Annotated in this window: 53 protein-coding genes and 1 pseudogene (2 of these 54 cut by a window edge); 22 read left to right on the plus strand and 32 right to left on the minus strand. The window is 58.6% G+C overall.

Translation table 11 applies throughout. The annotated features are described in order from the left end of the window. Positions 1-961 carry the 5' portion of a cation:proton antiporter gene (locus tag B3729_RS09990; RefSeq protein ID WP_219651032.1) on the minus strand. 389 nt of this gene lie to the left of the window's left edge, so the window shows 961 of its 1,350 coding nt (coding positions 1-961); its start codon is at positions 959-961; its stop codon lies beyond the left edge, outside the window. A gap of 178 nt (positions 962-1,139) precedes the next feature. On the opposite strand from B3729_RS09990, the gene B3729_RS09995 reads away from it, so the two are divergent. After that, on the plus strand, positions 1,140-3,062 hold the full coding sequence (locus B3729_RS09995) for a sensor domain-containing diguanylate cyclase (protein ID WP_286787777.1): 1,923 nt from the start codon (positions 1,140-1,142) through the stop codon (positions 3,060-3,062). A 2-nt stretch (positions 3,063-3,064) separates the two neighbouring features. Here B3729_RS09995 and B3729_RS10000 read toward each other — a convergent pair whose 3' ends face one another. The 9 genes from B3729_RS10000 to B3729_RS10040 form a co-directional block, all read right to left on the minus strand. Beyond that, positions 3,065-3,634 carry an HD domain-containing protein gene (locus B3729_RS10000; RefSeq protein ID WP_286787778.1) on the minus strand — a complete coding sequence of 190 codons (570 nt, stop codon included), beginning with the start codon at positions 3,632-3,634 and terminating at the stop codon, positions 3,065-3,067. A 210-nt stretch (positions 3,635-3,844) separates the two neighbouring features. Beyond that, positions 3,845-5,587, minus strand: coding sequence for a ClcB-like voltage-gated chloride channel protein (locus B3729_RS10005; protein ID WP_286787779.1), 1,743 nt, complete (start codon positions 5,585-5,587; stop codon positions 3,845-3,847). A 142-nt stretch (positions 5,588-5,729) separates the two neighbouring features. Continuing rightward, positions 5,730-7,040 (minus strand): MFS transporter, encoded by a 1,311-nt coding sequence (locus tag B3729_RS10010; protein ID WP_010795820.1) that lies wholly within the window; start codon positions 7,038-7,040, stop codon positions 5,730-5,732. A gap of 193 nt (positions 7,041-7,233) precedes the next feature. Then, positions 7,234-8,568: a sigma-54-dependent transcriptional regulator gene (locus B3729_RS10015; protein ID WP_010795819.1), complete on the minus strand. Its 1,335-nt coding sequence runs from the start codon at positions 8,566-8,568 to the stop codon at positions 7,234-7,236. Further along, the gene (locus tag B3729_RS10020) at positions 8,565-10,358 is read right to left on the minus strand and encodes a sensor histidine kinase (RefSeq protein ID WP_286787780.1); all 1,794 of its coding nucleotides are present in this window, start codon (positions 10,356-10,358) and stop codon (positions 8,565-8,567) included. The genes B3729_RS10015 and B3729_RS10020 overlap by 4 nt, the downstream gene beginning before the upstream one ends. Before the next feature lie 91 nt (positions 10,359-10,449). Next, positions 10,450-11,178 (minus strand): DUF4198 domain-containing protein, encoded by a 729-nt coding sequence (locus B3729_RS10025; protein ID WP_286787781.1) that lies wholly within the window; start codon positions 11,176-11,178, stop codon positions 10,450-10,452. 93 nt (positions 11,179-11,271) lie between these two features. Then, positions 11,272-13,395, minus strand: a complete 2,124-nt coding sequence (locus B3729_RS10030; RefSeq protein ID WP_286787782.1) for a TonB-dependent siderophore receptor — start codon at positions 13,393-13,395, stop codon at positions 11,272-11,274. Between the two features lie 177 nt (positions 13,396-13,572). Next, positions 13,573-13,851 carry a DUF3820 family protein gene (locus B3729_RS10035; RefSeq protein WP_083397824.1) on the minus strand — a complete coding sequence of 93 codons (279 nt, stop codon included), beginning with the start codon at positions 13,849-13,851 and terminating at the stop codon, positions 13,573-13,575. A gap of 82 nt (positions 13,852-13,933) precedes the next feature. Further along, positions 13,934-14,827 carry a chemotaxis protein gene (locus B3729_RS10040; protein ID WP_286787783.1) on the minus strand — a complete coding sequence of 298 codons (894 nt, stop codon included), beginning with the start codon at positions 14,825-14,827 and terminating at the stop codon, positions 13,934-13,936. Between the two features lie 314 nt (positions 14,828-15,141). Here B3729_RS10040 and B3729_RS24775 point away from each other — a divergent pair. From B3729_RS24775 to B3729_RS10075, 8 genes and pseudogenes are all read left to right on the plus strand, one after another. Next, positions 15,142-15,846: pseudogene (locus B3729_RS24775) on the plus strand (cache domain-containing protein); the annotation flags it as partial. Positions 15,847-15,978: 132 nt separating this feature from the next. Next, positions 15,979-16,707, plus strand: coding sequence for a methyl-accepting chemotaxis protein (locus B3729_RS24780; RefSeq protein ID WP_409438610.1), 729 nt, complete (start codon positions 15,979-15,981; stop codon positions 16,705-16,707). Between the two features lie 151 nt (positions 16,708-16,858). Further along, positions 16,859-16,948 (plus strand): K(+)-transporting ATPase subunit F, encoded by a 90-nt coding sequence (gene kdpF, locus B3729_RS10050; protein WP_010795812.1) that lies wholly within the window; start codon positions 16,859-16,861, stop codon positions 16,946-16,948. Positions 16,949-16,958: 10 nt separating this feature from the next. Further along, positions 16,959-18,659 (plus strand): potassium-transporting ATPase subunit KdpA, encoded by a 1,701-nt coding sequence (gene kdpA, locus B3729_RS10055; RefSeq protein ID WP_286787785.1) that lies wholly within the window; start codon positions 16,959-16,961, stop codon positions 18,657-18,659. 1 nt (position 18,660) lies between these two features. Next, positions 18,661-20,706: a potassium-transporting ATPase subunit KdpB gene (gene kdpB, locus B3729_RS10060; protein WP_010795810.1), complete on the plus strand. Its 2,046-nt coding sequence runs from the start codon at positions 18,661-18,663 to the stop codon at positions 20,704-20,706. A gap of 28 nt (positions 20,707-20,734) precedes the next feature. After that, on the plus strand, positions 20,735-21,280 hold the full coding sequence (gene kdpC / locus B3729_RS10065; RefSeq protein WP_286787786.1) for a potassium-transporting ATPase subunit KdpC: 546 nt from the start codon (positions 20,735-20,737) through the stop codon (positions 21,278-21,280). Further along, entirely contained in the window at positions 21,277-23,922 is a 2,646-nt protein-coding gene (locus tag B3729_RS10070) for a sensor histidine kinase (RefSeq protein WP_286787787.1), read from the plus strand. Before kdpC ends, B3729_RS10070 begins: the two co-directional genes overlap by 4 nt. 60 nt (positions 23,923-23,982) lie before the next feature. Then, positions 23,983-24,684, plus strand: coding sequence for a response regulator (locus B3729_RS10075; RefSeq protein WP_010795807.1), 702 nt, complete (start codon positions 23,983-23,985; stop codon positions 24,682-24,684). A 23-nt stretch (positions 24,685-24,707) separates the two neighbouring features. Here the strand turns inward: B3729_RS10075 and B3729_RS10080 are convergent, their stop codons facing one another. Continuing rightward, positions 24,708-24,998 (minus strand): hypothetical protein, encoded by a 291-nt coding sequence (locus B3729_RS10080; RefSeq protein WP_010795806.1) that lies wholly within the window; start codon positions 24,996-24,998, stop codon positions 24,708-24,710. A 351-nt stretch (positions 24,999-25,349) separates the two neighbouring features. Here B3729_RS10080 and B3729_RS10085 point away from each other — a divergent pair, with 351 nt between their 5' ends. Then, positions 25,350-25,529 carry a hypothetical protein gene (locus tag B3729_RS10085; RefSeq protein WP_074822038.1) on the plus strand — a complete coding sequence of 60 codons (180 nt, stop codon included), beginning with the start codon at positions 25,350-25,352 and terminating at the stop codon, positions 25,527-25,529. 80 nt (positions 25,530-25,609) lie between these two features. Beyond that, positions 25,610-26,689 carry a M42 family peptidase gene (locus B3729_RS10090; RefSeq protein ID WP_286787788.1) on the plus strand — a complete coding sequence of 360 codons (1,080 nt, stop codon included), beginning with the start codon at positions 25,610-25,612 and terminating at the stop codon, positions 26,687-26,689. 45 nt (positions 26,690-26,734) lie between these two features. Here B3729_RS10090 and B3729_RS10095 read toward each other — a convergent pair whose 3' ends face one another. From B3729_RS10095 to B3729_RS10110, 4 genes are all read right to left on the minus strand, one after another. Then, complete coding sequence (locus tag B3729_RS10095) at positions 26,735-27,058, minus strand: hypothetical protein (RefSeq protein ID WP_286787917.1); 324 nt, start codon at positions 27,056-27,058, stop codon at positions 26,735-26,737. Then, entirely contained in the window at positions 27,006-27,437 is a 432-nt protein-coding gene (gene xopAW, locus B3729_RS10100) for an EF-hand domain-containing protein (RefSeq protein WP_286787789.1), read from the minus strand. Before xopAW ends, B3729_RS10095 begins: the two co-directional genes overlap by 53 nt. A 117-nt stretch (positions 27,438-27,554) precedes the next feature. Then, on the minus strand, positions 27,555-28,667 hold the full coding sequence (locus B3729_RS10105) for a sensor histidine kinase (protein WP_286787790.1): 1,113 nt from the start codon (positions 28,665-28,667) through the stop codon (positions 27,555-27,557). A 3-nt stretch (positions 28,668-28,670) separates the two neighbouring features. Then, positions 28,671-29,435, minus strand: coding sequence for a response regulator (locus B3729_RS10110; RefSeq protein ID WP_150346597.1), 765 nt, complete (start codon positions 29,433-29,435; stop codon positions 28,671-28,673). Positions 29,436-29,860: 425 nt separating this feature from the next. On the opposite strand from B3729_RS10110, the gene B3729_RS10115 reads away from it, so the two are divergent. After that, positions 29,861-31,477 carry a catalase gene (locus B3729_RS10115; protein WP_197872587.1) on the plus strand — a complete coding sequence of 539 codons (1,617 nt, stop codon included), beginning with the start codon at positions 29,861-29,863 and terminating at the stop codon, positions 31,475-31,477. Positions 31,478-31,545: 68 nt separating this feature from the next. Here the strand turns inward: B3729_RS10115 and B3729_RS10120 are convergent, their stop codons facing one another. After that, the gene (locus tag B3729_RS10120) at positions 31,546-31,998 is read right to left on the minus strand and encodes a hypothetical protein (RefSeq protein WP_010795799.1); all 453 of its coding nucleotides are present in this window, start codon (positions 31,996-31,998) and stop codon (positions 31,546-31,548) included. A gap of 249 nt (positions 31,999-32,247) precedes the next feature. On the opposite strand from B3729_RS10120, the gene B3729_RS10125 reads away from it, so the two are divergent. The 4 genes from B3729_RS10125 to fecE are packed head-to-tail and all read left to right on the plus strand — an operon-like array spanning position 32,248 to position 35,900. Next, entirely contained in the window at positions 32,248-33,159 is a 912-nt protein-coding gene (locus B3729_RS10125) for a Fe(3+) dicitrate ABC transporter substrate-binding protein (RefSeq protein WP_286787791.1), read from the plus strand. Between the two features lie 35 nt (positions 33,160-33,194). Continuing rightward, complete coding sequence (gene fecC, locus B3729_RS10130; protein ID WP_286787910.1) at positions 33,195-34,157, plus strand: iron-dicitrate ABC transporter permease FecC; 963 nt, start codon at positions 33,195-33,197, stop codon at positions 34,155-34,157. Beyond that, positions 34,154-35,122 carry an iron chelate uptake ABC transporter family permease subunit gene (locus tag B3729_RS10135; RefSeq protein WP_286787792.1) on the plus strand — a complete coding sequence of 323 codons (969 nt, stop codon included), beginning with the start codon at positions 34,154-34,156 and terminating at the stop codon, positions 35,120-35,122. The genes fecC and B3729_RS10135 overlap by 4 nt, the downstream gene beginning before the upstream one ends. Positions 35,123-35,126: 4 nt before the next feature. Further along, complete coding sequence (fecE, locus tag B3729_RS10140) at positions 35,127-35,900, plus strand: Fe(3+) dicitrate ABC transporter ATP-binding protein FecE (RefSeq protein ID WP_286787793.1); 774 nt, start codon at positions 35,127-35,129, stop codon at positions 35,898-35,900. Positions 35,901-36,006: 106 nt separating this feature from the next. Here the strand turns inward: fecE and B3729_RS10145 are convergent, their stop codons facing one another. Next, positions 36,007-36,384, minus strand: coding sequence for a response regulator (locus B3729_RS10145; protein WP_074822056.1), 378 nt, complete (start codon positions 36,382-36,384; stop codon positions 36,007-36,009). 26 nt (positions 36,385-36,410) lie between these two features. After that, positions 36,411-38,111 carry a histidine kinase famiy protein gene (locus B3729_RS10150; protein WP_286787794.1) on the minus strand — a complete coding sequence of 567 codons (1,701 nt, stop codon included), beginning with the start codon at positions 38,109-38,111 and terminating at the stop codon, positions 36,411-36,413. Between the two features lie 143 nt (positions 38,112-38,254). Here B3729_RS10150 and B3729_RS10155 point away from each other — a divergent pair, with 143 nt between their 5' ends. After that, positions 38,255-38,761: a DUF192 domain-containing protein gene (locus tag B3729_RS10155; RefSeq protein ID WP_286787795.1), complete on the plus strand. Its 507-nt coding sequence runs from the start codon at positions 38,255-38,257 to the stop codon at positions 38,759-38,761. Positions 38,762-38,865: 104 nt separating this feature from the next. On the opposite strand, the gene B3729_RS10160 is transcribed toward B3729_RS10155, so the two are convergent. Next, a complete protein-coding gene (locus B3729_RS10160; protein ID WP_074822062.1) occupies positions 38,866-39,456 on the minus strand; it encodes a Yip1 family protein in 591 nt (196 codons plus the stop codon). 427 nt (positions 39,457-39,883) lie between these two features. Here B3729_RS10160 and B3729_RS10165 point away from each other — a divergent pair, with 427 nt between their 5' ends. After that, the gene (locus B3729_RS10165) at positions 39,884-40,792 is read left to right on the plus strand and encodes a M23 family metallopeptidase (RefSeq protein WP_010795790.1); all 909 of its coding nucleotides are present in this window, start codon (positions 39,884-39,886) and stop codon (positions 40,790-40,792) included. Positions 40,793-40,829: 37 nt separating this feature from the next. Here B3729_RS10165 and B3729_RS10170 read toward each other — a convergent pair whose 3' ends face one another. From B3729_RS10170 to B3729_RS10200, 7 genes are all read right to left on the minus strand, one after another. After that, positions 40,830-41,456, minus strand: coding sequence for a LysE family translocator (locus tag B3729_RS10170; protein ID WP_037030507.1), 627 nt, complete (start codon positions 41,454-41,456; stop codon positions 40,830-40,832). Positions 41,457-41,597: 141 nt separating this feature from the next. Next, positions 41,598-42,371 (minus strand): phosphate ABC transporter ATP-binding protein PstB, encoded by a 774-nt coding sequence (gene pstB / locus B3729_RS10175; protein WP_010795788.1) that lies wholly within the window; start codon positions 42,369-42,371, stop codon positions 41,598-41,600. After that, on the minus strand, positions 42,368-43,243 hold the full coding sequence (gene pstA, locus B3729_RS10180; protein WP_010795787.1) for a phosphate ABC transporter permease PstA: 876 nt from the start codon (positions 43,241-43,243) through the stop codon (positions 42,368-42,370). Before pstA ends, pstB begins: the two co-directional genes overlap by 4 nt. Further along, positions 43,243-44,223: a phosphate ABC transporter permease subunit PstC gene (pstC, locus tag B3729_RS10185; RefSeq protein WP_074822064.1), complete on the minus strand. Its 981-nt coding sequence runs from the start codon at positions 44,221-44,223 to the stop codon at positions 43,243-43,245. Before pstC ends, pstA begins: the two co-directional genes overlap by 1 nt. A 73-nt stretch (positions 44,224-44,296) precedes the next feature. Next, positions 44,297-45,316 (minus strand): phosphate ABC transporter substrate-binding protein PstS, encoded by a 1,020-nt coding sequence (gene pstS / locus B3729_RS10190; protein WP_150346605.1) that lies wholly within the window; start codon positions 45,314-45,316, stop codon positions 44,297-44,299. A 293-nt stretch (positions 45,317-45,609) separates the two neighbouring features. Beyond that, the gene (locus tag B3729_RS10195) at positions 45,610-45,861 is read right to left on the minus strand and encodes a hypothetical protein (RefSeq protein ID WP_019366389.1); all 252 of its coding nucleotides are present in this window, start codon (positions 45,859-45,861) and stop codon (positions 45,610-45,612) included. 224 nt (positions 45,862-46,085) lie between these two features. Continuing rightward, positions 46,086-47,036, minus strand: a complete 951-nt coding sequence (locus B3729_RS10200) for a nucleoside hydrolase (protein ID WP_074822066.1) — start codon at positions 47,034-47,036, stop codon at positions 46,086-46,088. A 153-nt stretch (positions 47,037-47,189) separates the two neighbouring features. Between B3729_RS10200 and B3729_RS10205 the strand changes: the two genes are divergently transcribed. Beyond that, positions 47,190-48,257 (plus strand): NAD(P)-dependent alcohol dehydrogenase, encoded by a 1,068-nt coding sequence (locus B3729_RS10205; RefSeq protein ID WP_286787796.1) that lies wholly within the window; start codon positions 47,190-47,192, stop codon positions 48,255-48,257. Between the two features lie 38 nt (positions 48,258-48,295). On the opposite strand, the gene B3729_RS10210 is transcribed toward B3729_RS10205, so the two are convergent. Next, positions 48,296-48,826 (minus strand): AAA family ATPase, encoded by a 531-nt coding sequence (locus B3729_RS10210; protein WP_286787797.1) that lies wholly within the window; start codon positions 48,824-48,826, stop codon positions 48,296-48,298. Between the two features lie 713 nt (positions 48,827-49,539). Here B3729_RS10210 and B3729_RS10215 point away from each other — a divergent pair. Further along, on the plus strand, positions 49,540-49,911 hold the full coding sequence (locus tag B3729_RS10215) for a VOC family protein (protein WP_286787798.1): 372 nt from the start codon (positions 49,540-49,542) through the stop codon (positions 49,909-49,911). Between the two features lie 112 nt (positions 49,912-50,023). Here the strand turns inward: B3729_RS10215 and B3729_RS10220 are convergent, their stop codons facing one another. The 3 genes from B3729_RS10220 to B3729_RS10230 all read right to left on the minus strand — a co-directional run bounded on the left by B3729_RS10220 (position 50,024) and on the right by B3729_RS10230 (position 51,908). Further along, positions 50,024-50,557, minus strand: coding sequence for a glyoxalase superfamily protein (locus B3729_RS10220; protein WP_286787799.1), 534 nt, complete (start codon positions 50,555-50,557; stop codon positions 50,024-50,026). Positions 50,558-50,836: 279 nt separating this feature from the next. Further along, a complete protein-coding gene (locus B3729_RS10225; RefSeq protein WP_286787800.1) occupies positions 50,837-51,367 on the minus strand; it encodes a GNAT family N-acetyltransferase in 531 nt (176 codons plus the stop codon). Positions 51,368-51,518: 151 nt separating this feature from the next. Then, the gene (locus B3729_RS10230; RefSeq protein WP_010795778.1) at positions 51,519-51,908 is read right to left on the minus strand and encodes a tautomerase family protein; all 390 of its coding nucleotides are present in this window, start codon (positions 51,906-51,908) and stop codon (positions 51,519-51,521) included. A 436-nt stretch (positions 51,909-52,344) separates the two neighbouring features. Here B3729_RS10230 and B3729_RS10235 point away from each other — a divergent pair, with 436 nt between their 5' ends. Further along, complete coding sequence (locus B3729_RS10235) at positions 52,345-52,974, plus strand: LysE family translocator (protein ID WP_286787801.1); 630 nt, start codon at positions 52,345-52,347, stop codon at positions 52,972-52,974. Between the two features lie 15 nt (positions 52,975-52,989). Further along, entirely contained in the window at positions 52,990-53,463 is a 474-nt protein-coding gene (locus B3729_RS10240; protein WP_286787802.1) for a GNAT family N-acetyltransferase, read from the plus strand. 87 nt (positions 53,464-53,550) lie between these two features. Here B3729_RS10240 and B3729_RS10245 read toward each other — a convergent pair whose 3' ends face one another. Together B3729_RS10245 and B3729_RS10250 are read right to left on the minus strand one after the other, a co-directional pair. Next, positions 53,551-56,697 (minus strand): multidrug efflux RND transporter permease subunit, encoded by a 3,147-nt coding sequence (locus B3729_RS10245; RefSeq protein ID WP_286787803.1) that lies wholly within the window; start codon positions 56,695-56,697, stop codon positions 53,551-53,553. Between the two features lie 9 nt (positions 56,698-56,706). Then, positions 56,707-57,259: the 3' portion of an efflux RND transporter periplasmic adaptor subunit gene (locus tag B3729_RS10250; protein ID WP_286787804.1), read on the minus strand. Its footprint extends 590 nt past the window's final position; the window shows 553 of its 1,143 coding nt (coding positions 591-1,143); its start codon lies beyond the right edge, outside the window; the stop codon is at positions 56,707-56,709.

The raw sequence follows: 57,259 nt of genomic DNA on the forward strand, positions 1-57,259 counted from the left end.
GCATGTCACCCATCAGCACACCGGCTGCCACGGTGGGGCTGCTCAGTTTGTCCTGGTCGAGCCGGTCGGCCTGTACGACCGATCCGGTCATGTGACCCAGTACCGGCTGGGTCTGCTCCTCGGCTGGAATCTTGGCGTGGCCGGAGGATGAGACCTCCACTCGACGCAACCCCACGCCCGCTGCAAACACCGCAAGAAAGCCCCAGGCGCCGACCAGATCGGCCAGTACATAAGCCAGACCTATCAGGGCCAGTGCAAGAAAGTCATTGGGAGAGATGACGCTATCGCGGTGCTTGATCCGCAGGTAGATGGAAAATCGCCCCATCAACCGCCCCAGGGTGTAGCCGATCAGAAGACCTGCAGGCACGGCCCAGAGCAGGCGATGCAGAACCCATTCACCCAGCCAGTCGGCCTGTACGCTATCGTGGTGCATGACCAGCAAGGCCAGGGCAACAAACGGAAAGGCCGTGCCGTCGTTAAGGCCTGCCTCACCGGACAGCGAGTAGCGCACCCGGTCGAAGTCCCGGGCATGGACGACCTGGACGAGTCCGGCCAGGACCGGATCGGTAGGGGCCAGGGCCGCGCCGATGAGAAGGGAGGTGCCCCAGTTGAGACCAAACAGGTAGTGACAGACCAGGGTACTGCCGGTAATACAGCACAGCATGATCGGTCCGGCCAGCATATAGGCACCGCGCCAGGCCGGGTCTGTCAGGGGTAATCGCAGTTTGAGTCCGGTCACGAACAGGGAGATCAGAACGGCAACTTCCGTCAGATGCTCCATCCAGGGGGCCACGTCTTGAAAGCTTTCCTGCCAGAGGCCCAGCCCCAGTGGGCCAATAGCAATGCCAAATGCCAGGCAAACGACGGATGTAGTGACAGGAAGCCAGCGAAGGTAGGCCGATGCCAGGGCCAGAACCAGCAGTAACGTACTGAGTACGCCTGCCCATTGAATGAAAGTCATGCGCTCATGGATACCTGATACTGAAACGTTATGGTTCGAGACATGACAGGGCGTACTGGTTCAGGTTATCGGATCAAAACGCTATCAATGACATACTGTGGCCTGACGAAACCATGAGCAGAAACGGCTGCTTATCTGTCAAACTGTGAAATAGTCCCGCTTTAGCCTGACCATTGCCATGTTGCCAGCAGCCGATCCTTCCTACGAAACCGAACGCTTGCGCGTCCTGAATGCGCTTGAGCTGATGGATTCGCCTGCCGAGCCTTTTTTCGACCGGATTACCCGGCTGGCGGTACGTACACTGGGTATGCCCATCGCCTATATCTCGCTGGTGGATGACAAGCGGCAATGGTTCAAGTCCCAGATTGGCCTGGATCTCGTGGAAACCAGTCGGGAGTCCTCTTTCTGCGCTCATACGGTATTGGCGCAGCAGGCTATCTTTATCGAAGACACAACGCTGGATGAGCGGTTTAAAAACCATCATCTCGTCAAGGGTGGCAAGCATATTCGCTTTTATGCCGGGATCCCCATCACGAGTATCGAAGGTCTGGCGCTCGGTGCACTGTGTGTCATGGACACAACATCGCGCAGGCTGGAGGCAGAAGAGCTTGAGGTGCTCAACGACCTGGCCGCCCTGGTCTGTCATGAGGTTCAGCTGCGCGAAACAACCCTGCTGGCCCGCCGTCACGTCAAACGGTCGAAAGCGGTGTTCGAGACACGTGAGGCGCGCTTTCGCGCCATTTTCGAACGGGCTGCCGTAGGCATCTCTCTGGTAGGCAGGAATGATCGGTGGATCGATATCAACGATGCGCTCTGCCGCATCCTTGGTTACAGCCGCGAGGAGCTGCAAACGCTGACGTTCTGGGAGCTTATTCATCCGGACGACCTGGAGGAGTTCAGGCAGTTGGCCGAGTGGCTCAGTACCGGCAGGATCGACGCCATCGACCTTGAACGGCGGGCGCTGAATAAGCAGGGCGAGCCGGTATGGGTCCGGCTGAGTGTAAGCCGTCTGGAGGATCACGACGGCAATGCCAGCAGCATCGTCGCGATCATTATCGATGTTCATGCGCGCAAGGAAGCCGAAGAGGCCCTGGCGGCTCTGAAGGAGGGTCTGGAGCAGCGTGTAGTGCTTCGAACCCATGAGCTTCAACGTGCCAATGAGCAGCTATCTCAGGTAATGGCGCACCAGCTACAGTCTGAGCAGGCGCTTCGTCGGCGCGAGGCAGAACTCAGCAGCGTGATCGAGCATGCCAATGATGCCTATGTCCGTATTGACGAGGCGGGGATTGTCACAGCCTGGAATCGTCAGGCAGTCGAAACCTTTGGCTGGACGGTGGAAGAAGCCCTGGGCCAGCCGTTGAGTGACATGATTATTCCGCCTGCTCTGCGTGAAGCGCATCGGGTGGGAATGGCCCGTTATTTGTCGACCGGTGAGGCTAAGGTGCTCAACCAGCGCCTGGAACTGCCTGCCATACGGCGTGATGGGTCTGATATTCCGGTCGAGGTGCGTATCCGGGCTCTGAATGTAGAGGGGCAGTCCTTTTTCAGCGCTTTCCTGCACGATATTTCCGAGCGCAAGGCGGCTGAAGCAAGACGTGAATACGAAGCGCGCCATGATGCACTGACGGGACTATTGAATCGTCGTGCCCTGATGGACGTCTTGCCCAAGGCCATTACGCGAGCTGAGCGGAACAAGGTGGATCTGGCGCTACTCTTTCTCGATCTGGATGGTTTCAAGGCCGTCAACGATGCCCGGGGACATGATGCCGGCGATGCGCTGCTGCGTGAAATCGCAAAGCGCTTGCAAGAGGGCGTCCGCAAGTCCGATGAAGTCATCCGCTTGGGCGGCGATGAGTTCACGGTCATGCTGGAAGGGCTTGTGGACGGCGCAAGTGATGCGTGTCGTCTGGCCAGCCTTCTGCTTGAAAAGATTCAGGCGCCGATCTGGCTGGGAGACTACGAGGCCAGAGTAAGTGCCAGTATTGGCATCACGCTCTACACGCCGGGCTCCGCCCTCTCGGCGGACGACCTTATCAAGACTGCCGACACGGCCATGTATGAGGCAAAACGGGCCGGCAAGGCCCGGTTTCATCTCATGTAAGCCTAGTGAGCGACTGTTCTGCGCTCGGTTTCTTCATCCAGCTGCTCACGGATGGCAGCCAGCAACGGGTGTGCGGAGGTGTATTGGCGGCCGTAGTTCAGGTTGAAGCCATAGTCGAAGTCTGGCGGATTCAAGCCTTGGTTGTGCTGGAGAATAGTCTCGAGCTTATCCAGGCCCTTGGCAAGCTTGGCCTCTGGAGAGGAGCCGTTCTCGTACTCGTCCCACAACGCCAGAAAACGTTCCTGACGCTCCGTGGGGAGCGAGGCCAGCAAGGTTTGCAGGTCCTGCCGCTCCTGCCCGGACTTGCTCAGGCCCGGTCGCTGCAGCACGGCCGGAATATCACCGCTGATGGCTTCGCCCAGGTCATGGATGAGGCAGATTTTCAGCAGCTTGGCAAAGTCGATGCCTTGGAGTTCGTCTTCGTACACCATGGCCATGAGACATAGCCGCCAGGTGTGTTCCGCGGTGCTTTCCTGCTTTCCCGAGCGGGTATAGGCGGTGCGAAGGGTGTCCTTCAGCATCTCGGCATCCTTGAGAAAGCGGAGTGTTCCCATTAATTCGCTTAGTGTCATGCAGGCCACTCCTGTCAGGGTGAATCAATACAGCGAGTCGAGTGCGCGTGGGGCCTGAATGTGCAGGCGCGGCGCGGGACGCTCGACAGATGATGGCTTGGACAGCACAAAGGCGAAAAGGTGAGAGAAGATTGGGTCTTCCTGTATTGAAGCCTCACGCAAGAGACAGCAGGGCATTGCCAACGGTGACAATGCCCTGCAAGACCCGCCTTATAAATACAGCTTCAGGTGCGCCAGGACCTGACTTTTCGATATATAGCCCAAAAGCCTGGGGCAGGACTGGCTTTCCACCACCGGCAGGCGTTCGCCGGGATGGTTCAGGAAGGCTTCCAGGGCAACCGTGAGGTTATCGTAAGGGTGCAGCAGAGGAAGCGTATGACCCGGCAGGTCCCTGGCGAGCAGGTTGGCATCAAGTGTTCCAGCCGCCTGGGCTCTGTTGAGGTCTCGCAGCGCGACGATCTTGACCAGCAGGCCATTTTCGTCGATTACGTACACAAACTTGACGATCTGTTCGCGGAACGTTTGCAGCACTTCTTCCAGCGTGGCTGATGCTGGTACGGTTTGCGCGCCCTCGTTAAGAATGGCTTTAACCTTGAGGTTGCGCGTCTGGTTACGGGCTTTCCAGAGTTCGTTGTTTTTGGCGGTCACGGCGTACATGGAGCGGGGCGAGAATGCGCCACTGATGTAATAGCCAGCCACCACGCACAGCAGCAACGGCAGCACGATGTCATAGCTCAACGTCATCTCGAACACCATGAGGATTGCCATGAGCGGCGCCCGGCTGGTGGCAGCGAGAAACGCGCCCATGCCGACCACGACATAGGTAAAGGTTGGCGCATGCAGGGTAGGGGCGAGATGCTCGACCAGGTTGGCAAACAGCACACCGATGGCGGCGCCGACAAACAGGGTCGGCGTGAAAATGCCGCCTACCGTTCCCGTACCGGCTGAGGCGGTTGTCGCCAGGACCTTGAAGACCAGCAGAGCCGCCACGGCTGTCCAGGGCCATGGGTGGTTGATGAAGTCATTGATGACGCTATAGCCGTTACCCCAGGTCTGTGGATAGAAGACTGAAATCAGGCCGACCACGAGGCCGCCGCACCCCAGCTTGACGGGCAGCGGCAGATGAATCTGGTCGATTCGCTTGCGCGAGTGTTCCAGCAGCCAGAGAAAGAGCGGGGCCAGCGCGCCGAGCAGAATACCCAGCAGGATGAACATCAGGTCTTGCGACAGGCTCAGGGGCTCGAACAGCGGTACGCTGTAGATCGAGTGATACCCCGGCAGCGAGCGCATGGTGAGGTTGGCTACCACGGACGCCATGATCAGCGGAGGCATGCGCTCCGCCACGATGGAGCCCAATACGATCTCCGCCACGAAGAAGGCGCCGGCAATCGGGGCGTTGTATACAGAGGTGATCCCGGCTGCGGCCCCGCAGGCCACCAGGGTCCGCATCTGCTCCGGTGAGATCGTGCGAAAGCGACCTACTAAAGAGGCGCAGAGGGCGGCCAGCTGCACCATGGGGCCTTCTTGTCCGATAGAGGAGCCGGTGGCAATCGAGCACAGTGAAGATGAACTGCGTGCCAGCGTCTGCCGAACCGGGATACGGCCATCGCCCAAGGTGATGGCTTCCATGTAGTCCGAATGCGCCGTGGCCTTGGTATAGCGTCGACTGAGCAGGAGCAGAAAGCCCGCCACGATCCCGCCCAGCGTAGGCACGATCAGGCGCATGTACCATTCGCTGGACTGGGCCAGCTCGACCACGTCGGCGGTTTTGCCGAAGGCCGCGAGATGGATGAGGTCAATCGCATGGCGAAAGCCCAGCGTGACCAGCGCCCCGACGATCCCGATTGGGATGGCCCAGAGCAGGGTACTCAGGTTTTCAGCATCGCCGAGTCGTTCGCTCAGGTGCTGCCAGGTTTGACGAAAGGACGATACCAGCCGGGTGATGACCCTCATAAACAATCCGAAGCCACAAGAAATGCTGTTCGGATCATGGACCATGCCTCGCTCAAGGGCTATCCCCCTGTGATGGCAAAAGCGTCCTGATTGATGCTGGCTGCGACAAAAAAGGCCCCTTGCGGGGCCTTTGGAGGAAGGATTATTCGTGGGTAATGCGGGAGTGGTCTCGTGTGTCTTTCATGAACAGGTAGACCAGAAGCGAGCAGGCGATACAGCCGGTAACGTACCAGTAATAGCCGGTCTCCATGCCGATGCTCTTGAACCACAGGGCTACGTATTCCGCGGTGCCGCCAAAGATCGAAACGGTCAGTGCATAGGGCAGACCCACACCCAGGGCACGGATTTCAGTGGGGAACAGCTCGGCTTTCACCACCGCATTGATCGAGGTGTAGCCGCTGACGATGACCAGTGCCGCCATGATCAGGAAGAACGCGCCCCACATGGATTGGATGGTGTGCAGCGCAGACAGGATCGGAACGGTGAATATCGTGCCCAGTACCCCGAAGGCGATCAGGATGGGGCGACGGCCGATCTTATCGGACAGCGCGCCTACTACGGGTTGCAGCAGCATGAAGAGAAACAGCGTGGCCGCCGAAATCATGGTCGAGTCGGACTTGCTCATGCCTACGGTGTTTACCAGATACTTCTGCATGTAGGTGGTGTAGGTGTAGAACGCCAGGGTGCCGCCCATGGTCAGGCCTACTACGGTCAGCAGCTCCTTGGGGTGGCGCATCAGCGTACGCATCAGGCTTTCCTGGACAACGCTTTCATCCTTTTTCTTGAAGGAGGCGGTTTCTTCCATTCCACGGCGCAGGTATAGCGCGGTGACAGCACAGGCCGCACCGATCAGGAACGGAATGCGCCAGCCCCAGCTTTCCAGCTGCTCGTTGGTCAATGTCAGCTGCAGGATGATCAATACTGCCAGGGCGATGAGCTGGCCGGAGATCAGCGTGACGTACTGGAAGCTGGAGAAAAAGCCACGGCGTTCCTTGGTCGCCATCTCACTGAGGTACGTGGCGGAGGTGCCGTATTCGCCCCCCACGGAAAGCCCTTGTAAGAGCCGGGCCAGCACCAGCAGGACGGGAGCGGCTACCCCGATGGTGGCATAGCTGGGCGTGAGTGCGATGATCAGCGAGCCGCCGCACATCATGACGACCGATAGCATCAACGCAGCCTTACGCCCTTTTTTATCGGCATAAACGCCCATCAGCCAGCCGCCGATGGGACGCATCAGAAAACCTACGGCAAAGATGGCGGCCGTGTTCAGCAGCTGAGCGGTGAGGTCGCCTTGCGGAAAGAAGGCCTTGGCGAAATAAAGCGAGAAGGCGGCATAGACGTACCAGTCGTACCACTCGACCAGATTGCCAACGGAGCCACTAAAGATGGATTTGATGCGCTGTGACGTGGTCTTGGGCGTTACGCCCGCGGCCAGGGTGGCGGTGCTTTCCATTCGGAATCCTCTCTTATCATTGTTGTATGCCGCTGCGTGAACGCACGGCTTGTCATCCTGACTGCACGAGGCGTGCCATCAGGGTGCTGGCCGTATCCAGCGGGTTGTAGAGGAGGACGTAAGCGGAATCTTGCCGAAGGCCTTTAACCCATAAGCGGATTTCCGCCTATGGTCGCCGCTGGTTACGCCTGGGTTAGCCGTCCGTTTCCAGAAAGACTTCCCGCATCAGCCCATGGCGCTGCATTTTTTCATTGAGGGTACGACGTGGAAGCTTGAGCTCTTCCAGTACGGCTTTTATGTCGCCTTTATGCCGGGCCAGCGCATTACGCAGGCATTGCGCCTCGAAGGCTTCCATTTGCTCGTAGAGGGAAAGGTCCGCCGTTGATTGCGGAGCGCCACTATCCAGGCCCAGCACATGCCGCTCGGCCGCGTTGGCCAGCTCTCGAACATTGCCCGGCCAGTCATGGGCCAGAAGGCGGGCCAACTGGTTACCACTGGGCGTGCCGGGCTCGCGGCCCAGACGTTTGGCAGCCTGCTGGAGAAAATGTTCGAACAGGAGGGGGATGTCCTCGCGGCGCTCGCGCAGCGGTGGCAGGTAAAGCTCCGCTACGTTGAGACGGTAGGCAAGGTCCTCTCTAAACCGGCCGGCACGGGCCTCTTCCAGCAGATCAGGCTTGGTGGCGGCAATGATGCGCAGGTCCACAGGAATACTCTGATTGGAGCCGAGCCGCTCCAGCTGCTGCTCCTGCAGGACTCGCAGCAGCTTGGCCTGCTGGGCGAGAGGCATGCTTTCGATCTCATCGAGAAACAGGCTGCCGCCGTTAGCATGTTCCAGTTTGCCGATCCGCTTGCCGGTTGCCCCGGTAAAGGCGCCACTCTCATGCCCGAACAGCTCGGCCTCGAACAGCGTATCGGGTATGGCGGCACAGTTGAGCGCCACAAAGGGCTTGGCGCTACGGGTGCTGAAATCATGCAGGCAACGGGCGACCAGCTCCTTGCCGCTACCCGTTTCACCCCGCAGAAGGATATTGACGGGCGTATTGGCGAGTTCAAGCACCTGTCTGCGCAGCGTTTCCATGGGGCGTGAATAGCCAATCAGACGTGCAGCCAGCTGGGCTTTCTGGTCCGAGTGATCGTGCAGACGCCGGTTCTCCAGCACTAGACGGCGTTTTTCCTGGGCGCGCTTGAGGCTGCCGAGCAGGGCCTCGGGGCTGAAAGGCTTTTCCAGGAAATCATAGGCACCCTGGCGCATCGCTTCGACGGCCATGGTCACATCGCCGTGGCCGGTCAGCAGGATGACCGGCAGGTCCTTGTCCAGGGTCTGAAGCTGCTCGAGCAGGGAGAGCCCGTCCAGGCCGGGCATGCGGACATCGCTGATGATCACACCGGCGAAGTCGGGCGTCAGCTGCGCCAGGCAGGCCTCGGCGCTGGCATACAACGCGACCTCGAACCCCGAGAGTTGCAGCCATTGCTGGATGGCTTCCCGGATAGTGGATTCATCATCGATGACGATTACGCGGTCCGTCATGTCGGGTCCTCTTCGATCACCATGGGCAGGGTCAACATAAAACGCGCGCCCTGGGCCGTATTGTCAACCGTCAGCTCGCCGCCCAGTTCGTGGACGATAGCGTACGACACGGCTAAGCCAAGGCCCAATCCTTCACCGACCGGCTTGGTGGTGAAGAACGGGTCGAAAACCTGGCTCAGATGTTCTTCTGCAATCCCGCCGCCGGAATCCGTGACGGACAGCAGCCAACGGCCTCGCTCGGGTGTCAGAGCAATATCCAGCTGGCGAATCGATTTATCCGCCATGGCATCCAGTGCATTGCGCAGAAGGTTGACGAGCACCTGCTCAAGACGGATGGCATCACCACGCACCTTGGCGGGTCGGCTCATGCGCAGGCTGACGTCGACCCGCTCGTTCTGGACCCGTGGTGCCAGCAGCTCGAAGGACTTGTCTACCACGCAGGCCAGATCCAGCGGTTCGCGAAGACCGGCAGGCGTCTTGCGGGCATAGGTTTTCAGATGACCGGTCAACGCAGCCATGCGGCCCAGGAGTTCATCGATACGGATAAGGCTCTGGCGAGCCTCATCGTGACGCTGCTGGTCGAGCAGGAGGCGAACGCTGGCCAGCTGCATGCGCTGGGCTGTGAGCGGCTGGTTCAGCTCATGGGCGAGGGCGGCGGACATTTGCCCGAGCGCGGCCAGTTTGGCGGCTTGGATCAAACCGTCCTGGGCGGTTCGCAGGTCGGCGGTACGGGCCTCGACCAGACGCTCCAGCTCATCACGGCTGCGCTGGCGCTCACGGGCCAGACGCCGTCGCTGCTGAAGAAAGAGCAGGGCGAAGACCAGCGCAAACCAGGCACCGGCGGCCGCAAGGCCCGTTGTCTGGGCCGTGGCAGGAAGACGAGAGCGGTCACGCAGCAGGTGCAGCGTCCAGCCTTCTTCGGTGAGGGGCAGTGAGGTCCAGAGAAAATCCTGCACGCCCAGGGGACCGTGGACCCGGGTGAGGCGCTGATTCTGCGCCAGGGTGTTCATGGGCTGATAAGTGAGCGGCAACAAGGGCTGACGGTTGTACTGCCGGGTCTCCTCAAGTTCGGCATGGTCATCGGGCCTTAGCGACTCGAGGATGCGATAGCGCCACCCCGGCTGGTTGGCGATAAACACGATTCCACGCGCATCGCTTACCAGGATGATATCCGGCTGCTGGCTCCAGGAGTGTTCAAGCTCTGGAAACTCCAGCTTGACCACAATGGCCCCAAGAAAGGTGCCGTCATCGGCCGTCACCGCCTGGGAGAGAAAGTAGCCGGGTATGCCTGTGGTGACGCCTACTGCATAGAAACGACCCGCTCCCCGGGTGCGCGTCTGTAGGAAATAGGGACGAAACCCGTAGTTATGCCCTACATAACTGGTGGGCAGGCGCCAGTTGCTGGCAGCCACGGCAAGGCCCGTGCGGTCAAGCAGTTCTAACGTGGATGAGCCAGCGGCCCGGTTGAGCTGTTCGAGCTTAAGGTTGAGCCGATGCTGGGCTTCGGTACTCAGGGGCCCGGCCAGACTCTGGCTCATCTCGGGATCAAGTGCCAGAACGGCGGGTAAGGAGCGGTAGCGGTCGATCAGGGTTTGCAGGTTGCGGGCATAAAGGTGCAGCTGCTCTTCGCTCAGGGCACCGGCTTCGCCCAGGGCATAGCGCTCAGCCTGACGTGTGGCGGCATAGGCCACCAGCACGGCACCAGCCACGATGACGAGCGAGGCAACAAACAGACGCGAGGAACGGGACAGGCGCATGGCAGACTTCGCGATCAGCGGAGCACGGATCATACTGCGTTCGGCCGGTACTGACAGCCCTGTCACCGAAATGCACTTGAACGGCTTTTCGGTGACAGGGCTGTTTCAGAAGTCTACGTCGGCATCAATGGTGGTGGTTGCTCGGGCTGACAAAGACCAGGGTGGAAAACATCCCGCGCACGCGGCCGTTGGGGTCGTCCTGCTTGACTTCCGTGTTGGCGCCGATCACGTTACGACCATGATGGCGCACCGTAATCTGTGCCCGGCCTTGGGCATCGGTCGTGACGCTGACGTGATCAGGGTCATTGATCACATCGTCGTACAGCTTGATACCGGAGGCGGGCTTGCCGTCGAGCAGGACTTGCACTTCCAGCGTCTCACCGGGCTCTACGGCCAGTGGATCACGCTGAGGAATAATGGCGAATTTAAGTGCGTCCAGAGAGGGCAGCTTGGCGCCTTTTTCCATAACCGCGAGGCTGTACTTGTAATAGCGTCCTGAGGCAAGGGCGCCCGATACCTCAGTTGCCCCCTTGTTCACCCACTTCTTGTCCTGGCCTTGTGCCCAATAGCCATTGTCCAGAGCAACCGCCAGCACCGCTGGTGTAGCGGCCGGTTTCAGACGCGCATGGTCGCTCTGCTTTTCAACCGTGATCGGTACGGGCTTGCCGGAGGTGTCGTACGCCCAGGCACCGGAAATCCGGGCAGGGTCATAGGCGTCCTCTTCGGCGCCTTCGCCAAAGACTACTTCGATCTGGCCGCGGCGCTCTTCCGGCCAGAGGGCATGGGCAAACAGCGAGCCGCTGAAAACGGACAACGCAAGGGTGGCGGCCACCAGGGTGTGCTTGGTATTCATGTCGAGGTTCCTGTAGCGAGCGTGACGGGATACAGCGTTTCGATAAAAGCGAAGCGTGTGCAGGCGATAAGTCCGGCACACGCCGCGTTCGGCTTACAAGGTGATGGAAACCCCGGCCTGCAGGGTGCGTGGCGCTCCGGGGTAGGCCCAGATCGAACCCCAGGCACGCTCGTCGTATTCCTCGTTGAAGACGTTGTCGAGGTTGAGGTTCAGGCGAATACGGTCGGTCAGCGGGTAATAGGCAAGCAGGTCGACAACGGTATAGGACGACATGTCGAACGCCGTGGACGAGGTGCTGCCCTTGCGGTCGCTTACGTATTTGAGCCCTACGCCCACGCCCAGCCCGCTCAACAGACCCGAATCGAATTCATAGGTATTGAGCAGATTCACGCTGTGCTTGGGAACGTTTGCCAGACGGCTGCCGGCGGGCATGGTGGACGTCGTGCTCTTGGTCACTTCGGCATCGACATAGGCATAACCACCAATAACGCGCCATTGCGGCGTGATATTGCCAGCCAAGCTGAGATCGAAGCCACGGCTACGCACTTCGCCTGCCGCAATCTGGTAATTGCTGTCGAGCGGGTCCGATGTAAGGACGTTTTCCTTGGTGATATGGAACAGGGCGGCCGTAATACTCAGGTCATGCTCCGGCACGTCGTACTTGATGCCGGTCTCGTAGGCAATGCCTTTTTCCGGGTCGAAGGCCTGGCTGCTGCGATCGGCGCCCCGGTTGGGCTTGAACGAGCGAGCCGTGTTGGCATACACGGCCAGCGAGTCGGTCAGGTCATATACCAGGCCGAGGCGAGGCGAGACGGCGTTATGTGCTTGCTCCCAGCTGCCTGATGCGGACAGGTAGTTCGTGTACTGCTGCTCGAAGCGCTCCAGCCGCGCACCAACCTGGGCCTTGAGCCGGTCGGTAAGTCCGACCTGATCCTGCAGGTACAGCGCGTAAGACTTCAGGTTCTCGTCATCATGGGTGGTCGTACGGGTCAGGGCAGGCAGCGGCTGGCCATACACCGGTGCATAGAGGTCGAGCGGGAAGGCACTGACGCTGCCGCTGGAGCGGCGGATAAAGGATGTGTAATTGAAATCGTCGTACTCGACACCAGCCAGCAGGGTGTGAGCAAAACCCGCCGTCTTGAAGTGGCCTTCAACGTTGGTCTGGAAGGCTATATCGTCCCATTCCAGGGTGCGCTCGCTGTAGTTGCGGCCAATGGTGCGGCCATCGGCTGCCAGTCCATTGTTCTCTACGGCACCGCCGTCCAGGCTACCGTCGAGATACTGCACGCCGCCACGAATGGCCCAGTCGTCATTGAGCTGGTGTTCCAGACGCAGCTGGGTGGTGGCGTTTTCATTACGAAGTTTGCCGGCGTCTTCCTCGCCCAGGAAACGATCGCGTGGAAGCTGACCGGCCTGGGTGGCATAACGGGTAACGCCCCGATCCATAGGATGGCGGTTGTGCAGGTAGTCGCCCTCTAGGATCACAGCGGTACGGTCGCTCAGCTGCCAGCGCAGCACGGGCGCTACGTTGTACCGTTCGCTTTCCACATGGTCACGAAAGCTGTCGCTGCCTTCAGCCACCAGATTCAGGCGATAGGTAAATTCGGCGTTTTCATCCAGTGCGCCGGTGGTATCCAGCGTACCGCGGCGCAGCCCCTGGGTGTTGAACTGGCTGCCCAGAACGGTTTTCCGATCGGCCTGGGGCTGCTTGCTGACAATATTGAACGTGCCGCCCGGGTCGCCTCGGCCATACAGCATGGATGCAGGGCCACGAAGTACCTCCAGGCGCTCGATCGTGCTGGCATCCGGCATGTTGGGATAGCCACGGTTGACGGCAAAGCCGTTGCGGTAGAACTCCTGGGTACTAAAGCCCCGCACCAGGAACTCAGTCAGACCCTGTCCGCCAAAGTTGTTGCCTCGCTCTACGCCCCCCGCGTAGTCCAGGGCATCTTCAAGCCGGGTAGCACCAATATCTTCTACGACCTGACGCGGCACTACGCTAATGGACTGCGGCGTCTCGTGGATGGCCGTATCGGTACGGGTGGCACTGGCCGAACGGGTTGCCCGATAACCCTCAACGGGGCCTTGAGCGCTTTCGGTCACGTTGGCTGTGATTTCCATCTGCGATAACGAGGCTGGCTCGGAGTCGGATGGGGTTTCCTGGGCATAGCAGGTGAAGGCGTGCAGAGAGAGCACGGGGACGATAAGACGCCGCATTTCTTCTTCTTTTCCTTGGTAAGAACCGCCAGACGCGGAGATAGGATGCGGATGCTATATATTATGATAATCGTTATCAATAACGAGTTGATAGCAACTTGATTGCGTCGTCCGGAATGCGATGAGCACGGAGCGCGCTGTCCTAACGCCTCAGGTGTTCAAGCGGAAGAAAGACGGCTAGTCGAAGGAGAACCGCTTGGGTCGCGGGGGTTTGTCTGGAAAGCGGGTTCCAGACTTGGGCGGGTGCGCTTTGCGCAGCGGTTCGAGCAGCGGTGACAGACCGTTGTGGTCGATCTCCTGCATCAGCTGGATCAGGCGGCCGATTTCGCCCTTGGGAAATCCTTCGCGGGCGAACCAGTTGAGGTAATGGCCGGGTAGATCGGCAATGACGCGACCCTTGTATTTGCCATAGGGCATTTCACGGGTCACCAGCAGTTGCAGATCCTTCGGGTCCATAAAGCCTCACAGGGTAACGGTTGGAATGCCCGGATCTTCACCGGACCCGGACATTCTACCGTATCGAGGCTGACAGGTGAGGTCAGCGCCCCTGAACGGCATGGGCCGCTCGAATCACGCAGCGGGTCAGCTCCGGTGGAGAGAACTTGGTGAGTACGTCGTTGGCACCTGCCTTCTTGGCCCTGTCGCTGTTCATGGAGCTGTCCAGCGACGTATGCAGCAGTACGTAGAGACTGCTGAAGTCCGGACTCTCACGCAGGCTCTGGGTAAAGGCGTAGCCATCCATTTCCGGCATTTCAATGTCGGAGACAACCACATTGATCTCATCATCTGTGTCTTGTAGCTCTAGAAGCTTTTCAATGGCTTCCTTGCCGCTGCGGGCAACATGGCAGCGGATATTCAATGTCTGCAAGGCATGAAGCGACAGGTTGCGCGCGACTTGGCTGTCATCCACGATCAAGATACGCGTTGCCTCCAGGGCTTCGATATCTTCTTCGTTCAGGGCCGAAGGCGTCTGCGGTATGGCAGGCGGTGCAATACCATGGATAACCTTTTCGATATCCAACACCTGAACCAGCGTGCCTTCCACTTGGGTCACGCCGGTGACAAACGCGCGACTACCAGAGCCGAAGGGGGGCGGGATGATGTCGCTCGACCGGCAGTGAATGATCTTGGCAACGTTCTGGACGTGTAGCGCCTGCTTGGTACGGCTGATCTCGGTCACGATCAGGCAGCCACCAGAAGGGTCGGCCAGGGGCTGTTCGCCAATGGCACGGCTCAGGTCAATCACCGATAGCGAGGCGCCTCGCAGGGTCGTGACGCCTTTAACGTGCGGATGCGACTCAGGCATGCGTGTCAGGGGCGGGCACGGAATGATTTCGCTGACCTTGAGCAGGTTGATGGCCATGAGCTTTCCGCTGCGCAATGAGAACAGCAGTAGCGAGAGGGAGTCATCGGACGGATTGTGCTTGGGCATGGGTGACCTGTTCAGGAATTCAACTTGGCTGCCAGGACTATCGGCCAATAGACGCGAAGGTTTAGGCGAAAGTTTGCTTCATTCTGTCGCATCCGCCCGAGGAGCCACTGGCCGGGCGAGCGTAGCCAGTCATCGGGTCGGGCTTCAGATTCCCGAAAGGGAGTCGATGAATCCAAAGACAGCCCGAAAAGAGTCCGGGCACCGTCATGTCATGTGAGCTTCAACAAGAATAAACAGGAGCCTGTTGCATGGATGTCTTACGCAAATACCCCGTTCGCGCGCGTCTGTGGTTGATCCTGACCGTCGCGGCCCTGATGCTGCTGGCCTTCGGTGCGCTGACGCTCAGGGCGTCCTATGAGCACCTCTATCAGGGCAAGGCCGAAAAGACGCAGCATGTGGTCGAGACCGCCCTGGGTGTGTTAACACATTTTCAGGCGTTGGAAGCGGGCGGCACGCTCAGCCGTGAGGCGGCGCAGCAAGGCGCCTTGGCCGTGCTCAAAGCGCTTCGCTATGGTCGCAACGACTACTTGTGGGTCAACGATCTGCAACCGCGCATGGTCATGCATCCGATGAACCCCAAGCTCGACGGGCAGGACCTTTCTACCTATAAAGATCCTGACGGCAAAGCGCTGTTCAATGAGATGGTAGTCGTGGCAAAAAACGGCGGTGGGGTTGTGGCCTACCGTTGGCCCAAGCCCGGCGCCAGTGAGCCAGTGCCCAAGGTTTCCTACGTCAAGCAGTTCGAGCCCTGGGGCTGGGTGCTGGGAACAGGCGTCTACCTGGATGATCTACAGGCCGAGTTTCGCGCACAGGTCTGGCAGACGGCAGGCGTCGGGGCCGTCATCGTATTGCTCATGGGCGTCTTGATCTTTCTCATTCAGCGCAGCATTACCCGACCGCTGACGTCGACCGTCAGGGCGATGGCCAGTATCGCCAGTGGCGAGGCCGACCTGACCCACAGGCTCGACACGTCGGGCCGTGACGAGTTGTCTGAGCTGGGCCGTCATTTCAACCGGTTTTCGGAGCATTTGGGTGAACTCATTCGTCAGCTACTGACGGCTGCTCATTCGCTGGATCGTCATTCAGGCGAGCTGGGTGCCATTGCGGCCCAAAGCCAGCGGCACAGCGATACCCAGACCCAGCAGATGGATATGCTCGCCACGGCTATCAATGAAGTGACGCATGCTATCCAGGACGTGGCCCGCCACGCCGAGCAGGCCTCAGGCGAGGTGCAGAGTGCTGAGCGTCGGGCCGATCAGGGGCAGGTCAGTATCCAGACCAGCCTCCACCAGACCGAAGGGTTGTCAGACACTATTCTTCAGGCCGCCGAGGTCATCGAATCACTGGCGCAGGAGAGTACCCAAATCGGCACCGTACTCGACGTGATCCGCTCCATTGCCGACCAGACCAACCTCCTGGCTCTTAACGCTGCTATCGAGGCAGCACGTGCCGGTGAGCAGGGGCGCGGGTTTGCGGTAGTGGCCGATGAGGTCAGGCTTTTGGCACAGCGCACGCAGAAGTCCACCCAGGAGATTCATGCCATGATCGAGCGGCTGCAGGCCAATTCAGGCGCGGCGGTTCGGGTCATTCAGGAGAGCCGGCAGGCTTCGCAGCACACCATCGAGCAGGCCGGTCAGGCCAGCGACAGCCTTGAGCAGATCAACCAGACCCTGCGTAACCTTGCAACGGTAAACGCCTCAATTGCGAGCGCTACCCTGCAGCAGTCCCATGTGGTGGAGGAGATTAATCAGAGCGTCGTGCAGGTGGCCGGCCTTGCCCAGACCAACGCCACGGCGAGCGTGCAGACGAGTCAGGCCAGCCAGCAGCTGCGTGGCATTGCCGATCAGTTGGGTCATCTGCTCGGCCAGTTCAAGGTGTAATGCCTTCCCTTGCAGGGCCGGTCCTGACGGGTCGCCCTGCATTTCTTAACGCTTTCTTTACGCCTCCCTGGGGGCTTACGTCTCGATCCTTTACAGGACTCCTCCCGACAATGCTCTCCATCAGCGGTCGTGCCGCGTAAAGGAGAGAGTCATGAGCGTTCTGGATAGCCTGTGCCTGCTATTGGCCGTGGGCCTGTTCGTGTACCTGCTGGTGGCGCTGATGCGCGCCGACCGTTCGTGAGGCCACGACCATGAGCACTGCCGATGGCTTGTTGATTGTCCTGTTTTTGGCGTTGTTCCTAGCGCCAGCGCCTCTTCTGGGGCGTTTTTTCTACCGTGCCCTCGAAGGCGAGCGCACTTGGCTTACCCCGGTCCTGGCGCCGCTGGAGCGGATGGGCTATCGCCTTGGCGGTATTGACGCCCGGCAGGAGCAGAGCTGGCAGCAATACGCCCTGGCACTGCTCCTGTTCAATCTGGTCGGCTTGCTGGCCTTGTTCCTGATGCTTCTGCTGCAAGCGTATCTGCCGCTCAATCCACAGCATCTGCCGGGGCTTGAATGGACCCTGGCACTGAACACGGCGATCAGCTTTGTCACCAACACCAACTGGCAGGCCTATAGCGGTGAGGCGTCGCTGTCGTATTTCAGCCAGATGGTAGGGTTGGGCGTACAGAACTTCGTGAGTGCTGCGACCGGGATTGCCGTGCTGGTAGCCTTGAGCCGCGGCATTACCCGCCGCAGCGCGTTGGCACTGGGTAATTTTTGGGTCGATCTGACCCGCGCGACGCTCTATATCCTGCTACCGCTTAGCCTGGTGCTGGCCGTGCTGCTGATCTGGCAGGGCGTGCCGCAAGCCTTCTCGGCCTATATCGACGCCCAGACGGTCCAGGGCGGTACGCAGGCCTTGCCGCTGGGGCCAGCCGCCAGTCAGATCGCCATCAAGCAGTTGGGTACCAATGGTGGTGGCTTTTTTGGCGTGAACTCCGCGCACCCTTTCGAAAACCCGACGGCGCTGAGCAATCTCCTGGAAATGGTCTCGCTGCTGCTGATCCCGGCCGCACTGGTGTTTACCTTTGGCCATTATGTGAAGGATCTGCGGCAGAGCCGGGCGATTCTGGCCTGCATGCTGGGCCTTTTGCTGATCGGCATAGGCGTATCGCTGTGGTCCGAATGGCAGAGCAATCCGGCCCTGGCCTCGCTGGCTGTTGAGCAGGGGGCCTCGCTGGAGGGCAAGGAAAGCCGCTTTGGCATCACGGCCTCGGTGCTCTGGTCGGTTGCCACCACGGCGGCCTCCAACGGGTCGGTCAATGCAATGCATGACAGCCTTTCGCCGCTGTCCGGGCTGGTGGCGTTGTTCAACATGATGCTGGGAGAGGTCATCTTTGGCGGGGTAGGCGCCGGGCTCTACGGCATGTTGCTCAACGTACTGATCGCGGTGTTCCTGGCCGGGCTTATGGTGGGGCGCACCCCGGAATACCTAGGCAAGAAGCTTGAAGCGCGGGAAGTTCGCCTGCTGGTAGCAACACTTCTGGTCATGCCGCTGGGCGTGCTGGTGCTAGGGGCTCTGGCCATCAGCCTGCCGGGACCGGTATCGGCCATCAGCAACCCCGGCCCCCACGGCTTCAGCCAATTGCTTTATGCCTATACCTCCGCCACCGCCAATAACGGCTCGGCCTTTGGCGGGTTCGGTGCCAACACGCCCTTTCACAATCTGATGCAGGGGCTGGCCATGCTGCTTGGCCGTTATGGCTACATCCTGCCGGTACTGGCCATTGCCGGGAGCCTCGCCGCCAAGCGTACCGTACCGCAGGGGCCAAACAGCTTTCCTACTCACGGCCCGCTGTTCGTCACGCTGCTAACCCTGACCATCCTCTTGGTAGGTGGCCTGACCTTCCTGCCGACCCTGGCCCTTGGGCCGATTGCCGATCAACTGATGCTTTTCGGTGGACATTGATATGAACATGCATACCCAACCGACCACTGCTGCCGCTGCGCCTGCGCCCGGCAAACCGCTCTGGCAGGCAGCGCTGGTCCAGGCCTTTGTGAAGCTGGACCCACGGCAGCTGGTGCGCTCGCCGATCATGTTCGTCGTGGAGCTGACTGCCGTCTTCACCACCGTGCTGTGCTTTTTGCCGCAAGCCGGGGTGAGTACCGCCGTGGCCGTACAAATCACTTTGTGGCTGTGGTTCACGGTGCTCTTTGCCAACTTTGCCGAAGCCCTGGCCGAAGGACGCGGCAAGGCGCGTGCCGATAGCCTGAAAGGCGTAGGGCAGGACCTTATGGCCCGTCGCCAGACCGCGGACGGCCTATTTGAGATGGTGCCGGCCGTGGGGTTGCGCAAAGGAGATGTGGTCCGCGTCGAGGCAGGTGAGCTGATTCCGGGAGATGGTGAGGTCGTCCAGGGGATCGCTGCTGTCAACGAGGCGGCCATTACAGGCGAATCCGCCCCGGTCATCCGTGAGTCCGGCGGGGATCGCTCGGCCGTAACCGGCAATACCCAGATCGTCTCGGACTGGCTGCTGGTGCGCATCACGACCAATCCGGGCGAATCTACGCTGGATCGCATGATCGCCCTGGTGGAAGGGGCCAAGCGGCAGAAGACGCCTAACGAGGTCGCGCTGGATATCCTGCTGATCGGCCTGACGCTCATCTTTCTCCTGGTGGTCGCTACGCTTCAGCCCTTTGCTCGCTATGCCGGTGGCGACCTGCCCATGCTGTACCTGGCGGCGCTGCTGGTGACGTTGATTCCGACCACCATTGGCGGCCTGCTTTCGGCCATTGGCATTGCCGGGATGGATCGTCTGGTGCGACTGAACGTGATTGCCAAATCCGGCCGTGCTGTGGAGGCTGCCGGGGACGTGCATACGCTGCTGCTGGACAAGACCGGCACCATCACCTTTGGCAACCGCCGGTGCAGCGCCATGTATGCGGCAAGCGGCATTACGGCCAAACAGCTGGCTGAAGGCGCCCTGCTGGCGTCACTGGTGGACGATACCCCTGAGGGCAAATCCATCGTCGAATACCTGCGGGCTCTACATCCCATGAACGAGCCTGCCCGTGATGCGGTCACGCCGATCACTTTTAGCGCCGAGACACGCCTGTCCGGTATTGATTGGGACGGCCACGTCTACCGAAAGGGGGCAGTGGACGCCGTGCTGCGTTTTCTGGGCATGACACGCAGCCATCTGCCCGATGTGCTGGCCCGTGAGATCGACCGCATTGCCAAGGATGGCGGTACGCCGCTGCTGGTCTGTGCCGATGGACAGCTGCTTGGGGCCATTCACCTGAAGGATGTGGTCAAGCCCGGTATCCGAGAGCGTTTCGCCGAGTTGCGCAAGCTGGGTATCCGCACCGTGATGGTGACCGGTGACAACCCGCTGACCGCCGCGGCGATTGCGGCCGAGGCGGGGGTCGATGATGTGATCGCCGAAGCCACGCCTGAAAAAAAGCTGGCCCGCATTCGTGAGGAACAGGCGGACGGCAAGCTGGTCGCCATGTGCGGTGATGGAGCCAACGATGCTCCGGCGCTGGCCCAGGCTGATGTGGGCATGGCCATGAACGACGGTACCCAGGCGGCCCGCGAAGCGGCTAACCTGGTGGATCTGGACTCCGACCCTACCAAGCTTCTGGATGTCGTGCAGGTGGGCAAGGAGCTATTGGTTACACGTGGTGCGCTAACCACCTTTTCCATCGCCAATGACGTGGCCAAGTACTTCGCCATTCTGCCGGCATTGTTCGCCAGTATTTATCCGCAGTTGGGTGCACTTAACGTGATGGGTCTGCACAGTCCGCAAAGCGCGATTCTGTCTGCCATTGTGTTCAATGCCCTGATCATCGTGGTGCTGATACCCCTGGCGCTACGCGGTGTGCGTATCCAGGCCGCCAATGCTAGCCAATTACTGCGCCGTAACCTGCTGATTTATGGCCTCGGCGGCCTGCTGGTGCCGTTCGTGGGAATCAAGCTGATCGATATGGTGTTGACTGCTGTAGGGCTGGCCTGAGCGGCCGGTCTTCCTTAGGAGAATCGTTATGTTTGCGCACGTTCGTCCCGCCCTGGCCATGATGCTGGTCCTGAGCCTGATCACTGGAGTGGCCTACCCGCTGGTGGTCGCTGGTGTCGGGCAGGCCGCCTTTGCCAGCCAGGCCAATGGAAGTCTGATTCGCAACCCGGCAGGTCAGGTCATCGGCTCGGCATTGATCGCACAGCCCTTTACCGGAAACCAATGGTTCCACCCGCGTCCCTCGGCGGGTGATTTTGCCACGGTGTCCAGCAGTGCGAGCAATCTCGCGGCGTCCAACCCGGCACTGGTACAGCGAATCGCCGAGTCGCTGGGGAATGAGCAGGGCAGTGGGCCGACGCCGCTGGCGTTGGTCATGACGTCGGGCAGCGGGCTTGACCCGGATTTGCCACCGGCTGCCGCCCGTTATCAGATCGCCCGGATAGCCCAGGCGCGCGGCATACCGGCCGATGAGCTGGAAAAACTGGTCGTCGAGCATACGGAACGCTCGCTGATCGGGCCGCCAGTGGTTAATGTGCTGCAACTTAATCTGGCCCTAGATGAGCGTACGCGATGACCGATGCCGCCGAGCGCGCCGATGCACTGCTTGCCGACCACGCCGAAGGACGTGGTCGGCTAAAGGTATTCCTGGGCGCGGCGCCCGGTGTCGGCAAGACCTACGCTATGCTCCAGGCTGCCCAGGCTTTGCAGCGACAGGGTGTGGACGTGCGGATCGGCGTCGTAGAGACCCACCGACGCGCGGAGACCGAAGCTCTGGTCGCTGGTCTTGCGCAACAACCGCTACGGCGATACGACTACCGGGGTATGCACCTGGCGGAGCTGGATCTGGACGGTGTACTCGCCAATCCACCCCGGCTCGTGCTGGTCGATGAGCTGGCGCATACCAATGCGCCGGGGAGCCGCCACGCCAAGCGCTGGCAGGACATCGAAGAGCTCCTGGCCGCCGGGATCGATGTCTACACCACCGTCAACGTCCAGCATTTGGAAAGCCTGAACGATCAGGTTCGTGATGTGACCGGCGTACAGGTACGTGAAACCGTACCGGACCGTCTGTTACAGGATGCCTATGAGATCGTTCTGATCGATTTACCGCCTCGCGAGTTATTGGAGCGTCTGCGAGAGGGCAAGGTTTACGTGCCCGAACAGGCACGGGCCGCTATCGATGCCTTTTTCAGCCAGACCAACCTTACTGCCCTGCGCGAGATGGCCATGCAGACAGCAGCGGCGCGGGTCGACTCGGATCTGGCCCGGCGTTATCGCGCCCAGGGGGAGGATGCTCCGGCGCTCCTGGGGCGTCTGCTGGTAGCGGTCAACGGTGACGGCCAGGCGGAGCGGCTGGTGCGCCATGCGAGTCGAGTGGCGGAGCGCCGGCACCTGCCGTGGAGCCTGGTACATGTCGAGACCGGGCGGACACAGGACGAGGCCGAGCGCGCCCGCCTGCAAGCCGCCCAGCGTCTGGCCGAGCGGCTCGGGGGTGAAGTGGTCATTCTGCGGGCCGGGGAGGTGGCGAAATCCCTGGTGAATTACGCCGTGGAGACACGGGCCAGCCTGTTGCTGGTCGGGCGCAGCCGGCCCACCTGGGTTCGCCGTCTGTTTGGTACGGGGCTGGCCTCGCGCTTGCTACAGTTCGAGGCGGGGCTTGAGATCAGTGTGCTGGACGCCCGCGAGGAAGTAGGCACCTCCCTGCCAAAGGTGTCCCAACGCAATGGCCGGGATTACCTGCTGGCGATCGGCGCTACCGTGGGCGCTGCCCTTCTGGCCAAGGCCGCCTCCAGCCTGCTGGAGCTTCCCAATATTTCGCTGGTGTTCCTGACCGCCGTTTTGCTGGTCGCCATTCGTAGTAGCCGTGGTCCGGCCATCCTGTGCGCGGTCCTGAGTTTTCTGACCTATAACTTTCTGTTCATCCCACCGTTGTTCTCGTTTACCATTCAACGTGAACAGGATGTGCTGACACTCATGTTCTTTCTGTTCATGGCAACGCTTACCGGCAATCTGGCGGCCCGCCAGCGAGGGCAGCTGAACAGCCTCAGACAGGCCCAGACCGAAACCGGCGCCCTGCTGGAGCTCTCCCGCAAGCTGACGGCCGCCACTGACCGGCAGGCAGTACTGAAGGCTGCGGCGCAGCAGCTGAGTTCCATCGACATTGAGGTCTGCCTGATGAGCCGGGATAGCCATGAGCAGTGGCATGTCGAGGCTGGGACCGCCAGCGTCCTGAATGAAAGTGAACGTGCCGCGGCTGACTGGGCGTGGAAGCACGAGCAGCCAGCGGGCCATGGAACGGATACCTTGCCCCATGGGCGCTGGTGGTGGTGGCCCCTAGCGTCCGAAGAAGACCCTCTGGCGCTGCTGGGGATTGCCTTGAAAGACGGCAGGAGCCTGAGCGCCGAGCAGCGTCGGCTGTTTGCTGCGCTGGGTCAGCCGCTGGCCCAGGCGCTGGCGCGGGCGCGTCTGGCCGAAGACCTGGAGGCTGCACGCCTGCATGGGGAAACCGAGCAGCTACGCAGCGCCTTGCTGGCCTCCGTATCGCATGACCTGCGCACCCCGCTTACCGCCATGCGCGGCTCTATCGACACATTGGCCACGCTGGGCGACAGCATCAGCGCCGAGGATCGCCAATCCCTTCTGGATACGACACGCCTCGAAGCCGAACGTCTGGATCGGTATATCCAGAACCTGCTCGACATGACCCGGTTGGGTCATGGCGGGCTGCAGCTGGCCCGCGACTGGGTCTCCCCAGGCGACGTCGTGGCCAGCGCCCTGAGCCGACTGAAGCCTGTACTGGCACCGCTGCATGTCGAAACGTCGGTTCCCCCCGATATGCCGCTGCTCTATGTGCATCCTGCCCTGATCGAACAGGCCCTGATTAACGTATTGGAAAACGCGGCGCGGTTTTCCCCGGAGCACGGGCGCCTGCGCGTTGCGGTCGAGCATGACGATAAAGAGATCCGCTTGGCTGTGAGCGACCAGGGCCCCGGTATTCCAGAGGCGGAACGTGCCCGGATTTTCGATATGTTCTACACCGCCGCACGGGGTGATAGAGGCGGACAGGGTACAGGGCTGGGATTGGCAATCTGCCAAGGCATGGTGGGCGCGCACGGCGGTCGCGTGACTGTTGATACCGGCCTGGACGGAAAGGGGGCGACCTTGACCCTGCATCTGCCGCTGCATCCACAACCGCTCGGTGACAACGAGGGCTGAGGCGTTTCGCCTTTCAATAACGTAGCATGCGGAAAGTGTTCGCTTTTTCTGAAGGCTTCCATGACCACAAATGCACCCTTGATCCTGATCGTCGATGACGAGCCGCAGATTCGTAAATTCCTGCGCATCAGCCTGACGGCCCAAACCTATCGGGTCATCGAGGCTGCCACCGGCGCAGAAGGGTTGGCCAAGACGGCACTGGAGCGGCCTGATCTGGTCGTGCTGGACCTGGGCCTGCCGGATGAAGATGGGCAGACCATCCTCAGGGAAATTCGTGAATGGTCGTCCGTACCGGTACTTATTCTGTCGGTCCGGGCGGATGAGCAGGAAAAGGTCCGTGCACTGGATGCAGGGGCGAATGACTACGTCACCAAGCCCTTCGGCATTCAGGAGTTTCTGGCCCGGGTACGGGTATTGTTAAGGCAGGGTGTAGCCCAGCCGCAGACGGAGTCAGCCCTGAGCCTGGGAGCGCTTAAGGTAGATTTTGCTTTCCGCCGCGTCACGGTGCAGGACAGTGACATCGCCCTGACGCGCAAGGAGTACGCAGTGCTTGAGCACCTTGCTCGACATCTGGGGCGCGTGGTGACCCAGCAACATCTGCTCAGGGAAATCTGGGGCCCGTCCCATGTCGAGGACACCCATTACCTACGTGTCGTGGTAGGGCATTTGCGGCAGAAACTGGGCGACGACCCTGCTGCTCCGCAGTACATCATCACCGAGCCTGGGGTGGGTTACCGGCTACGTGACAGGCACGATGCCTGAGCCCATCCCTGGGCGCTGGCGGATCACGCTTCGAGCATCTGCTCGCGACTGTACTGAAGTGCAGCCTGAGCGCGCTTGATCAGGTCCTCTTCTTCAGTCTGGGCCAAGACGGTATTGGCCAGCAGTTCGATGTTCTGCAGGTGAGTCATCTTTTCATCCCGACTTATATTGTCGAGCATGCCAAGTTCTTCGATCCGGTCTTCACACCGGGTGAGCAAGCGATTGTGAAAGTCGTACTGGGATTCGTAGTGCTTGGTACGACGGGCACGGCGAGGGGTACTGATTACCTGATCGGTACTGGGTGCTAGAGACATGATGTACTTCTCAATCATCAAATAAATCGTGGTATGGCAATATGCCATTTCCCGATCTGGTCGACCATACCCCGTACCGGTAATGGTTCATTTTGGAGATGAGCGGATACGTCTTGGGCACGTAAAGGCTCCCTTTCAATGAATGAAACGGCAGGGTAGCGATTTGAAATCATTCAATTGTCAAAAAAACGTGAAAGACTGACCGGTGGGGTTGACCTGTATCACGAAAGAGGCACTACCTGTATCCGGTTTCCCTCACTCTACTTCGAACCATCCAGGACGATCGACGGTCGACTTTCTTACACGGGCCCCGGTATTGGCGGGTCCGGAAATCGATGTGGAGGTAGAAAGATGGTTTCCAGAATAGGCATGGTCGGACTCACCCTATGTGCCGTGCTGCTCAGTGGCTGCTTTGGCAGCTCCGATGACAAATCCAGCGAATCCAGCTCCGAGAAGGCATCCATCCAGATGCACTCGCCCCAGGACGACGCCACCGGCCAGGACAACCAGGACGCCAACAGCGGCAAGTAAGGCAATAGGGCGCGATTGAAGATTGGCGGCCTGCCCGGCAGGTCGCCCGGAGCAGGTCGCCCGGAGCAGGAAGGTAAGGCATGGCGAACACCGAGGATCTGAAACTGCTGGAAGAGCTGCTTCTGGCCCGAGGCCCGGGCGGGCAGGAGGATGAAGTCAGGCGCATCTGCCTACGTGAGCTCAAGCGCAGCTGTGATGAGGTATGGGTCGACGCGGCCGATAACGTAATCGGGGTCGTGCGGGCCACCGAGGAGATTTCCCGGGAAGAGGCTGCACAGCGCAGCGTCGTGATCATGGCGCACCAGGATGAAATCGCCATGGTCGTCAAACGCGTCAACCCTGACGGTACGTTGAGCGTCGTCGCACTGGGTGGAGCCTTTCCGGTGAACTTTGGCATGTGCCCGGTGGATATCATGGGTGAGCACATCCTGCTGCCCGGTGTACTGTCATTCGGAACCATGCACGCCACGCCCGAATCGCCTCAAGGAGCCGATGTGCTCAGCGGCAATGTGCAGTGGAAGGATGTGCATGTGCTTACCCGGCGCTCGAAGGATGAACTGGGCGAAGCAGGCATACGGGCTGGTACACGAGTTGTGCTGAGTCAGCATTGGCGCCAGCCCTTCAATGTTAATGACGCTATCGCAGCCCATTTTCTGGATGACCGTGCGCCTATCGTGGCGACGCTCAAGGCCGCTGCGTTGACGGCTGCGCGCCGTTCCCTCCTCAAGCGCGATGCCGTGTTTGTCTTTACGACCAAGGAGGAGGAAACCAATGGCGGTGCCCAATATGCAGCCCGAACGCTACCCGGTGAAATTGTCATTGCCGTCGAGGTGGGGCCTATCGCCGAGGAATACGATACACAGCTTAGCGCCGACCCGATTGTGCTGACCGGTGATGAAAAAGGGTTTTACTCGAAATCCGTAACGGACAATCTATTGCAGGCTGCCGAGCGTTGCGGACTCAATTCGCAACCAGCGCTCATGCCGGATTTTGCTTCCGATGCCAGTGCCATACTCAGTTCCGGCTCGAAAGGTAAGGCAGGGTGTATCGCCATCCCAACTGAAAATACCCATGGCTATGAGGTGGTCCTGCATGACGGCATGGATGCTTGCGCCCGAACGCTGACGGAATACCTGATTGGCAAGCCTGTGAACGGATAGTGATCCCGTAGAGAAAGGCCATTCGAAGAATGGCCTCGTGTCCACTCAGACCGATACGCTGATCCGGGACGCCTTGGACGCATCCAATGAATAGTTGCTAACGCTCTGGTACTTGCGGATCACCGCTTGCGCCAGCAGGTTAACGGCATCATTGGCGGCTGTTGATGAGGTGCTGGCTGCACTGACCGTAACAGACGTGCTGCTATCGTCATTGTCCGTCTGCGCCATCATCGAGGCCTGTAATGCACGGCTCAATTCATCCTGACTGACTTCTCCGTTCTCGTCTTCGTCCAGTGCGGACATCAGCGACGTGCTGTTAGTGTCGTCCAGGGCGGCCAGTTCGAGGGGTACTGAGTGTACCGCTGGCATCAGCATCCAGGCTGACGATCAGCTCGTCGGCCAGATCGTCGCTGTCTGCATCAGCTACCGGCAGGGGAGGCGGTGGTGGTGCGAATGCACTGGCAAATTCACGTTGGCTGATGCTATCGCTGCTGTCCTGATCCATCAGGCTGAGCAGCTGGTCGACATCAATTGCCGTGCTGTCGTCACTCTCTCCGCTGCTGGAGGCGGCTGCGGTCAGCTCGCTCTGGCTGATCGAACCATCACCGTCGGCATCCAGGGCCTTGAACAGATTCTTGAGTGGGTTTTCATCATCACTCGTGGTGCTGGCGGGTACGGTGGTGCTGTTCTTGTTAGCAGTGTAACTGCTGAAATAGCTGGAATGACTGCTACCTATTCCACTGATCATGACGGGCTACCTGGCTGAGAAAGGGCTAAGGGGAGTTCTCAGGTTCAAGCTTCGCGCATGAGTATGTCGTGGGTATCGTGACTTTGTATCTGGCGAGATACACAGCGGTTGAAGGCATCATGCTGAGCGTATCGGCAGCATGATAAGGGCGGTCAGTCCACCGCCTGGGGTTTCTTCCAGGCGCAACGTGCCGCCTTGGTTTTGAATGGACTCCCGCGCAATGGCAAGGCCCAGCCCCACGCCGCCGGAGTTACGGTTACGGGAGCCCTCCAGGCGGAAAAACGGCTCGAATACTGCCTCGCGGTATTGGGCAGAAATGCCGGGACCGTGATCGCGCACCTGTATTTCTATGGAGTCAGGATGTTCCTTCAATACGATTTCGGCGCTACCTCCGTAGCGCAGTGCATTATCGAGCAGGTTGGTCAGGCATGAGCGCAGGGCCATGGCCTGGGCCCGAACAGGCTTGCACTGGCCACTCAGCGATACATCGGCTCCGTCATCCAGAGCGTTTTCCGCCAGTGATTCAGCCAAGGCCTGAATATCGAACAGCACCCAGGGCTCTTCACTGCGTTGCTCGCGCAGGTACTCCAGTGTTGCGTTGAGCAGGTTAATCATGTCGTCCACATCCTGCGTTACACGGCTGCGCAGTTGAGGATCGTCGATGTCTTCCAGCCTAAGCTTCACGCGGGCCATTGGTGTACGCAGATCATGGGAAACCGCCGCCAGCATCCGTCCGCGTTGTTGGATCTGCGCCACGATGCGCTCGTGCATCTGGTTCATCACCCGTGCCGCTTCACGGGTTTCGCGAGGGCCCGTTTCCGGTATGGGAGGGCTGTCCAGGTTATCGCTCAGGTCCTGCGCTGCCGCGGTGAGACGGCTGATAGGGCGGGTCAGCAGACGGGCGCTGATCCAGGCAGCAACCAGCAGAGTGCCTAACTGGAAGGGGAACGGTCCGCCCAACATCCAGCCAAGCTGACCCAATGCCGAACCCGGCGGTCCGGCAGGAGGCGGGAACGATGGCTTGGCGGCGAAGGGCGGCTGTGGGTGAGGACCACTGAATGCTGTGATCGCGGGTGGTGGTAGACGAGACTCAGCGCCTGGCAGCAGCAGGGGTGGGCCGGGCTGCCTTCCCATATAATGGAACCAGGCGAAGGCCAGCAGGTGGCCCAGTACGATGGCAATGACCAGTACGCCGAACAGACGCGCAAATAAGGTGTCTAGACGGCGCACGGGTCAGTTTCCAATTTTCTGGGCGTCGAACAGGTAGCCTTCGCCGCGCACCGTCTTGATAAGCGTTGGTGAGCGGGGGTCGTCTCCTAGCTTTTGCCTTAACCGTGAGACTTGCAGGTCGATACTCCGGTCGAACGCCTCGATGGCGCGTCCACGGGTGGCATCCAGTAGCTTGTCGCGGCTGAGCACCTGACGCGGGTGATCGATAAACACCCAGAGCATTCGCACCTCGGCGTTGGATAACGGAACGACCATGCCGTCCGGTGAGTGCAGCTGGTGCCGCACCCCATCGAGCTTCCAACCATCGAAGCGGATATGCGTGCGTGCAACATTCCGGCGTACGCCTCGCGTATCCTGAGTTCTACGCAGTACGGATTGAAGACGGGCGACCAGCTCCCGTGGTTCGAAGGGTTTGGCCATGTAGTCATCGGCACCCAGCTCAAGGCCGATGATCCGGTCCATGGGCTCCGACTGGGCCGTCAGCATCAGGATGGGAATACTGCTGTCCTGACGCAGCCACCGGCACAAAGACAATCCATCTTCACCAGGCAACATCAGATCCAGAATGATGATGTCGTAGCTGTTACCGCCCAGTTTCTGCCGCATCTCGGCGCCACTGGCCACGCCGTCGACATACAGATTGAAGCGCGCCAGATAATCACCGATCAGCTCGCGCATGGGGGCGTCGTCATCGATCAGTAAGACCCTGGCCGTCCAGCGGCTGGGCTCATCGGCAACGGGCGATGCAGGAAAAGGCTGGCGGTCCATAGATACCTGGCGAAAACAAAAAGGCAGGGCCGGAATGCTAGCGAGTCGCCCTACCGGCATCTATAGGTAGCGGCTGACCTTACCTCTTCTTTACAAACCGATACATTTGACCGATAAGAAGAACTAATGGATGGGTTTAACGTTATCAATGAGGTCGCTTGAATAAAGGCGAAAGCCAACTTCGAATAACCCCTGTTTCCAAGTACTCAAACCATGCCCGAAGGCAGGCTGGGCAAGGGCTCCAGCTATTCATGCGCTTTTGGCGGGGCGGTTTGCCAGACCGTTCTCATCGGCACTTTGCCATGCTGCCTGACACCTGATTGTCATGCTATGTCCGCCTAATGGCGCTTCGCTTGGCCGAACTCCCCGTAGCTTTCCAGACCTAAATAACTCCAACAACCGTGAATTTAGGCTTGGAAATCGCTATGGCTGACGAACAGAAAACACTCACAACCCGTCAGGGGCATCCTGTCAGTAATAACCAGAGCCTGCGCAGCGTAGGCGAGCGCGGCCCGGCTACGCTGGAAAACTATCAGTTCATCGAAAAGATTACCCATTTCGACCGCGAGCGCATCCCGGAGCGCGTCGTGCATGCCCGTGGTACGGCGGCGCATGGTTATTTCGAACCCTATGGCAAGATCGGCGACGAGCCTGCCAGCAAATACACCCGAGCCAAGGTACTTACCAAGACCGGCGTTCAAACGCCTATCTTCCTGCGCTTCTCCACTGTGATCGGTGGCAAGGAGTCACCGGAAACAGCCCAGGACCCCCGTGGGTTCGCCATCAAGTTCTATACCGAAGACGGTAACTGGGACCTGGTCGGTAACAACCTCAAGGTCTTCTTTATCCGTGATGCGATCAAGTTTCCGGACATGATCCACGCGTTCAAGCCGGACCCTGTCAGCAATCGTCAGGAGCCCTGGCGCTTCTATGATTTTGTGCAGCATCATCCTGAAGCGCTACACATGGTGACCTGGGTCAAGAGCCCCTGGGGCCGTCCGGCTACCTACCGCAACATGCAGGGTTCCAGCGTAAACACCTACAAGCTGGTGAATGACAAGGGTGAAGCGGTACTGTGCAAGTTCTCCTTCGAACCCAAGCAGGGTGTGAAGAACCTGACCAGCGAGCAGGCTGCTGAAATCCAGAAAAATGACGTGGGGCATGCCACCCGCGACCTGTACGACGCCATTGAGCGCGGTGAATTCCCTGAGTGGGAAATGTGCGTCCAGATCATGTCCGAGGATGAGCACCTGAACCTGGATTTCGACCCACTGGACGACACCAAGCGCTGGCCGGAAGACAAGTTTCCGCTGCTGCCGGTAGGCCGAATCGTCCTGAATCGCAATCCGTCCAATGTCTTTGCCGAGACCGAGCAGTCTGCCTTTGGTACTGGCGTGCTGGTAGACGGTATCGATTTCTCCGACGACAAGATGCTGCAGGGTCGGACGCTGTCGTATTCAGATACCCAGCGTTATCGCGTAGGCGCCAACTACCTGCAACTCCCGATCAATGCGGCGAAAACAACGGTAGCCACTAACCAGCGCGACGGCTTCATGGCCTACAACGTGGATAATGGTGGAGAAAACCCTCATGTGAACTACGAGCCCAGCACCCAGGGCGGTCTGCGTGAAGCACCCAAGCCCAAGAAGGACTACCACCAGTGGGTCGAAGGGCATCTGGGACGTTATCAGACCACCAAGACCGCGGCGGATTACAAGCAGGCCGGTGACCGCTATCGCACCTTCGAGGACTGGGAGCGTGAGGACCTGATCAACAACATCACAGGCGATCTGAAGCAGTGCCCGGAAAACATCCAGCTGCGGATGATCTGGCATTTCTGGCATTGCGATCCGGATTACGGTCAGCGTCTGGCCGACGGTGTGGGTGTTGATATCGAAAAGGCCAAGGCACTGCCTCCGTTGGAAGGCCGTCCGGCACCGGGCCAGGATCTGGACGTGACCCTCTATGACACCGGCGAGCCGGAAGGGGATAGCAAAAGCAATCCCACGCAGGCCAGCGTCATGACTGACAGCGTCAAGTAATTTCCCCAAAAGGCCGTTGAGGCCTGGTTTGGCGGCTACGTCGACTCATGAGCGACGTAGCCGCTTTTTTATTCAAGCGGCAGTCCCAGCTCCTTTTCGATTTCCACCTTTGAGATGCCAAAGTGGGTCATCAGAAAAATGATCTGGCTTTCCAGCCCATGTGGCGCATCTTCGGCCTCTAACGTATCCAGCGATTCCATCTCACCTTCCTCATCCTCCGGCGCCTCGTCCGTACGAATGCTGATGACATCGGGCTGGTTGGCCCCTGACGCATCGCGAACCAGTTCATCCAGAGCCGACTCCCGAATACCAGCCTGACGGGCACGTTCCGCCAGCTCAGCCGCAACGTGCTCGATATGGGTACGTTCCGACAGCCATTGCCGAAAGCTGACGCAGGCCAGCATGGCCTCGGTGCGTTCATCGCAATAAGCCACATAGGCTTCGAAAAGCGGATGTTCGCGGTCTCCGTCCAGAACGGCTCCCAGGACATGCTCTTCACTGTTCAATGACTCGATGCTCATGCAGACCTCATCTTCGATTTGAATATGTACCTGTAAACAAGGAGGCTTGAAACAACGCGCAAGTTCAAAGCCTGTATGCAAAGTACGCAGCATAAGACGGCGAGGATTTCATTCGTCACCGCAAGGTCGGAAAATGGTAATGACTCTTACTTGCTACGGTGAAGAGTTTTGATCCCGCGGAGCCAATGTGGAATAGTGCCCGCTTTTTTCGCCTTACCGTTAATGGCCCCGTGGGCTATCAGGTCACTCATGTTCAAGCGCTTATTTCTGTCTCTCTGTCTGTTTTCCCTGGCGGTTGTTTTCGCCCAGGCGGCCCAAGCCAATCCGATCACGCTCAATGATGGCGAGCACACCCTTACCTTGCCAGAAGCACCCAAGCGTGTCGTAGCGCTGGAGTTTTCCTTTGTCGATGCGCTGGCTTCGATTCATGTCTCGCCGGTGGGTGTTGCCGATGACGGTGATGCCAGCCGCGTCCTGCCTCGCGCTCGGGAAGCCATTGGTGAGTGGACGTCTGTCGGTTTGCGCTCGCAACCCAATATCGAGGTCATTGCCCGGCTGAAGCCGGACCTCATCATTGCAGACGAGAGCCGTCATGCCGGTCTCTATGACGAACTCTCCAGCATTGCCCCTACGCTGCTGCTGCCGTCTCGCGGAGAGAATTACGAAAGCAGCCTTACCTCAGCCGAATTGATCGGCAAGGCGCTGGACCGTTCCGTGGACATGCAGGATCGTATCTCGGCCAATCGCCAGCACCTCAAGGACATTGCGGCGAATATTCCTGCCAACACCCAGGTTCTGTTTGGTGTGGCCCGGGAAGACAGCTTTTCCGTACACGGTCCTGACTCATATGCTGGCAGCGTGCTTAAGACCATTGGCCTGACGGTACCAAGCGTGCGTGCTGGCGCAGCACCGACCGAGTTCGTGAGCCTCGAACAGCTCCTGGCGCTAAACCCCGGCTGGCTGCTGGTCGGGCATTATCGCCACCCGAGTCTGGTGGATGCCTGGAGCAAACAGCCGCTGTGGCAGGCCCTCGGTGCGGTACAGGCCGGGCATGTGGCCGATGTGGACGGTAACGTCTGGGCACGCAACCGCGGCATCATGGCGTCCGAGCAGATTGCCGAGGATGCGCTGAAGATCCTGACCGGCAAGGACCAGGAGTGAGCCGTACCCTGGCGCTGTGCTTTGCTTTCGGGGCGATGAGTGCGGTAGGCCTTGGGCTGTTCTGGTTGTCGTTATCGGTCTACTCGCCCTTCGTCATTACCCGGCAGGATGCCTTCCACGGGCTGTTTTCCGGCGGCCAGGGCGGTACGCAGATTGCCTTTGTTGTTGCGCAGCTGCGTGTGCCCCGAGCAATGGCGGCTGCCCTGGTAGGGGCTGCATTGGCCATGGCGGGCGCACTCATGCAGGGTATTACCCGCAATGAGCTGGCATCGCCTTCTCTGTTTGGTGTCACGGCGGGAGCGGCGCTGGGGCTGGCGCTCTTTTCAACCGGATTGGTGGCGCTGCCATTGCCGGGCGGTGCCATGATCATGACCCTGCTAGGCGGTGCGTTTGCCTGGGGGATCGTGTTCAGCCTGGGCAAGGCGTGGTCGGTGGGGGATACCCAGGGCCGTCTGGTACTGGCCGGTGTGATTGTCGCGGCGCTGTGTGCGGCATTGACACGGCTGACCATCATTCTGGTCGAAGATCAGGCGCAGAATGTCCTGAACTGGCTGGCAGGCTCCTTTGCCAACGTCACTTACAGCCAGGTTGGACTGCTGTGGCCTGCCGTGCTGGTCGGCAGCGTCCTGGCGCTGGCCTGCGCGCCCCGGCTCAATCTCATCAACCTGGGTGATGACGCGGCCCGCTCGCTGGGTGTTCGGCTTGCCGGGCTGCGGCTGCTGGTCTTTGCGGTCAGCCTGTTGCTGGTAGGCGCGAGCGTCTGTGCTATCGGGCCGATCGGCTTTGTCGGTCTGGTCGCGCCCAACATGGCCCGCTACTGGCTGGGGCACGATTACCGTGTGTTGGTGCCCGCCAGTGCCGCTCTTGGCGCGGTCATCGTTCTGGCCTCCGATATCCTGGCTCGCGCAGTGGCGTTTCCGGCTGAAACGCCGGCTGGTGTAGTGACGGCTCTGGTGGGGGCGCCGTTTTTCCTATGGCTGGCGAGGCGCTCCCGATGAGCCGTCCTGCCGCTAGCCTGATCGCGCTTATTGCCGTATTGCTCGTCGTCTGCCTGGCGAGTCTATGCATCGGCACGCAATGGTTGAGCCCTGTCGAGGCGATCCAGCACGTTATCGCGCATGACGCGCAGGACTTTCTTGTCTGGCGGCATCGTCTGCCGCGAACATTGATCGCTGTGCTGGCCGGAGGAAGCTTTGCCCTGGCAGGCGCGTTGGTGCAGGGCGTGATCCGCAACCCGCTCGCTTCACCCGAGATTCTGGGGGTAACCCAGGGTGCGGGGCTGGCATTAACCATCGCGCTGATCTATTTGCCTGCGCTTTCGCTTGTCTGGCTACCCGGGGTAGCCTGCCTGGGGGGTGCGTTTGGCGCAGGTGCTCTGGCACTCTACAGTGCCGGGCGATCCTTTTCCGGGGTGCGTTTTGCGTTATCGGGTGTGGCGATTTCACTCACCCTTGGCAGCGTAATCGAGTTTCTAATCCTGTCTCACCCTCTTAACATCAATACCGCCCTGCTGGCCCTGACCGGTAGCCTGTGGAGCCGCACCTGGCACCATGTTGGACTGGCCGTACCGCTGCTGGCAGGGCTGCCCTTGGCGCTTATGCTGGCTAAGCCTCTCAATCTGATTGGGTTGGGCGATGAAGCCGCTTCGGGGCTGGGGGTTCGCCTGGGCCCAGCACGACTCGCCGTGCTGGTACTGGCCGTGATCCTGACGAGTCTGGGCGTGGCGATCATCGGGCCGGTCAGCTTTATCGGTCTGGTCGCACCGCATCTTGCGCGCCGCCTGATCGGTGGCCGTCATCAGTGGCTACTGCCAGCAAGCGCCATTGTAGGCGCCATTCTGCTGGTACTGGCCGATACCTTGGGGCGAGGACTGATCCCACCGGTTGAGATTCCAGCCGGTATTCTCACGGCCATCATTGGCGCGCCGTATTTTCTATGGCTGCTCACGCGGCTCAAGGGGTGACTCCATGCTCGAAGCAGTCGCATTGACACTGGGATATGGCAGCAAGGCCATTGTCGACACGCTTCATTTCAAGGCACCTGCCGGCCAGGTGACAGCCTTGATCGGCCCCAACGGCTGCGGCAAGTCGACCTTGCTCAAGGCCTTTGCCCGAGTGCTGACACCCACGCAGGGCGAAATAAGGTTGGGCGGTAGGGCATATGCCTCTCTGTCTGCGAAGGAGATCGCTCGGCAGGTTGCCTTTCTGCCGCAAGTGTTGCCTGTGCCGGAGGGGGTGACGGTCGAACAGCTGGTGGGCTACGGGCGTAGCCCGCATAACGGCCTTTGGGGACGTCTGCGCCAGATGGACAAACCCCATGTGGAAGCAGCGCTTGAACGCATGGGGCTTGGCGAGCTGCGTGGTCGGCCGCTGGCGGACCTTTCCGGTGGCCAACGTCAGCGCGCCTGGCTGGCCATGGTACTGGCGCAGGATGCATCCGTGGTTCTGCTGGACGAACCCACAACCTATCTGGATATCTGCCATCAGGTCGAGCTGCTCGAATTGATGCAGTCGCTTGCAGAAGAGGGCAAGACCGTAATTACCGTACTGCACGACCTGAATCAGGCCTGTCGCTATGCTGATCACTTGGCTGTGATGAAACAGGGTGCCCTGCAAGCGCTCGGCTCACCTCACGAGGTTATCAACCCTGCTTTGGTGAAAGAGGTGTTTGGCGTCCGGGTACAGGTCATGAAAGAGCCCTGCGCCGGCACCCCGATGTGCGTCATCGAAGGTGTAGCCTAAACAGGGTATCGGCAGATGGGGTCGCCTAGATGGGGTCGCCTAGACGGGGTCGCCTAGACGAGATCGTCTGGACAGCGCCCATCAGGTGGTGATTCCGGTCTGTACTCTAAGCGGTCAGGTTATGAGCCGTCTGCGCATCGGCCAGAATATCCCTGAGCCGTTCGGCAAGCTGCATCAGCCTGACCGGCTTCATAAGTACTACGATCCGGTTGGCCCTATCCAGATCATTGTTGCAGGGATAGCCTGACACGATCATAGCGGGCAGGTGTGGCCGCCGCGCCCGCAACTGATCGATCAGCTCCCGACCATTCATGCCGGGCATGGACAGGTCTGTGACCACCGCATCAGCGGCGTCTCGGGCATCGGCTTCAAGCGCTGCCAGGGCATTGTTCGCGACGGTTACGCGATAACCGCTGGCCTCCAGAAATCCTTCAAACAACATGGCGATTTGCGTGTCGTCATCTACTACCAGAATGTGTTGCATGTATTCCTCAGACTGAACACAAGGCATCAAGGCGTGGAAGAAGGCTTGTCACGCTTGAACACCGCATGGATATGGTCCACCAGCTCGTTACGGCGATAGGGTTTACTCAGAACGTTCATCGAAGCGTCTCTAACGTTCTGGTTGGCCAGCTCATCCATGTATCCCGTGGCAAGCAGGACAGGGAGGTTAGGCAGCCGCTGCCTGACACGTTCTACAAGTACCAGGCCATTCATGCCTCCCGGCATGATCACATCCGTAAATAATAGATCGACCTTTCCATGGCGGTCGAGCAGCTGAAGTGCTTCCTCGCCGCTCTGGGCCGAGAGCACCGTATAACCCAGCGAACTCAAGTAATCCTCAGTTACCCGACGTACATCTTCACTGTCCTCTACAAGCAGAATGGTGCCCGACTCTGAAGGCTGTGTTGAGGCGCGAAACGGCTGCTGGTGCGAAGAAAAAGCCTGCTCCTGCGTAATCGGGAAAATCATGCGTACGGCCGTCCCCTTGCCCTGTTCGCTTTCGATTTCCAGGCGTCCATTGGATTGCTGAACGAAACCGTGAACCATGGCCAGCCCCAATCCGGTGCCTGGCGCCTTGGTCGTAAAGAAAGGCTCTGTGGCACGGCGAATCACTTCGGGGGACATGCCTTCGCCTTCATCGATGACACAAATCACCACATACCCACCCGGAGGCAGGTGGTGCACATCAATGCGCTCACGGTTGGTTATCGTGGCTGTTCCAATCGTCACCTTGCCGCCCTTGGGCATGGCGTCGCGTGCGTTGATGAGCACATTGAGTAGGGCCATCTCCATATGCGTTGGGTCGATCGTGCAATAAGGCAGGCCTGGTTTGAGGTCCAGGCGCAGATCGATTCGCTCGCCCAACGCCCGCACCAGCATTTCGCTGAAGTCGACGATCAGGGCGTTCAGGTTAAGGCGTTTGGGTTCGAGCCGTTGTTTGCGAGCAAAGGCCAGCAGCTGTTGCGTCAGCTTGCCGCCCCGTTCGGCCGCTTGTTGTGCGTTCTCAATGGCCTGAGAGAGGATCGGATGAGTATGTGCGTACTGACCCGCCAGTTCGAGGTTGCCCGTAATGACTTGTAGAAGATTATTGAAGTCATGGGCCAGCCCCGCGGTGAGTTGCCCGATAGCCTCCATCTTCTGTGCCTGCCGAAACGAGTTTTCGGTGAGCCGCCGCTGGGTGATATCCATCTGCGAGGCAAACCAGTAGAGCAACTTGCCGTTCTGATCCGACACCGGCCCCATGAACAGCGCATTCCAGAAAGGCGTTCCGTCAGCTTTGTAGTTGAGAATGTCTACAGCCACTGCGCGATGTTCACTCAAGGCAGTGCGGATTTCGGCAACCGTAGTCTGGTCGGTCTGCTCGCCTTGAAGGAGGCGACAATTGCGACCCAGGATGTCTTTTTCAGTATATTGCGTCAGGTCCATAAACGCCTTGTTGGCGAATACGATGGGCGTATCAGGCTGATTGGGATCGCAGACGACCATCGGCATGCGGGTCATCTGCACCGCGGCAAAAAAGATATTGTTACGTTCATCAAGGCCTGTGTGAGTAACGTAACCTGCCTGCCAATGGTTTTCGCCGGAATTGCCCAAGGGGTTATAGGCATTGCCTTCCAGTTCGCCGGACGCCGGTACGCCTGCGCTTTGGCCGTCGCCTTCAACCTTAATCGCCTGTTCACGTTCGAAATCGCTTTTGCCCAGGACCATGCTCGCTTCCCATATGAAATACAAACCCGTCGGAGAAAGGCAGAACGGCATTCCTGGCTATTGTCATGATAGGGTCTGTCGCTGTCCTGACGTCGATGCCTTAGCTACTCTTAAATGGACTTTAAGCGGCTCGATTGGGTTTCATGCCTTACCCTTCCGTTGATCACATCAGGGCTTCTGGAATCATGCCGTATTTATCGCTGTGCTTTTGGACGCGCCGGGCTTCAGCGCTGCGGCGGCGAGACCTGTCGGTTATTCTGGGAGTCCTCATCGCCTCGGTTGAATATGCTCAGGCGTTCGAGCGTAAATCGGTGCAGGTGGGCATTCATACGGTCACGGTCGAGGTTGCCGATACCGCTAGTAAGCGTGAGCAGGGGCTCATGCATCGGCATCAGTTGCCAGAAATGCATGGCATGCTGTTTGTGTTCGATGAACCCAAGAAAGTGTGCTTCTGGATGCACGATACGATACTGCCGCTCTCGATTGCCTTTCTCGATGCGCGAGGCCGTATCGTCGATATTCAGGATATGGAGCCGTTAAGCGAGGACTTGCACTGTGCGCCGTCCGAGGTCACGCAGGCGCTGGAAATGAACAAGGGGTGGTTCAGGCGACAGGGCGTCAAGACAGGTGATCAGGTACAGGGTTTATAGCGTCTGGCTAGCGTCAGACGCCTAAAGGTTCCTGCAACGCGTTGGCGGTCCCTCATGCTGGGCGTGGAGCACGCCGCTCCGACCGCAGGAGCGGCGTCACTGTATCAGCCGAACTGTAGGCCGTAACCCCAAAGCAATACGGTCATCGCCATCAGCAGTTCAAGCACGAGCACGCCAATGGCCAGTGTCGAGCCTGACATGATGAAGCCTTCACGGCGATCGATATTCAGAAAGTTCGGGATACCTACATAGAGCAGGTAGGCGGTGTAGCAGAGCCCGACAATCCCGGCCAACGCACACAGCCAGACCAGCGGGTAAAGCGCAACAAGGCCGCTTAAAAACATAGGTGTGGCGATGTAACCTGCAAAGACTACGCAGCGTTCCTTGCTGGGCCGGTCAGGATAGCGCCGTGCCAGCCAGTGAATCACACTGCCCATCACGTAAACGGCACCCAGCATCAAGGCATAGGACATTACCCCTATCGTGAAGGCTGTCCAGGGTGACAGGCGAAGAAGATGATTACCGCCAAAGCTCCAACCCAGTTGGGTCGTGCCAATAAAGGCGCAGACTGCTGGAATCGCAGCCAACCAGAGGATGTGATGCGCATACGCATGGGAAACCGACTCCCTCTCGTTATCGATCTGCTTCCATTCACGATCAGGATGGGCCAGAAGGCCCCAAACGTGATTGATCATGACACACCTCACTTTCGCCGAAGGACGCAATCGGCGAAACGTTGTAGGTCCTCCGCAGCAGGCCGCTGCAAGAGGTGCGGCCTGTATTCAGTATAGAAAGTCAAAATGCTTGGTCAGGTCATTGCTATGAGCATTTGGTCATAAGTAACAAACCCTAAAGATCAATCCGAAATGAAGAGATCGGCTACCTGCTTACTGACCGATGAATGGTCTACCTGAGCTGGGCTGGGCACCATAGAGCCGATAGATGGTAAGGCCTGATGTCAGGTCGCTATCAGGAAGTTTGATTTGCCTCTCACTTTGAAAGTGTGCGCTGGAACTCAACCTCCTCGCTCTGGATCATAGGCCGATCCCGCCATGCAATCGGCGACCCTTCGCCCGCCCAATCAAGCGTGGGCACAGACCTTACCGAGTGACGGATCACAGCATGCGCTATTTGTGTTCAGCTTTATTGACTTCATGGCTGCTGGCCTCGCCCACGTGGGCCATGGCAGAGCAAAGCAAGGAAACCTCCCTGATCAGCAAGGCTGATCAAACGAGCCTCACGGAAAAGCCACGTGCCAAGCGTAAGGGCGGTGTTCGTCTCCTGACATTGAACACCAAAGCAGGCAAAGCGCTGGAAGTCCGCAATGATATGGACGTACCCGTAACGGTGACGGTGCGCTTGAGCCGTACTGTCAATGTAGGCGGGGTTGGTAATGGCGTGATTCGCCAGACGGTCCCAGCCAATAGTCAGCTTCGTGTGGCCACGCTACAGAAACGTCAGCAGGGCTTCCCGATGCACTATGACCAGGCGTTCAGCTTTTCTCCTCATTTCGCACCAGGCAGTGGCGGCGGGCTGGGCAACCCTAACAGTTTGGCCAGTATTACGGCTGGCTACGCCTATTCCTTGCCCTGGCAGGGCGGTCCGTTCTTCATCAGCCAGGGCGCGAACGGTGACTTCAGCCACCATACGCCCAAAGGCCGTTATGCCGTAGATGTCGCCATGCCTGAAGGCACGCCCGTCGTAGCGGCGCGTAGCGGTACTGTCATCGAGATCCAGAATCGCCAGTTCGGGCATGGACCGAGTCCGTCAGGCAACTTTGTTCGTATCCAGCATGATGATGGTACGCAGAGTGCCTATCTGCATCTCAAGCGTGGCTCGGTTGTCGTAAGGGAAGGGCAGAAGGTTACGACAGGCACACCCCTGGCGCAGTCGGGCAATACCGGACGCAGTACCGGGCCGCACCTGCATTTCGTGGTTCAGCAGGGCGAGGGGGATGCGCTGGTGTCCATTCCTTTCCGCTTCGCCAGACCTGTAGGCGAGTTGCCCAACTTCGCGCTGGGCGGGCAGTAAACATCGCATGGCGGGGCCCGCTTGCCCCGCCTGCCTATCAGCGTGAAACGATCAGACGCACGCCCAGCGCGACGAAAATGCCGCCTGCGACTCGATCGAGCCATAGCCCAATACGGGGCTTTCGCTGCAGCCATTGCCCGGCTGCGCCCGAGAAGTACCCCAACAGACCAAACAGCACCGCCGCCTGAAGTGTGAACAGTACGCCCAACTGCAGGATTTGCAGACTGGCATGACCCTGTTCGGCAATCACGAACTGCGGCAAAAAGGACAGGAAGAACAGCACGACTTTTGGATTGATCGCATTGGCGAACAGACCTTTGAAGAACAGCTTGCTCAGCGACTCATCAATCTGAACATCATTATTGATACGCGTCTGCCCGGTACTACGCAGCGCCTGGATACCAAGCCATATCAGGTAGAGCCCGCCGGCAATCTTGAGGGCAGTGAAGGCCGTGGCCGAGGCGGCAATCAGTGCACTGACGCCTAGAGCGGCCAAGGCGGTGTGCGCCAGACAGCCGAGTGCGCAGCCAAAGCCAAATACCATGCCGCGCAGGCGCCCTTTGGAGACGCCAATACCTAGAACCATCAAATTGTCTGGACCGGGCGAGGCGGTGATCAGAAGGGCTAAGGCCAGAAAGCTTAAGAATTGCTCAGGTGAGAGCATGTGAACCATCTCTTCTCGTAATGGGGAGCAAGAGATAGTGCAGGGAGGGCGGTACAACGTAAAGGGGGTAGAAGTACCACGCCTCGCTCAAGGTCCTTGAGAGACACCCATAAGCGAGGCGTGGCGTGCTGTTGCGCTACATCAACCGAACCGTCCGGTGATGTAGTCTTCGGTCTGCTTTTGCTTAGGCTTGGTAAAGATCAGGTCTGTCGACCCCACTTCGATCAATTCACCCAGGTACATGAACGCAGTGATATCCGAGCAGCGGGCGGCCTGTTGCATGTTGTGGGTCACGATCACAACAGTGAATTGCTCTTTCAGGTCCGTGATCAGCTGTTCAATCTTCATGGTGGAGATCGGGTCGAGCGCTGACGTGGGTTCGTCCAGTAGCAGTACGCGGGGACGCAGGGCAATGGTCCGGGCGATACACAGGCGCTGCTGCTGACCACCGGAAAGACCCAAGGCGCTCTGCTGGAGCTTGTCCTTCACCTCATCCCACAATGCCGCGCCGCGAAGGGCCTGTTCCACGCGATCGTTCATTTCGACGCGGGACAGTTTCTCGTGATGGCGAATGCCATAGGCCACGTTGTCGAAGATCGACATCGGGAAGGGCACCGGCTTTTGGAATACCATGCCCACGGTGCTGCGCAGGCGGCTCAGCGAATACTTGGGATCGAGGATGTTCTCGCCATCAAGCAAGATCTCGCCGGTAGCCTTCTGATTGGGGTATTCGGCATAGATGCGGTTGAAGATACGCAGAAGCGTGGACTTGCCGCAGCCGGATGGGCCAATGATCGCGGTGATCTTGTTGGCCGGGATATCCAGGTTAATGGATTTCAGCGCGATATGGTTCTTGTACTGGAACCCAACGTTGCGCGCGCAGATTTCTGGCATATGCGTCTGAAGATTGCTCATTGGGCACCTTTATTACGGGAGAAAACGAAACGGGATAGAAGGCTCAGGACCAGGACAAAGATAGTCAGCAACAGCGCACCTGCCCATGCCAGGGCCTGCCAGCTTTCGAACGGGCTCATGGCGAACTGGAAGATGGTGACCGGCACACTGGCCATCGGCTTGAGCAGGTCGGAGTTCCAGAACTGGTTGCCAAAGGCGGTAAACAACAGCGGCGCTGTTTCACCGGTGATACGCGCCATGGATAGTAGAACGCCTGTTACCACACCAGCTTTGGCTGCGCGTAGCAGGATTTCAATGGTGACTTTCCACTGCGGGATACCCAACGCCAGGGCCGCCTCACGCAGGGACGCAGGCTGCAGCTGAAGCATTTCGTCCGTGGTCCGGGTCACCACTGGAATCACCAGCATGGCAAGCGCAAGCCCACCGGCAAAGCCCGAAAAGCTGATCGAGCCGTTGGTGAACTGGTTCATCGGGATCACGACGGCGGTGTAGACGAACAGACCGATCACGATGGACGGGGCGGACAACAGGATATCGTTCACGAAACGAATCACCGTGCCCAGCCTGGAGGTACGAGCGAACTCGGCCAGCCATAGGCCGGCCAGAATGCCGATAGGCGCACCGATTGCCAAGGCAAGCAGGCTGATCAGCACGCTGCCATACAAGGCGTTGGCCAAGCCCCCTTCGGCGCCGGGCGGCGGCGTCATCTCGGTAAAGAGCGTCAGGCTCAGCGCACTACCACCCTTGATCAGGGTAGTGGCCAGAATCCAGACCAGCCAGCCAAGGCCGATGATCGCCGCCGCGCTGCTGAGCGTCATGGCGATGGCGTTCTTGATCTTGCGGGCGCGATAGAGGTTTTCGTTGACGGCCATCAATTACCTGCCCGACGCGACATACGCGCCAACATGAGACGGGCCAGCATAAGCACGATAAACGTGACGACGAATAGCAAGAAGCCCAGGGCGATCAGCGAGGAGCGATGCAAATCAGTATAGGCCTCGTTGAACTCGTTAGCGATGACCGAAGCAATGGAGCTGCTGGGCATCATCAGCGACAGGGAAAGCTGGTGGGCGTTACCCAATACAAAGGTCACGGCCATGGTTTCTCCAAGCGCCCGTCCCAGGCCCAGGAAGATACCGCCGACGACTGCTGAGCGAGTGTAGGGGAGAACGATATCCCAGCAGACTTCCCATGTCGTCGAGCCCAATGCATAGGCTGATTCTTTCAGCTGTTGTGGAACGGTTCGGAAGACCTCGTACATCACCGATGTGATGAAGGGCAGAATCATGATCGCCAGAATAATGCCGGCGCTCAGCATACCGATACCCAGCGCCGGACCCTGGAAAAGACCGCCGATAACCGGGATAGCGCCTAGATAGTCATTGATCCAGGGCGCCAGATACTCCGCCATGAACGGGCCGAATACGAACAGGCCCCACATCCCGTAGATGATCGAGGGGATGCCAGCAAGCAGTTCGACTGCGGACGCAACCGGCGTACGCAGCCACGGTGGTGCGATCTCGCTCAGAAACAGCGCGATACCAAAACTGACCGGTACGGCCAGAATCAGCGCAATCAGAGAGGTAACCAGTGTGCCGTAGATAGGCACTAGGGCGCCGAAGCGTCCGTTGACCACGTCCCACTCGCTGCTGGTCAAGAAGGACCAGCCAAAGGTGGTAAAGGCCAGGCGACCACCCCAGAGTGTGGATACCGCTGCGCCAAGCATGACGAACAGGACAAGCAGTGCAGCGGTCAGCAGGGTAATACGGAACCAGCGGTCATGGCGCGTATCGCGTCTGGCACGCTGCTCTCGTTGTTCCCGGGTGGCGGTCGTATAGGGTATAGCGGGCATTTTTCAGGATCCTTCAGCAGTGCACCCCGCCTCGACGATCGAGGCAGGGTGCACGGGGAGGGGCAGTGGGGAATCAGCTCTTGAAGTCAGATGCCCAATACGCCTCGATCTTCTTGACCAGGGAGTCCGGCAGCGGAACGTAGTCCAGTGCAGCGGCATCCTTCTGGCCGTTTTCCAGGGACCACTTGAAGAAATCGAAGGCGACCTTGCTACGCTCGGCGTTCTTCGGCTCCTTGTACATGATCACCCACGTCGTGGCAGTGATTGGCCACGCGTCAGCACCTGGCGCGTTGGTCATCAGCAGGTTGAAGTCCTTGGAGGCGCCCCAGTCTGCAGTATCAGCAGCGGCCTGGAAGCTCTTCGCGTTGGGCTCAACAAAGGTGCCCGCCGCGTTTTTCAACTGAGCATGGGACATCTTGTTTTGCAGGGCATAAGCGTATTCGACGTAGCCGATGGAGTTCTTGATCTGCTTGATGTAGGCAGAAACCCCTTCGTTACCCTTGCCACCTACACCGGTCGGCCAGTTGATGGTGGTGCCGAAGTTGACCTTTTCCTTCCACTCAGGGCTAACCTTAGCCAGGTAGTTGGTGAAGTTGTAGGAGGTGCCCGAACCATCGGAGCGGTGTACGACGGTAATGTTAGCCGAAGGCAGCTTTAGATCCGGGTTCAGCGCGGCGATGGCCGGGTCGTTCCAGGTCTTGACGGTGCCCATGAAAATCTTGGCCAGGGTTTCGCCGTCCAGCTTCAGCTGACCGGGTGCAATGCCTTCCACGTTGACGACCGGCACGATACCGCCGATCACGCTGGGGAACTGGCCCAGACCTGACTTTTGCAGATCGTCAGTGCTCAGCGGGGCATCGGAGGCACCGAAATCAACCGTGCCCGCCTTGATCTGGGCAATACCGCCGCCCGAACCAATGGACTGGTAGTTGATACGGTTTTGGGTTTTCTGGCTGTAAGCCTGAGACCACTTCGACAGTACCGGATAGACGAAGCTGGAACCGGCGCCTGTAACGTCTGTTGCATGAGCGACCGTGCTCAAGCAGAGAGCAGACAGAAGAGCGGCAAGACGGAAAGTGCGAGTGGCGTACACGATGCCTCCTAGGCATGTCTGGCTGTTAAGTGAGGCAGAAGCTAGTTTGTGTACGTGAAATTAAAGCGACAAATATGTTACAGAATTATGAACAAGCGGCACTGAGCCATCAGGAGATTGTATCCAGGCGTGTTTTTTGGCTTTTAAATTGTCGTTATCCCCCTGAAAACAAAGGGTTCCGGAGGATATGGAAGGTTTATCCGAAATTTTTTGTCTATTTGTGCAAACCGACCGTGTGGGTGCTGTCACGGTCGGTTTTAAGACAGGTTATTACGTGAGTCAGCCTGGAAGGCTTAACGCGGTGATTCGGCATTACCTTCTTTCTGAGGGTCTTTTTCAGCTTCCTCAAGGCGCGCGGCATGATCAGCTTCTGCCGCGGCGGCACGCTCGGCATCGGCTGCCTGCTGATTACCGGCGGCTTCATGCTCCTTGGCCTTTTGCGCGTGTTCAGCAGCCTCCTTGCGGTGGTCCTCAGGCTGGTCATCACACCCGCCGAGTCCTGCCAGGGCCAAGGCTGTAAACAGGATGGCTAACCATTGGCGCATGGTGTACTCCCCCTTCTCATAATGATGTCGCTTGGAAGACAGCCGCTTTGCGTTAGTTCCAGCGAGGGCCACGCAAGCGGCTGTCTGCAGTGGTTGAGCCTGAAAACTGAGAACTACGGCAATGCTTGAGCAGAAAAAAACTGTGGCGGTAGAGGCGATGGGTATCGCTGTGCGCCACCCATCATGCGGGCGCTACGAAATGAGCCGTAGCGCCATGACCGGGCTTAGGTGTTGGCTGTCAGGACCTCTTCCATCCAGTGCACGACTGCTTCGCCATCGATGCCCATGCACACGTCGACAAGAGGTGACTGGTTCCACCGGTCTCCTACGAACTGGCGGCCTTCGGGTGCAAATACGGTCTGGCCTTCGGCAAGCCCCTCGGTTATCACGTTCAGGTGGCCGCGTACGGTCTGGAACCACTCCGGATGACGCAGGAATGCTACGGCGCAGCTGTCATGGGGTGTACAGCCGTCTATGCCCAGGGCCGATTTGTAGAACTTGGCATAGAAGGCGTAACTATGGGCCAAGAGTGGACCCAGGGTGCGGTGCGCTTCGGTGATGCGCTGCATGCGCACCGGATCGAGGCAGGTGCGGTGGGTAACGTCCAGGCCTACCAGCGTGAGCGGCCAGCCAGCCGTCATGACGCGGGCGGCTGCATGCGGGTCGGAAAACATGTTGGCTTCCGCCAGTGGCGTAACGTTGCCGCCCTCACGGATCGAGCCGCCCATGACGATCACCTGCTTTACGCGGTGGATAACGTCCGGATCAAGCTCCAGGGCCTTAGCCAGATTACCCAGCGGGCCGACAGCCACCAGGGTGATTTCGCCGGGGCGCTTGCGCGTTTCCTCGACAATGAACTCGGCCGCACTTTGGGACACCGCCTGACGCGTCGGGGCGGGCAGGTTCAGATTGCCCAGGCCGTCATCGCCATGCACATGGGCGGGAACAGGGTGAGGCGTTTTTTCCAGCGGAGTACCCATGCCCTGGGCCACGGGAATGTCCTGACCCGCCAGCTCGACAAGCGATAAGGCATTACGCGTGGCCGTCTCGATCGAGACATTGCCGAAGGTGGTGGTCAGGCCAACCACTTCGATGCCCGGATCAGCCATGATGATGGCAATGGCCTGGGCGTCATCAATGCCCGGATCGGTGTCGAAAATGATAGGGGTTGTCATGCGGTCATGTCCTTCTTGCTAAAGGGGGTGGTGGCGTTTGCATCAAGGCGCGCCAGGACCCGATAGGGGCACGGTAACTTTGCCGGTGGAAACGAGTCCACTGTTTCCTGCCTTTTTCTGGCCGTTACGGCCTTCTGCAAGAGGACGATAAGCATGATCAAGTCTCAGGGCTATGCCGCTCATTCCCCTCAGGATCCACTGGTACCGTACAACTTCGACCGGCGTGATGTAGGCCCACACGATGTACAGATCGATATTTTGTACTGCGGCGTCTGCCATTCGGACCTGCACACTGCGCGCAATGAATGGAAGAACACGCTATACCCGTCAGTACCGGGACATGAAATCGTTGGTCGTATCGTAGCGGTTGGTGATCATGTGACCCATTTCAAGGTAGGCGATCTGGCTGGCGTAGGGTGCATGGTCGACAGCTGCCAGCAATGCTCTTCCTGCAATGAAGGGCTGGAGCAGTATTGCGAGAACGGTTTCGTCGGTACCTATAACGGGCCGGTCTTTGGCGGCGAGAATACCTATGGCGGTTACTCCGACAATATCGTCGTCAGCGAAAAGTTTGTCTTAAAGATCACCCACACGGAAAACTTGGCTGCCGTTGCACCGCTCCTGTGCGCCGGTATCACTACCTACTCACCCCTCAGCCATTGGAAGGTCGGTCCGGGCAAAAAGGTCGGTGTCGTTGGTCTGGGCGGCTTGGGTCACATGGCGGTCAAGATTGCCCATGCAATGGGGGCCCATGTCGTACTGTTCACAACCTCGCCCGACAAGAAAGACGACGCGTTGAGACTCGGTGCTGACGAAGTGGTAGTGTCGAAAAACCAGGACGAGATGAATGCACACCTGAACAGCTTTGATTTCATCCTCAACTGCGTGGCCGCCTCGCACAACCTGGATGCGTTCATTTCCTTGCTCAAGCGTGACGGCACCATGACGCTGGTGGGCGCGCCCGGTGAGCCGCATCCGTCTCCCGAGGTATTCAACCTGATCTTCAAGCGTCGCCAGATTGCCGGATCGCTGATTGGCGGAATTGCCGAGACCCAGGAAATGCTGGATTTCTGTGCCAAGCACAACATCGTCTCCGACATCGAAATGATCAAGATGCAGGACATCAACGAAGCCTATGAGCGCATGCTCAAGGGGGACGTGAAGTACCGTTTCGTGATCGATATGGCCTCGCTGGAAGAGGCCGCTTCTGTCGCCGCCTGATCACTGGCAGACAAAAAGCCCGCCTTGTGCGGGCTTTTTTATAGGTGGGGTAGAAGGGCCAGTCGCTTGAGTTCAGCCACAACGCGCCTTACGCGTGCCTCCACGGTCATATCGCCTTCCAGCCTAAGCACCGGGCAGGTACGCTGGCACAGCCAGGCGGTATGGTTAGCAAGGCTCCTGCTCCCAACCGCGGGACCACTATCGTATTGAGCAGCCCAGTCCAGAAACTCGGGGCTGGCTGAGCCGAAACGGGCTTCTTCCCGTGCCTTGAGACGGGGTATGCGGATTTCAGCGGGCAGGTAAAGAAACACAATCAGGTCGAACAGGTTTTCGAGGTAATCCCCGTAGTTCATGATCGAGCCGGAAATAATCACTGTCTCACTGACCTGCATGTCTTTAATCAACAACGCATTACGCTCGGACTTGTCGCGTCGCTGGGTATAGGGTGTTTCAGTGGGTAACCAGTAATAGCCATCTGCATCCAGGGCCACGCCATGCAGACGGTTGGCCAATGCGACACCCAACGTTGTTGTACCAGACCCTGATGCGCCCGTAATCAGTATGTTCACAAAGCAGGCTCTACCTTGGAGATGAGGGCATGGCAGAAAAGCGCTACACGGTACAGAGCGGTTATTTAGAGCTGCTAACAAAACCTCATAAATGAGCGTAGGCGGCAGGGCAAGGGTAAGAGATTTCAGTGAGTATCACGCTTGTGCTTGCCTATATCAGCCAACCAGAAATGGGTTTTGTTAGCGGCTCTTAATAGTTATCCCTGAATATCTAATCAAATTATTATTTCGATTTTATAAATTGATATATTGGATTGATTTTAGTAGAGGCTTCGGTTGTTACCTAAAGCTTAATACAGCTGGTATCTCAAAGAGAAAGTGCAGGCAGGTAACATGCTCTAGAGCGCAAACGGGACAGCTGCATTACGCTTGAGACATGGCTGATCGGTGTTTATCAAGCAATTATAGACGCAGGGGCGTTTCTAATTTGCGAGCCCCGAAAAGTGTAGTCGTTAGGTGTAGCGAATAGGCGGTGTAGTCGTTTAAGTCCTCTTGTTAATTAATCGCTACACCAAGGGCATACGCTTTTGATGTAGCTGCTGGGGTACACCCTAATGAACACATAAAAATAGCTATCAAAGGCCGTAAATACTTCTATCAATAACCGCCTTTTGAAGGGAGGTTAGTTTCCTTCTAGCTTTGGGTATCGATGTGGCCGTTACCGAAGCGGTATATGCTCGACTCCACTGATAGATCAGAAATAGGCTACAAGCATGACCCCTAAACTGAATCGCATCATGCTGTACGTTAGAGATGTTCAAGTCACATGCGCCTTTTATGAACGTTATTTCGGGTTTACTAGTGAGATCAATGTCAACGATCGTGTCGCTGAATTAATACCAAAAGGTGGCGGTGCCACTATTATGGTTCATTCTGCCGGGAAGGGCATAAAAGGAGGACAGGCTGCCGTCAAGCTCGTTTTTGATGTTGAGGATGTAGAGAGCTTCAAAGAGCAGTGTATGACGCAGGGGTTAAGGTTTGGTACTACTCACCATGCAGACGGCTATTCTTTTGCGAATGCTAAAGACCCAGATGGCAACTCGATATCTATATCCAGTAGAGCATTCGCTGTGATCAGCAGATAACACTGGTTGATCCCAATCTATAGACTCTACCTCTTACCCTCAAGCTGATGGGTCCGCATAGTACTTGTAGTCGCCGGGGTATACCCCAGCGACTACTATGCTTAGTAGCTAATCAGTCCTGGCAGAAACGAATGCGATTACCAAAAGGATCATGGACTTCCATAACCTTTCCCCACGGCTGGTGAACAATCTCTGGGCGACCGTAACCGTAGTGTTTGGCTAATAGCTCATCGCGAAATGCCTCGATGTTTCGCATCGGTACAAAGATAGTCGAGCCCGGACTGGCATCGCCATGATGTTCGGATAAATGAAGCTTTAGGCCGCCTCGATCAATGCCAAGGTAAAGCGGCAGATGAGCTTCAAATCGATGTTCGAACTCAACACTGAAACCCAAGAAGCCTAGGTAAAACTCCCGTGCCTTATTTTCATCAAACATCCGAAGGATCGGAATAGGTCTCTCGAAGGCAGGGTTGTTTTGCGTCTGATTCTCTTTTGAAAGTGCTGCTGATGCAGTATTCCAGTCCCTGTAGCCTAGTTGATGGGAGACCAGCTCAAGCGCACTAGAGTGGGTTATGTCTTGATTACGCTCTGTTAGTGAAGCGCGTAACCTTTTGGCCATCTGTTTGGCTTGCTCAATTGAAGTCATCGTTCCTCCTGAAAGCGAAGCGTCCTGGAGCTCGCATTACCAATGCTTCGGTGATCAGAGAAGCGATTGAAGAAGAAACATGGCTGCTTTCACCTTACCCAAGGGGCGCGAGCGGCGGGCAGCAACGGCCCGCTACGATAATACTTGACTTAGCCCCAACGGCGAAACCTGGTTGTGATAGGCATCAGATGCGCTTGCTCACATCTTCTGCCATGACCTCGGTTATCTAAGCCATGTAGTCGCTGGGGTATACGCTAATAACTACTCAGAGACTTGCGCTCAAGGTAGAGCGGACCTTAACTCTAATACCATTGGCTGACTCATGAGAACAGAATCCTTGCGCAGAGGCTCTAGATCTCCATCCAACAGGAAGCCAAACGCCTTATATAAATGCATTGCTGGTGTATCGGCTGCCGTAACACCTAAGCGGACACGGAGCGCTCTACATCTCTTTGCCCAGGCTAGGAGTTCATCGAGCAGAGCGCGGCCTGCACCTAGCCCTCGTGATTTAGGATTTACCCACATTTGAAAGATGTCAGCGGTATTCGCTGATAGCTTTCCCCAAGCCAGACCGCAAACCTCATTTCCATCCAGCGCAAACAAAGCATGGTCATTGTTGGAGGAAAAAGCCGCAATGATTCGGGCTTTCCAACTCTCATCTGCTCTTAGAGCTTCTTCTTCATAGGTGCTTGCGAAAGCATTGGGAGAGTCGCGAAGTGCATATAGTCGCGTATTCCGATAAAGCTGCCACTCGCTAGGTTTTATTGGCCGTACAGATATCACATTATGTGCCATTTTGATTAACACCATTAAATAGCTGCTTACGACCCAACGTGACTAGAAGGCTACCGTTACATTAACTAACCAGAACAGCTTATAGAACAAGGTGTAGTCGTTGGGGTATATCCCATCGACTACACGAATGCAGCTACCATTAACGTCCTCCGTTATAGCCCTGATGCTAAACGGTGACTTGATAACTCAACCCGAGCTCATCGCCAGGCTTGCCTCTTATCCCCCAGTTATGCTTTGGGGTTTCAAACAAGGTAATTTCGATATCCTGAGGAGTGATGCCTGTTGCTGACATGATTTTTTTATACAAGAGATGGATTAGCTGCTTTTTTGCGCTCACTGAGCGCCCTTCAAACATACTTATTTCGAGAATGATGTAGCGCTCCGACCGATCGGCAGGGTAAAGAAAATCCAGCTCATCCAGTAAGATATAACGATGAAAGCGCTTCTCTAGCGGGTACTGTAAAGCCTCGACTATAGAAGCGTGGATGGCCTCTGATAATTCGGACCTGATAGCTTCAAGGTTACGTCTCAATCCGTAGATCTTTACTTGTGCCATGGGCGTGCTCTCCTTGTTGGAGCGCCGCCATGTCGGAAGTAGATTACAGCACAGCACCAGCCAGAACATGGCGGCGCTGTCGGTTAAGAAAATACGTGACGGGCCGCTCTTAGATAGAGCGGCGCCAATGCATGCTGCTTGAAAACAAAGTATTAATCATGAGGGCATAGTTACAGCTTGGAGGACCGTATTCAACCCTCTCGTAACTGATCACACTGGAGCTTCACCTATTAGCTGATAGGTAGTCTTGTAGTCGCAGGGGCATGCCCTAATGACTACAAAGAAGTAGCCCTCACTAGAGAGGTAAAAGGCCTAACCTGAAGCAAGGCTCTTAACCTTTCCTTAAGCTGGGCCAGGCCTTCAACATTTTCCTGGTAAGGCAGGTAAAGTGTCACGATGGTGATGCGGTAACATCTGTGATCCTATGGAGAGCTCCATGACGCTGCATGTCTGGTTTGTCTTTTGTGTTGCTTACCTGGTAACAACGCTTTCTCCCGGGCCCAACGTCCTTTTGGTCATTCGCAATACCTTGCGCTATGGCGGACGGGGAACGCTGGCGACCCTGGCAGGTAACCTGACGGCGCAGCTATTCGTGATCATTCTTGTGGCGCTTGGCATAGGCGCTCTGGTGGCAGCCATGCCGATGGCGTTTCTGGCGATGAAGCTGATCGGAGCGGCTTATCTGATCTATCTTGGTTTTGTGCAGCTGCTCAAACGTCAGCCTGGATCGTCTACGGTCACACCAGCTATTGCGCCCAGTGTCTCGTCGTCCAAGGTTTTTGGTGAAGCGCTGCTGGTATCAATCAGCAATCCGAAAACGCTTATCTTCTTTTCAGCTTTCTTGCCGCAGTTCATCGAGCCGGGACGATCATTGGTTGTACAGTTCACCACGATGTACCTGACCATCGCCTTGATTGTCGTGACGGTACACTGTGTGTATTGCTTCAGTGTGTCCAGGCTCAGCAGGCGGCTTTCCGCGAGCCGTTGGGTCACGGCGATCAAGCGGGCCAGCGGCGCGTTATTCGTAGGGCTGGGCGTAAAGCTGTTGATGGCCCGGCAGGCCTAAGAGGAGGTTTGCACCATGACTGCCACACTAAGCGCACCGATTCCCAGTGATTACGAGGCACTGGTTGCCTGGGTGCCTACGGCTGACGCCTGCGCGCGCTGGGCAGGGCCCCAGCTCAGGTATCCGTTCACTGCCGTTGAGTTGCCGGAACTGCTGGAGGTGCCCGGTAAAAGCTTTTCATTGGTAGAGGGCGTCAACCGGCCGCTTGCCTTTGGGCAATACCGAACCGTCTCGCCTGATACTGTCCACTTGTGCCGCATCATCGTCTCGCCTGACTGGCGGGGCCACGGTTATGGCAAGCAGTTGTGCGAGCAACTGATTCGGCAGGCTGTGGCGGACACAGGCGCTTCCATGGTTACGCTGCGCGTCTACCGGGACAATGCCGTGGCACAGTCGCTGTACCACAAGCTCGGCTTCAAACCAGTGGAGCTGCGCTCGGATGTGGATGTCATTGGCATGCGACTGATCCTGGCCGAGCAAGCCGGTTAGCAGCCGGGCGGCTCATTCTTTAAAAGCCAGATCAACCGGTCTGCCGTCCGCTGGAAATCAGGGTCTGAAGGGTGCGAAAGCAGCGCATCAGGGCGTAAGCTCATGGGCCGTCCTGTCCGTAGGGGAGGAAGACGCAGCAGAGGCCGCGCGCCGTTTGAAGCGCATGACCAGTGCATACAGGAGTGGGACGAAAAACAGGGTCAGCAGCGTGGCCGAAAGCATGCCGCCGAAAACGCTGGTGCCAATGGCGTGCTGGCTGGCCGAGCCCGGGCCCTGGGAAAACATGAGGGGCAATACGCCGAACATGAAGGCTAGGGACGTCATGACGATAGGGCGCAGGCGCATCCGGGCGGCGTCCAGAATGGCCTGACGCAAGGGAGTGCCCTCATGCTGGAGTTCGCGGGCTACCTCAATGATGAGGATGGCGTTCTTGGCAGTGAGGCCCATGATGATGATGAGGCCGACCTTGAAGTATAGGTCGTCCGGCAGTCCGCGCAGCGTAGTGGCCATGACCGCACCGATGATGCCCAGCGGAATCGCCAGGATGACCGCAAAAGGTACCGACCAGCTCTCGTAGAGCGCCGCCAGGCACAGGAAGATTACCAGAATGGACAGGCCGAACAGCAGGGGTGTCTGATCGCCGGACAGCCGCTCCTGATAGGACTGACCTGCCCATTCGTAGCCGACGCCGGTGGGTAGCTCGCCTACCAGGCGTGCCATGGTGTCCATCGCCTGGGTGGTGCTGTAGCCCGCCGCCGGTGTGGCGTTGATGGAGAGCGACGGGAAGCCGTTGAAGTGCTCGATAGCCATCGTGCCTACCGTCCATCTAAGCGTCACGAAGGTGCTTAGCGGCACCATCTCGCCGTCAGCATTGCGAACCCGGGCCTGGAGCAGGCTGTCAGGCTGTTGCCGGTCCTTGCCCTCCGCCTGGATGACGATTCGGCGGACTTGATTATCATGGATGAAATCTCCCACATAGAGCGAGCCGTAGAGGGTAGCCATGGTCGAATTGATCTCATCCACCGAGACGCCCATACTCTGGGCTTTCAAGCGATCAATGGAAACCTTGAGCTGCGGCGTGTCGTCCTGCCCCGAGTAGGTGGCGGTAGCGAATACAGGATTCTGCCGTGCCAGTGTCAGGAGCTTGTCCTTGGCAGCCAGCAAGGCTTCGTGCCCAAGCCCTGCGCGATCCTGAAGACGCATGTCGATACCGGCGGTGCGCCCCATGGAGGGCAGCGGCGGTGTGTTCAGCGCCTGGATAGTGACATTGGGAATAGACAAGGAGCCAGTGGCGAAATGCTGGTTCAGCCGCGCGATGATGGCATCGACGTGTTGGTCAGGAGCCTTACGCTCTGACCAATCCTTGAGCGTCGGCCAGATCATGGCGGCGTTCTCGCCGCCGCCAAAATAACTAAAACCCTGCAGGGTGAAGAGCTGGCCGACCGAAGGGTCGCTGCGCAGATAGGCCTGTACCTCCTCTACCACCTGATGCGTCATTTCCTGGGTCGAGCCGGTGGGAAGCAGCACGACGGTGGCAAAACTGCCCTTGTCTTCGTTCGGCACAAAGGAGCCGGGCAGGCGGCTGAACAGAAGCGCCAGCACGGCCAGCAGAACGAGATACAGCAGCACGAAGCGCACCGGTCGATTCAAGACACCGCCCAGGCTGCGTTGATAGCCTGCCGATAGGGAAGCCGCCCAGCGGCCCACCTTGCCCAGGCTGAGCGTATCGGTCGCTGCCGGTTTGAGCAGCGTTGCGCACAGGGCGGGCGTCAGCGTGAGCGCCAGAAATGCCGAGAAGGCCATCGGCACGGCCAGCGCCACGGAGAACTGCCGGTAGATCGAGCCAGTAGCGCCCTCGAAAAACGCCATCGGGATGAACACGGCAGTCAGTACCAGCGTAATTGCCACAATGGCGCCGCTGATCTGCTGCATGGCCTTGAGCGTTGCCTCGCGGGGAGCCAGTCCTTCCTCCCGCATGATGCGTTCGACGTTTTCCACTACTACGATGGCGTCATCCACCAGAATCCCGATGGCCAGGACCATACCGAACAGGGTCAGCACATTGATAGAGAAACCCAGTGCCAACATGGCGCCACAGGTGCCGGCCAGGGCTATCGGTACCACGATGGACGGGATCAGCGTGGCGCGCAGGTTTTGCAGAAACACCAGCATGACCAGAAAGACCAGCACCATCGCCTCGATCAGCGTATAGGCCACTTTCACTATGGACATATGTACGTAGGTTGTTGTGTCGAACGCCGTCTGGTAGTGCATGCCCGGTGGGAACTGTTGGGACAACTCTGCCAGTGTGGCCTTGACCGCCTGCGCCGTGCTGAGCGCGTTGGCGCCGGGAGCAAGCTTGATGGAAATAGCGCCGCAAGGCCTGCCGTTCACGTAGGACGGGTAGGTGTAGTAGTTGCCGCCCAGCTCGACACGGGCTACATCTTGAATGCGCAGGGCCGACCCGTCCGGGTTGACCCGCAGCGGAACCGCGCCAAAGGACTGCGGTGTATCGAGGATTTCCTCAACCGTCAGCGGGGCCGTGAGTGTGGTATTGGCGGGCACCGGAGGCGTGCCAATGGAGCCAAGGGTAATGCGCTCGTTATAGCGGTTAATAGCGCTGACCATATCTGAAGTGGTCACGCCCATGGCGGTGAGCTTGTGGACGTCTGGCCAGATTCGCATGGCATATTCGGGGCTATAGACCTCCACCTTGCCCACGCCGGGCACACGCAGGAGGGCAGGGCGCACCACGGTAGTGGCGTAGTCGCCCATCTGGATATGTGTGATGTTCGGGTTGTCTGCCAGAAGCGTGACGAACAGCAGGTCGTTATCACCACTCTTGTCCACTTCGACTCCCTGGCGCCGCACGCTTTCCGGCAGGCGCTCCTCGACGCGCTTGATGCGGTTCTGCACTTCAATGGAGGCAATCTGCGGATTGGTGCCCGGCTCAAAGGACAGGCCAATCTCCACCTCTCCCGTAGCGGTACTGTCAGAAGCAAAATACAGCAGTCCCTCGATACCACTCAGCTCGCGTTCGATAACGGAGGTAACGGTACGTTCGATGACTTCGGCCGAGGCACCCGGGTAGTAGGCCTGTATGCCTACCCTTGGAGGCGAGACGTTAGGGTATTGCTCCACCGCCAGACGCAGCGCCGTAAGGCCTCCGCCCAGAAAAATCATGATGGCGACGACCCAGGCGAATACCGGGCGCGCAATGAAAAACGAGGACATGGTCTGCGCTTACTCTTTTGAGGCGACCGGCTGGGTCGTCAGGGTGGCTTGCTTGGGCTCTACGGCCTGACCGTCCTTCAGGGCGCTGCCACTGAGGATGACCCGCTCGCCAGCTTTCAGACCGTCGGTGACGCGCCATTGATTGCCTTCGAGCGTATCGGCGGAAATCGGGCGGCTGTGGGCGTGGTTGGTCTCGTCGACAACCATGGTATAGGCGCCTTCGCGCGTTCGCGTCAGGGCCTGCTGGGGAATAAGAACGGCCTGCGTCTGGCCGGGCTGCTGCAGCTCGACCTGCACATACATTCCGGGCAGCAGCAGATGGTCGGGGTTATCGAACACAGCCCGCATGGCCACCGTATCGGTCTTCTCATCCACGGCCCAATCGGAGAAGAGCAGGGTGCCGTTCAAGGGGTAGGTCGAGCCATTGCTCAGTCGCAGGCGCAGGATGGGCTTCTCGCGCTTGTCGGTCTGCTGAAGGCTCTGCCTGAGCCCCAGGGAGTCGGCCATGGGCTGGGCAAAATTCACATAGATCGGGTCAATCTGCTCGACCGTGGTCAGTTTG

This window comes from Pseudomonas sp. UBA3149 (assembly GCF_002364655.1).
In the GTDB taxonomy this organism is placed as follows: Bacteria; Pseudomonadota; Gammaproteobacteria; order Pseudomonadales; family Pseudomonadaceae; genus Chryseomonas; species Chryseomonas luteola.

Coding starts and splice junctions, on each gene's coding strand:
- B3729_RS10125 (WP_286787791.1), top strand. CDS start 32,248: ATGTTCAAGCGCTTATTTCTGTCTCTCTGTCTGTTTTCCCTGGCGGTT.
- B3729_RS10015 (WP_010795819.1), bottom strand. CDS start 8,568: ATGACGGACCGCGTAATCGTCATCGATGATGAATCCACTATCCGGGAA.
- B3729_RS10240 (WP_286787802.1), top strand. CDS start 52,990: ATGACTGCCACACTAAGCGCACCGATTCCCAGTGATTACGAGGCACTG.
- B3729_RS10145 (WP_074822056.1), bottom strand. CDS start 36,384: ATGCAACACATTCTGGTAGTAGATGACGACACGCAAATCGCCATGTTG.
- pstA (WP_010795787.1), bottom strand. CDS start 43,243: ATGGCCGTCAACGAAAACCTCTATCGCGCCCGCAAGATCAAGAACGCC.
- B3729_RS10160 (WP_074822062.1), bottom strand. CDS start 39,456: ATGATCAATCACGTTTGGGGCCTTCTGGCCCATCCTGATCGTGAATGG.
- B3729_RS10220 (WP_286787799.1), bottom strand. CDS start 50,557: ATGACTTCAATTGAGCAAGCCAAACAGATGGCCAAAAGGTTACGCGCT.
- B3729_RS10150 (WP_286787794.1), bottom strand. CDS start 38,111: ATGGTCCTGGGCAAAAGCGATTTCGAACGTGAACAGGCGATTAAGGTT.
- fecC (WP_286787910.1), top strand. CDS start 33,195: ATGAGTGCGGTAGGCCTTGGGCTGTTCTGGTTGTCGTTATCGGTCTAC.
- B3729_RS10225 (WP_286787800.1), bottom strand. CDS start 51,367: ATGGTGTTAATCAAAATGGCACATAATGTGATATCTGTACGGCCAATA.
- B3729_RS10090 (WP_286787788.1), top strand. CDS start 25,610: ATGGCGAACACCGAGGATCTGAAACTGCTGGAAGAGCTGCTTCTGGCC.
- kdpB (WP_010795810.1), top strand. CDS start 18,661: ATGAACATGCATACCCAACCGACCACTGCTGCCGCTGCGCCTGCGCCC.
- B3729_RS10170 (WP_037030507.1), bottom strand. CDS start 41,456: ATGCTCTCACCTGAGCAATTCTTAAGCTTTCTGGCCTTAGCCCTTCTG.
- B3729_RS10205 (WP_286787796.1), top strand. CDS start 47,190: ATGATCAAGTCTCAGGGCTATGCCGCTCATTCCCCTCAGGATCCACTG.
- B3729_RS10095 (WP_286787917.1), bottom strand. CDS start 27,058: ATGCCAGCGGTACACTCAGTACCCCTCGAACTGGCCGCCCTGGACGAC.
- B3729_RS10155 (WP_286787795.1), top strand. CDS start 38,255: ATGCCTTACCCTTCCGTTGATCACATCAGGGCTTCTGGAATCATGCCG.
- B3729_RS10020 (WP_286787780.1), bottom strand. CDS start 10,358: ATGATCCGTGCTCCGCTGATCGCGAAGTCTGCCATGCGCCTGTCCCGT.
- B3729_RS10005 (WP_286787779.1), bottom strand. CDS start 5,587: ATGAGGGTCATCACCCGGCTGGTATCGTCCTTTCGTCAAACCTGGCAG.
- B3729_RS10135 (WP_286787792.1), top strand. CDS start 34,154: ATGAGCCGTCCTGCCGCTAGCCTGATCGCGCTTATTGCCGTATTGCTC.
- B3729_RS10120 (WP_010795799.1), bottom strand. CDS start 31,998: ATGAGCATCGAGTCATTGAACAGTGAAGAGCATGTCCTGGGAGCCGTT.
- B3729_RS10070 (WP_286787787.1), top strand. CDS start 21,277: ATGACCGATGCCGCCGAGCGCGCCGATGCACTGCTTGCCGACCACGCC.
- B3729_RS10230 (WP_010795778.1), bottom strand. CDS start 51,908: ATGGCACAAGTAAAGATCTACGGATTGAGACGTAACCTTGAAGCTATC.
- B3729_RS10245 (WP_286787803.1), bottom strand. CDS start 56,697: ATGTCCTCGTTTTTCATTGCGCGCCCGGTATTCGCCTGGGTCGTCGCC.
- B3729_RS10115 (WP_197872587.1), top strand. CDS start 29,861: ATGGCTGACGAACAGAAAACACTCACAACCCGTCAGGGGCATCCTGTC.
- B3729_RS24780 (WP_409438610.1), top strand. CDS start 15,979: ATGCTCGCCACGGCTATCAATGAAGTGACGCATGCTATCCAGGACGTG.
- kdpF (WP_010795812.1), top strand. CDS start 16,859: ATGAGCGTTCTGGATAGCCTGTGCCTGCTATTGGCCGTGGGCCTGTTC.
- B3729_RS10110 (WP_150346597.1), bottom strand. CDS start 29,435: ATGGACCGCCAGCCTTTTCCTGCATCGCCCGTTGCCGATGAGCCCAGC.
- fecE (WP_286787793.1), top strand. CDS start 35,127: ATGCTCGAAGCAGTCGCATTGACACTGGGATATGGCAGCAAGGCCATT.
- B3729_RS10080 (WP_010795806.1), bottom strand. CDS start 24,998: ATGTCTCTAGCACCCAGTACCGATCAGGTAATCAGTACCCCTCGCCGT.
- B3729_RS09995 (WP_286787777.1), top strand. CDS start 1,140: ATGTTGCCAGCAGCCGATCCTTCCTACGAAACCGAACGCTTGCGCGTC.
- B3729_RS10215 (WP_286787798.1), top strand. CDS start 49,540: ATGACCCCTAAACTGAATCGCATCATGCTGTACGTTAGAGATGTTCAA.
- B3729_RS10035 (WP_083397824.1), bottom strand. CDS start 13,851: ATGGACCCGAAGGATCTGCAACTGCTGGTGACCCGTGAAATGCCCTAT.
- xopAW (WP_286787789.1), bottom strand. CDS start 27,437: ATGATCAGTGGAATAGGTAGCAGTCATTCCAGCTATTTCAGCAGTTAC.
- B3729_RS10010 (WP_010795820.1), bottom strand. CDS start 7,040: ATGGAAAGCACCGCCACCCTGGCCGCGGGCGTAACGCCCAAGACCACG.
- B3729_RS10200 (WP_074822066.1), bottom strand. CDS start 47,036: ATGACAACCCCTATCATTTTCGACACCGATCCGGGCATTGATGACGCC.
- B3729_RS10165 (WP_010795790.1), top strand. CDS start 39,884: ATGCGCTATTTGTGTTCAGCTTTATTGACTTCATGGCTGCTGGCCTCG.
- B3729_RS10195 (WP_019366389.1), bottom strand. CDS start 45,861: ATGCGCCAATGGTTAGCCATCCTGTTTACAGCCTTGGCCCTGGCAGGA.
- B3729_RS10040 (WP_286787783.1), bottom strand. CDS start 14,827: ATGCCCAAGCACAATCCGTCCGATGACTCCCTCTCGCTACTGCTGTTC.
- B3729_RS10075 (WP_010795807.1), top strand. CDS start 23,983: ATGACCACAAATGCACCCTTGATCCTGATCGTCGATGACGAGCCGCAG.
- B3729_RS10000 (WP_286787778.1), bottom strand. CDS start 3,634: ATGACACTAAGCGAATTAATGGGAACACTCCGCTTTCTCAAGGATGCC.
- kdpC (WP_286787786.1), top strand. CDS start 20,735: ATGTTTGCGCACGTTCGTCCCGCCCTGGCCATGATGCTGGTCCTGAGC.
- pstB (WP_010795788.1), bottom strand. CDS start 42,371: ATGAGCAATCTTCAGACGCATATGCCAGAAATCTGCGCGCGCAACGTT.
- B3729_RS10025 (WP_286787781.1), bottom strand. CDS start 11,178: ATGAATACCAAGCACACCCTGGTGGCCGCCACCCTTGCGTTGTCCGTT.
- pstC (WP_074822064.1), bottom strand. CDS start 44,223: ATGCCCGCTATACCCTATACGACCGCCACCCGGGAACAACGAGAGCAG.
- B3729_RS10235 (WP_286787801.1), top strand. CDS start 52,345: ATGACGCTGCATGTCTGGTTTGTCTTTTGTGTTGCTTACCTGGTAACA.
- B3729_RS10085 (WP_074822038.1), top strand. CDS start 25,350: ATGGTTTCCAGAATAGGCATGGTCGGACTCACCCTATGTGCCGTGCTG.
- kdpA (WP_286787785.1), top strand. CDS start 16,959: ATGAGCACTGCCGATGGCTTGTTGATTGTCCTGTTTTTGGCGTTGTTC.
- B3729_RS10030 (WP_286787782.1), bottom strand. CDS start 13,395: ATGCGGCGTCTTATCGTCCCCGTGCTCTCTCTGCACGCCTTCACCTGC.